Source organism: Legionella navarrensis (genome assembly GCF_052527415.1).
Genome location: NZ_JBNVZR010000011.1, coordinates 1 through 57,671, shown reverse-complemented (window position 1 = coordinate 57,671; position 57,671 = coordinate 1). Strand labels below are relative to the sequence as shown.

The window sequence follows — 57,671 nt, the reverse complement described above, 5'->3', positions numbered from 1 at the left end:
GGGCATTCAGTTTGTTTTCCTTCAAACAGGTAAATTACGCCTATATTGGTTTGCAGGCGAATTTTGCTCTGGTTATTGCCATGGCACAGGCCGGTGGCCCGCCTTTGACCATGGTTCCGGCCATGGAGCGCCTGGGTGGGGTGGTGATCGGTATTGTATCCAGTTTTCTAGTGGCTAATGTATTCTGGCGTACCAACATGGTCACCTTGCTGCGCCGGCAAATGAACGCCCTGCGCAAACGATTATTGTCCAATTTACGCTACACCCTGGCGACGGATAAGCAGGCCTGGCCATTTTATGATCTGATCACGGCGTTTTGGGTATGTCGTGGTTTACTGGAAGCCATGACAGCCCGGAAAAAACAGATTCAGGGGCTGAAAGACGAGCACGAAACGATGGTGGTTTTGCACGTGACGATGAATAACATCCTGGAAAGTGTGGATCAGCCGCGAGCAAGGAAAACAGGGGAGTCTCTGGGAATTGCTGTGTCCAGCCTGGAAAACCGGGTGACGGCCTTGCTGGATGGACATTCAGGTTTGGGGCTGCGTCAGGATTTACATGAAGCCTTATCGGTTCTGATGTTAACGGAAGACCTTAGGCCCCAGGATCGGGAAAACTGTGCGGCGTATCTGTACGCGCTGGATCAGTTGGTGCAGCATCTCCTCTTAGGAAGCGAGGATTCTGGTTTTATGCCATACAAAAATGCCCATTAAATACCTTAAATTGCGCCTGCAATGGATGTTATTGTATTTATATGGTACAATTCGATTCTTTTGTAATCCTTGGTTTTGTAGGACATGTTCGAAATATTTAATCAGGCAGTTCAGTCAACACCTGACAATCTGGCCTTCATACTCAGCAATGGCGAAGAGTTAAGCTACACAGAAGCCGCAAAAATCGTTAAAACATGGGCTGCTTTTTTATACGCCAACGATGTCAGACAAGGCGATTTGGTGGCCTTGCTGTCCGATCAGGAAGATGTGTATGTATTTGTTCATCTTGCGCTGGATTATCTGAACGCAAGCATCGTTCCCTTTGACAGTAATGCCCCATCCGGCCAGTTAAAAGCCATACAGGGCTTTCAACATTTTCTGTTAGACGATTCTTGCCAGATTCCACCCGAAGACCTTCCGCAAACCCACAATATTGTGATGAAAAGAACGGGCGTTTATCCGCCTGAACATAGCTCTGTGTTGGTGCCGGAGGTAACACGAAGCCCTGACATTCCTAATTACCTTGTTGCTTCGTCCGGGGTTACGAACATAAATAAAAAGTGGATCCCTATTGGCAGTGCCGGCTTGCATTATTGGGCTGATGCGCTCAGGCGTCAGTTGCCATTAAACTTCGAAGACAGAATATTGTGCACGCGCAGCCCGGCTTACGATGCGAGAATCTATGATTACATTCAGGCTTTCGCCTGTGGCGCGACTCTGGTACTGATGTCCTCAATCAACCGTCGTAGCCTAAGCGCAATAGCAGAACAGTGCGAACGACAAAAAATTACCTGCATGACTATGATTTCCTCACAATTATCCGTCAGCTATCAAAAAATAATCCTGAAACGTATGGCTGATGCCGGCCTGAAACATTTGATGGTCACCGGCGACACCTGCACACCAATGCTTAAAAATCTTTGTGAAACATTCGATATTAACTTATGGAATGGTTATGGCCCAACCGAGGCCACCTTTGGTATGAGCCTGTTATGCGTCAATGGTTTGTCATTGATTGAAAAAGACGGAAAAATGATTGTACCAATAGGAAAACCCTGGGGTGCCGAGGTCAAATACCATCTCATTGAGAGCTGTCTCTATATTGAATCTCCTTACCTCTCGCCCGGCTATAGAAACGATCCGGTGCGTGCGGCAAGAAATTTTCCCCTGATCATGACCCAGGATGGTCGTCAGGTTCGCGCCTTTAATACGGAAAACAAATTTTCCGAGCAGGGTGATTACCTGGTTTTAGAAGGACGAATTGATGATAACGCCCATGTTAAAATTGTGGGTGAAAAAATTAAGGCCGAAGAGGTCAAAGATGCGTTGGAATCATACAACAGGGGCTTTGATCAGGATGTAATTCAGGTGTATGTGGTCGTCAAACAAAAAAATGATAAGGACAGATTGGTCGCTTATGTCGCTGTCAACCAGGCGGATTTCGACAAACAGGCATTTAAAAAATACATCAAGGACAACTTGATTCCAGCGGCCGTGCCAAACTTTATCCAGCTCGACAGTCTACCCCGTCTGGTAGCCAGTCAAAAAATCGATCAGCAGCAACTCAGGCAACGAGTTGATGAAGCCCATGAATATTTTTTTCATATTGCACAGACCTCCATAGCCGCCACGTCCACAGATTCCGGATACGCAGTGGATAAAATATGGTGCAACATTCTTGGTCTTGATCACGCCGATCCAGAGCAGGAGTTTATGTTTTGCGGTGGGGATTCGTTTCAACTGAGCAACCTGTATCTGGAAATAAAACTGGGCATTAATCCCGATTATCGCTTTGAAGACCTGGTTCGCCTGTCGCCAAAAACACTGGAAAATGTGCGCAAATCCATTACCTCCACCGTCGCTATTGATTATAGTGCGGCCGAGATTGCCCCAATTTCCAAAGTGGAAACCCATCGGGATAATTTTTTCTTTTTACCGCCGTTGTTGGGTGAAGGTTATTTTACCTACAAAAAATTTGCCGGCATTTTTACACGGACTTACAACTGCAATGTGTATGGATTGTCTGATCCCGGCAGGCTTTCCCCCGAGTATCTGCCCAACTCGCTGGAAGATGCGGCCGATCGTTACATCAACGCCATCAAAACGGTACAGCCGAAAGGCCCGTACCAGTTGCTGGGTTATTCTTTCGGGGCAACACTGGCCTACTATGTTGCACAGCGTCTGACGGAAGCGGGTGATACCGTTAATATTGTGCACCTGGTTGATGGTTATCCACCCACCGTTTATCAAAAACTGCCTCCGGCAGAGCATGCGGTTTTATTGCGGGCACTAATTGCAGTTATTCACAAAGGGCTGAACTCGAAAACCTTCAACGAAAACATCACGGAAACCTGCGAACTTGAAGAGTTGATAAACCTTGATCATTGCGAACAAATTGATGTGTGTTTTGACAGGTTGGAAGCTCAGTTGACAAACCCCGGCTCAGTTGGATTGGTTGCCATTGCCCGCCGGCATTTAACGCTGGCCATGCAAACAACCTTTCGCTTTGATTTCTCCAGCCAGCGGAGCTACATATTATCGGTACCCCCAAAGCTGCCGGTGAATGCGTTCTTCTATTTATCAAAGGCCGATCAACCTTATTTACAGGCCATCGAGCGCATACCCACGCTGGCAAAACATTCTATCGCAAAACAATATTTTTACTGGAATGACTGGTTTGATCAGGTTGTGCTCGGCACTGACAACCGGGTTGAACTGGAACATCTGGAATTATTGACGGCAGAACCTGCGGAGGATAAACCATCTGCCGATATGTTTTTCCTGAGCCAGCGTGTCAGGCCGTATGCTTACTGGCGACCGGAGGCTGAGATCAGACCATTTTATACAAAAGACGCCGGATCATCCTTGCTTTACGAATGGCTCAAATTGCCCAATACGTCCATTATACATTATGATATTTTCGCTCTTTCTGCACAGTCGCTGCAGACTCTCCAATCAACCTTGTTGAGGATGTTTCCCGAAGCACGGACGGATATATCTTCATTATATGAAATGCACACGGATATGCTGGAAAGAGAGAAATTGTGCACAGCGCGATATAAACTGCATGTCGGAATACCCGCAGAGCGGGCGAGTGAACTGGAGGACGTTCTGGATCAATTTCATATTGAACGGCGTGTTATCCATGGTGCATCACGTGAGTTGGAAGGAAAAATATCGGACAGCGTATCATATGTTTTAAAAACACCACCATTTTTCTATATAAACCTGAATTTACCACGCCAGGATGGCTCTAATATCGTCACACTGGCATTCAAATGCCGCGGTGATCTGCGCTTGCTTTTACTTAAAATATTCTTGAAAACAGGTCTGGAACTCGATGTGCCACTGTCTGAGCCTGCGAAGGCATCGTATTTTCTAACGCTTAGACGCCCTCAAAAACCAGCAGGATTTGTTCCCCAATGGTTTACGGTCCTGGACAAGGCACCTAATAACAATCCTGCACTGCTGGAAGACAATATCGATTATTACATGCCCCTGCTGCATAATTTAATTCATTTTATTGCGCCTTTTATACAAGGATTACCTGACAATCGCTTCGATGGATTAAGACCTTTTCCGCCTTTGAAATTACCCTTTAAAATAAACCTGAGCATGCCGAACAAGTCGCCTCGCTTTTTCCGGGTAGTGCGCGCGGCTGTTGTGAACGAATACTCACCGCTGACGGCTGCTTATCCGAACAGTGAGGATCGTCTTGATAGCCTGCAAGGCAATCGCCTGGCATTCAGCAATGAACTGAGCCGCCTCTCTGACGCACAATGGAGAGATCTGAATCAATTGGCGCAGTCGATTCATCAAGGTATCTCCGTCAGCATGACCGGTGCTCAGGATTTGATAAACCAGATGGAAAGGCTGGTGGCCTACGCGGGTCACTTGCAACACATCAAAACATCAAATCAGGATCCAGGCATGTTGCGCCAGACGCAATTGTTCTGGCTGGAGGCGGCATACAGGCTGGCACAGCAGCTCATACCTGATCTGGAGCGTCTGGTTGCAGCAGATGACGCGCTGGCCATGGCGTCCTTTACGTCTATTGCACCGGGTATTGCGCTGCTCTTGAACGATCTAAGCAAGGCAAGACGCTATAAACCCCTGTCAACGGCGGCTGAGATTCTTCCTCTGCAAAGAACTGCGTTCGCGCTCGCTGTTTATTTGAGCGAAGGTTATCCATACGTTCAATCGGATTGCTTTAAACATAATGCCGATATCTTTGAGGCTATGATGTTCCGTATTCTGCGTCAATGTGGCAAACAGGACTGCGCGCGATTCGAACAGGCAGAGCAGATATTGCTGGTGTTTCTTAGCGAGGAAATTCGCCGTAACAATCAACAGGGAATCGGCCAGATACTTAGCGAATTATCCAATATCAATCGGGAAAAATTTGAATATCATGGGCATCAGCACGCACTTGCAAATGCATTGCTCCAGGCAAAAAGCGCCATCTCGCTGCTGGAAAACACAGCGTGCCCCGCCTATGCGGATGCCATGATTTCCCTGATTAAAGCGCTGGATAGTTCGGGTGAGACTGATATGGCCCAGAGCTATGGACAAGTACTGAGCGATAAATATCAGCGCAATCCAGGTGCTGGCCTCTCTGAAGAGCAGCTGGAACAGATTCGCCCGCTTTTGTATTCGTCATCATGCACTATTTTATAAAGAATATTAAATCAGGGTGAGGTGGTTTTTAATTGTCAATATGTTAAAATCAGGATCATTTTACGCCTATTTTTCTTAGCAGGTAATATGAAAAACAGCCCATTAACAGGCATACTTGAAAAGCGCATTATTCAGCTTCCAGGCGAGGTCATGCTGTCATTGCTGTCAGACAACACACCTGATTTTATCACCATAAAAAACCAATCTTATGCTTATGAATACGTTAACCAGAATCATGCCAGCCTGTTTGGTTATAAAAAAAATACTGAGATGTTTAACAGAAAAGACAGTGATTTTTGCCGCGATAAGAGCAAAGTAAAAATTTACACGGATCTGGACGATCAGGTCTTTGACACCGGTTTGCCTAATGTGGTCTGCGAAGAGGTGTATCCCGAGCGAAATAAAATCACCAGACTGGTATCTGGTACGCTTTACCCAATTATGAATGAATCAGCCAAAACCATTGCGGTGCTTGGTGTTTTCAGGCTTGCGCATGGGCTCTGGCAATTAAATATTGATTTACTGGTTAGTTTGAGCGCTCAGGAACTGGATTCTCTGCTGGTTAAACGCTCGTATAGTATAAGAGCACACAATCAGGATGTTTCTCTGTCAAAGCGCGAAATTCAGTGCCTGGCCGGCTTATTGAAAGGCCAGCATGCCGGTGAAATTGCAGGCGACTTAAACCTGCAGCAATCGACTATTGAATCTTATCTTGATCACCTGAAGAACAAACTGGGGGTGTTTTCCAAAAGCGCGTTAATCAATACTGTTTTTGAGCAAAAAATCATCCAGCAATTACTGTTGTAACAGCAATTCCCGCTCCGATCGGTCGTCCCCGCGCAGGTGGGGACTTCCAATTAGCCTTACGTTTTTCTTGATTTTTCGCACTGCCTACGTACCGCGGCTTGTCCGCGGTATCCATAGGTGACTGACTTCTCACGCTGAACCACTGGATACCGCGGACAAGCCGCGGTACGTAGGCGTCTTAGAGTGTCAAGAAAAACGTAAGGCTGATTGGAAGGGCGGGGATCTATCCAGAAAACCAGTACTGGTGTGGCTTATAGATGGGTCCACGCCTGCGCGGGGACGACCGATCGAAGCCATATTTTTGACATGGTTATTTTATATGATTTGGTGAGCTCCCGTTTCCTTAACTTCGCAGCATTAGCTTAACTACCCAACTTAGTACGGTAGTCCATGTTGGATTGTTTTATTACAATTGAGTCTTGTTTTGATTCATGCGAATTTCTATTTAACATATTGATTCATCTTGTTCGAATCAAAATAAATCTGAATACACACATGAACCCTGTAAATGAGGTAGAAAAAATGTTTAAGCAAACTACTGGAGCAGCAACACAGACTGGATTGAAATCTGTTGGTGACGATCAGCTGGAAATTGAATTTGCAGCAGCATTGATATTAGCGAAAGGATTAATTGAACATATTGATCCAGAGATAACAGGCGAGGGTCTTGACAAAATATATAAAGATCTAAGAGACACATTCGCTGCGGGTGTTCAAAAGCTGATAGCAAATAAAAAAACCGGTAAAACAGATACTGAAACAGCACTTCTCGCTCTGAATGCCATCATTTCAGGTCATGCTGGAGACTGTCTTTCATTTCTAAACATATCAATGTCTCAGAAGATTATCATGGGTTCAGCACGCTCATGCGCCAGTCCTTGTTCCAGCAGTCAGGAAACACTGTGGGCAACCAGCCTGGATAAAATTAAAAATCATGTTGAAGACCCTGATTTTGATGAAAATTTAAAACAACTGTATACGGCTCTGATTGGGCAGATTGAGCAGCTGAAATTATCAGGCAACCTTTCTGATTCTTACGGGGCTTTGCTGCTTGAGCATTTCACTCTGGATATTGTTTATGAAATCACTCTAAAACAAGTAAAAACGCTGCTTGAACATCCCGATTTGGAACAATTTCGGCAAACAAACGCCGCCAATATCAGTACAATAGAGCAGAAAAAACTATTGGGAGAACAGTCCTGCTCTGTTTCAACAAGACTGCTTGAATCCTGTTCCCGAACCATGCAAATGGCTTTAAGCGGCAGGCAGGTAACCAACAACGCTCTGGAATCTCTTTATACCAGCTGCCCTCCACTTAGACCCAATGCCGCACGGGAGGCACCGATACCTGCGCCTGTTTCTATAGAAGCATCTGTTGAAAATACGCCTCTTCTTCAGCAGGAAACTGTCAGAACGTTACCAGACGCATTTTCTTCGCTAAAAGCCATCATTAGATCCAGTCAGTGGAATGACAAAGGCCATGGCTTTCTCTATTTTTTTAGCAAAACACCCCATCATGTCGAACAATTAAGACGCGCTCAGACCTTTGAGCAATTACAAAACATAAGCAGAGCCGCCCTGGAAGCCAGGCCTCTACTGGGACGTCATCAGGATGTCACCAGGCTGTATCAGTGCCTGTCGAATGCTTCGTCAGCAGATGGCGCATTAGCATCATTCAATTCGCAATCAATTCGAATAAGCTTATAGCAGGATAGGCGCACAGATCATCAATCTGTGCGCCTCTTAAATCTACATACTGGAAGAGGAAGAGGCGATGGATCGCGATGCTTCGTCATATGGGCCGGGCCGATATTCCGGTATATTGGAACTCGGGACTGGCGTAGAATAAAATGAGTACAATGGCAGTACTTTTGCACTGAATTGCGTGCGCATCTTTTCCTGAATACTCTCTGGTAAATTTCCTTCATACTGGCTCATATCGTAAGGCAAATCATGGCAGCGTGCCGATACCGACATGACTTCATGAAAACTGTGATAACCTGCCACGCCAAAAAAGGCGAAATAAGCCAGACTATATTCATGCTTTTCCTGCGCTGAGAATGTAAATTCAAACAGGTTTTCGTATAATTCAAGTGCCATTAACAGGTTTAACAGATGCGAAGAGGGGCCTGCAATGACAGGGGCCTGATTGTCTTTAAATTCTTTCAGTGCCGGATGCTCAATATCAATGGCATATCGCTGCAGCGAATTTTTATGAGAGGTCGCCTTTATACAGCTTATTAACTGCTGCGTTTCGCTGAGTTTATATATTGCTTCATGTACGTCCGGAGAGTCAGACATCCCAAGCCATGTGATGGGTACAATGTCACTTTCTTTCATTGCAATCTGTCGGTATTCGCTTTTTCCGCTCTCAAATTCGCGAGTGAACTTCTCAAATATCCTGCGAATTTGTGTGTATCTTTCTTCATGCAGAACGCGGGCAAAAGAATAACCCATCGTCGCATGAAGATGCATCACCGTGACCAGATTGGTATTCATTTGTAGCTCGGTTTTAACATCGAGCAGTACATCTTTCAAGCTCAGGCCGTCTGGGTCTTTGACAAGAGCACCCATGGTTCCTTTGTCAAATGTTCGATAGACAGCCGCTTTTAGCCTGGCAAGCGGCTCACCTGCAAATCGTTGTTCCAGTGCCTCAAAATCTGCCGGATCAAATCCTTCTTCATGATCGTGCTTTGGAATCAGGCGGATGATGGCATCCGAAATTCTTTTAACGGACTCAAACCACTCCGGTTTCATGGCCAGTTGTATCGCCAGTTTCGCTTCATGGAAGGCTTTCTTTTGCCATTCGTTCATTGTTACATCTCCTTTGGGTTAAAATCTGGGCGATATTACGGAACTTACCGTGGGCATAATACCCGGTAGGGTGGGGTATTGACACCGGTACGGAATTAAGCATCTTCAATCAGGGATACCGACATGCGCATCCCCCCAACCGGGTCTGGTAGTTGGATGAATAAAAAATGAATACCATCCTGCATCAATGTTCACATCTGTTGTATGGAGTAATTATGTTAAAATCTTCCAAATCCAGTCGTTCGTATTTACACCTGATGGAAGAGGTTTTGCCGCGAGTTTCTATTGCCAGAGTTGAGCTGAAAAATTGCTTTTCCTCGACTTATCCATGCCAGCATTTCGTTGATTTTTATCAGCATGGCGAGGAGAAGCCTGTCGTTAACAAGGCGTTAAACAAGTTGTTTTTTGCATCGACCATTGCCGAAAATTACGCCAAATTTCTCAACATCTGGGACTTCATGCATGTATATAAACACATTGATGATAGAACCAGAGAAAAATATTTAAGCAGCAAGCTGGAACCTCTTCTCAGCAGTGAAAATGTGGATTACGTCCATATTAATCGAGAGAAAAACACTTGGTCTCGCACTGGAAAATGCACAGGTTTTTTTGGTATGACACTCTATTTCAAAGACAGATCCTTCCGCTGGATGGAGCTACCTGACAAAGACGATATAGTCCGATATTTCGGTCTGTACCTTGATCTAAAATCTTTCAATTATCCCGAGCTTGCCCCCTATATAACACAAGAACTAAGAGCCATGCACACAGCGCGCGAATATGCTATGAAAGCATTTCGTGACAACCAAAAAGCCAAAAGATTTGGTCTGGAAACGCTGCCTGATAACAGCAGCTTTTCTGTGGAAGCAGACCAACATTCACAAACACCACTGATGTTGGCCATTATAAACAATCAGAAAACTCTTGTTGAACAATTATTGACAGACGGAGCCGATATACATGCCCAAAGCCTGCTCGGCAGCACAGCCGTTATGTTTGCAGCACAGCAAGGTAATATTGAAATGCTTAAATTTCTGGTAATAAAAGGTGCATCGCTGGAAGATAAAAACCTGGCCGGCTGGAGTGTTTTTAATTACGCAGTGCAAGCAAATGCTCTGCTTATGGTGCGATGGCTGCTTGATGAAAAAGGATATAAGCCTTCTTCTATCAGAGAAATCAATACAGCACTGTTCCTGGCATGCAGTAAAGAGCGAGAACAAGTGAATATTAATCTTGTTACCTTTCTGTTCCAGCGATTCGGGTCCATGGCTGGTAATCCCCGGGAGATTGCTGACTGTGCTGAAAACCCCTGGTTTAAAATAAAATATAGTCGTGTAATGTTCAGTCTCGTATTGTGGAGGGCTCTACTCCCAGTCCAAATAGCCGGCAATGCAATACATAAACTGCAAATTGCCTACGAACCACAGGAGTGGTTAAAAATTTGCTTTGAAGCGTTGGCTGAACATGCCTGCCGATCAACGCTTGAACAATTAGATTGCCGGGTTACTGACAGAGTGGATGTACATAATCTTGCAACCTTTCTTGGCTCCAGTCAGCATCTCGAACACCTGCGTTTTCCAAATAAAGGCCTGACTCCCGAAGCAGCTGAAGAACTGATTGATTCGCTAAAAAACAATTCCTTATGCAAACTGAAGTCACTAAGTATTCATGGATCGGAAATTCAAATAAAAGGCGCAATTTCATTGGCTGATTTTTTGATAACAAATACGACCCTTGAAACTCTTGATCTTCAGGGTAATAATCTGGATTCAGCGTCGTTATCAACGATATTTGGTTCCATTGTAAGAAAGCCATGGCAATTAAAATCATTGATTATTTCAGGTAGTAAAGTTGACATAAAATCCACTTTTATATTGGCTAAATTTTTATCGCATCAAGACTGCCGGCTTGAAACTTTGTCGCTAAATGGTATTTCTGGGTTAAAAGAAAATTTACAGATAATTTTTGAAGCACTTCACAATAACCAATCACTGAAAATACTGGATTTCCCGAATTGTGTATTTGACTCTCAATCGATTATTAATTTAATAAGGCGCAATAAAACGTTAACATACATCTCATTAGGAAAAATATCAAATACTCATGATGCGACGTTGATCATTAATAACCTGTTATTCAGCAGTGTACTTCAATACCTGGAGTTCACCGTTACAACATCAGATGAGCTTGTGAGGAAAGATTTCATCAATAGAGCCAGAAGATTACCTGGTGGTGCAGTTGAGTGCAAGGGTGGTTCGTCCGTAAGTGTTATTTTTGGAGTAGAAACAAGATCACTCTGTTTTACAATTAATCAGGAAAAACTACAACTTATAAAGTCGGCGAAATTGCTTTCGGATCAAGTCGCTCCATCAAGCAGTATCAGTTTCTTTCAGCCGCCTGCTGAGTCTCCACGTTTGACACTCGAGCCGGCCAGCCATAACCATGGTCCATTTTAGTCAGTACCCTGCCAACATTTTGGCAGGGTATGGCTTTTTGGAGTTTGAGCTTCTACATGGCGTTCTTTGTAATCCGTTTTATAACAGTGCATTACCAGACTGGGTCAGGTAGCTGGAAGAATACAAAATCACTACCATTCTAACCTGTGATTACTTATTGGAGTGTTTCATGTTAAAAAGCCAGTTTTCTTTTTTTTCAAATGCAGGATGCTCATCCAGTCAGGTTTACCATTATGATTCCACTACCTCAATTCTTGAGTCCTGTCTGGTACGGCGGCCTGAGTTAAGCGAATGGCATGCGTATTCCTTAAGATATAAAAACCTCAAAAATGGTGTTTCAACTGATAAACAAGCCATGCTTGATGAATTAGCTGAACATATCAAGCAGGGTAATATAGACATCATTCAAATGGATGATCGCCTGAAATACATCGATATCCTCTCGCTGTACGCCAATCATATGAACGTACAGGATGGAGTTTATGAGCCCCGTCTTCCTGACGAGCTTCAAATTGAAAAACAATTACTGTGGCTAAATGCGGCTTATGAATTGGCAAAATCCGTCGTGCCAGATCTTGATGCCATAATCGCAGGAGGCCAGACCGACCGCATGCTGTTGCTTCCTCTGGAAACGTTATCCAGCCTCAGCCTGATGTTGAATTATCTGGCAAATACACAATGGGAATGCACAGATGACGCACCTTCTCTCCTGTTATCCAGACAGATTATGGCTGTTTCCATTGCCATGCATCTCGAAAAACAGGCTGTCAGAGATCGTCATTATTCACCAAAAAGGGCTTTAAAATACGAGCTTGAATTGGTAAGTATTTTGTTTGAATTATGGAAAAATGACCCTGATTATTCTGTTAACGCCAGTACTATGCTGGAAGAACGCATGAGCGCATATATTAATAACAGAGAGCGGGTCACGATTTATAGTTCTGCTCTTCTCACGATAGCGTCTGTAAAACATCGACGGCAATATAATATAACTAATAGTATTGACGATCTTGAAGCAGCGATTTTTAAAGCTAAAATGGCCATTGATAATTTATATAATGAGTTCGAGAGCAAAGATATTTATTTCGATGCCCAAACCGCTATCATAAAAGCCAAATTGGATAAGGTGAACTATTTGCTCAAAGACCACTCCCCGATGCAGGCTGCAATCCTTGCAAAAGAGATCCTGTCTGAACATAATGCCTACGCCAGCGAAAAACAACAGGACTTTGCTAAATCAGTGGCTGATCCGACTGTATTTTTTGATAAACAGATTGCCAGCATGTACGAAGAGCAGAGCAATGATAAGCCCGAAGCCGCAAGGATGATTGCTCAACAACTTTTGAGCATGTATGAAGAAAATCATTTTTGTGGCATTAAGCAGGAACATCTGGATCAGGCAAACGCCTTCCTGGCGGATGAGCCCGTAACTGGCTTGTCTATATAAATTTTGTAACCACCCGGGTTGTTGATCAATTTATTCCGTCATTGAACATAATGAGCTGACGTCATCCTGAACGTAGTTAAAGATCTCCTGAGCATGGCTCAGTATTCAACCATTTGAGATCCTTCGCTACGCTCTGGATAACGTACCTGGCGGAAATTAATAAGCGTCTCAAGCGCCAGATGGAGAACTGTTGGGGTCGGAGCGTATGGTCTTGCCCTGCCTGAAAAATTGAAATCATATATCAGAAGACATTGCCGCGCCCCTTTCTTTGGGTAAATCCAGCTCGCTATTGTTCGAGTCCAGCGCTTTCGACAAGGTAAGGGGATTGGGTGAGCCTGAGAATGTGCCGAAGGGGAAACACTTATCCAGCTCCTCAAAAGCTCCGCTCTTTTCCAGATAATCAACTAAATCGACAGATTGTATATTTTCCATTAAATGGTCGAGGCTATTGGTGCCTGGAATTGGAATGGCCCCCTTATGCTCAATCCAGGCCAGAGACAACTGGGCTGGTGTAACGCCGTATTGGGCAGCAAGACTGTGAAAATCCAGCATCAAACGAGCGTTGTGTTTGATATGTTCAATAGAAAACATATCCACATTTTCTCGAGCAATATCGCCTGTCATTCCCAGGCAATCAAAGAATTTTTGTTGAAACTGCTCATCCGGGAGAGAGAAATCATCCAGGCTGATGCGCAAGAGACGGGGATCGGTCAGGCCTCTTATTACGGATGAGTAAGCCATGATAACAATGTCTTCCTGATCACAAATCTCCTTAACGCCGTTAATTTCTGCCCGCCTTGTGACAATAGAATACGCGGACTCAATGGCCGCAATGGTGGTGCCACGCGCCCTTGTCAGTGCGAGGGCGCGTTCAAGTTGCTCTGCGGTGGGTTCCGACAAACCGATATGGCGAATCAAGCCGGCTTCCTGCAGGTTCATTAATTCATCCAGCGCTATTTCCCATGCTGAAACGTAACCTGTTCCAGGGATATAAACCCGATGGCTGGCCAGATCATCCAGTCGATGCAGGCCGACAAAATCCACGGGCGTTTTTTTCAATAGTTCTGAGCATTTTTTTACAGACTCCCGAATCTGATCACGGCTTTGGATGAACTGCTCATCCGCACTGTGGCCAGAAAAATTAATACCAACTTTGGTCGCAAAGAAAGGCTTTTTTTCAGTATCTGAAAAGGCATCAGCCAGCATTGTCTGGTTCTCATCGCCGTAGGTTTCTGCGCTGACAAAAAAATTCACCCCATTCTGGTATGCGGTTTTTAGAATATCAGGATCGCGGGTTTGCAGACAGCCAAAGCCAAGCAGAGATAGTTTTTCATGCTTAAATTGTCGATATTTCATTATTTGCGCTCAAATAATAAAAATTTAAAACCCCTGACCCACGCAGCTGGCGCAGAAGCTGTCAATGAACAGGGCAACGTGTTGCAGGTGTTTCATGGGGACCTGATTCTTAGCGCCTGGCAGAATCGTGACTTTGTAGGTCAGACTGCGTTTCTGGGCGTTGTAAGATGGCTCAGACAATTGCACCACTGTATTCACCACCTTGTTTTTCAATAAATGCAGTTCGATGGCGCTCATGGCGGCATTGGGGGGCATTTTGTTAAAGCTGCTGGCTTTTTTACCTTCTTCCCACTGATGGATAAATTTTGCAGTGGGATAAAGGCCGGTGATGCGGTTAGGACGGTCGGAAAAATACTGTACGTATTCATCCACGCCTTTCAATTTTAAAATATATTGCCCTGGCTGGCCTTCGACCGGGGTAAGGCTGCCGGTTTTGGAAATTTGTACAAACAGCAGATTAACCGGTGCTTTTCTCGCTGGTGCGGATTTGTTTTCCACTGCCCAGGCGGATGTGAGAGTAGTGGTTAATAGAAGAAGTGAGAGCAGAATTTTTTTCATTATGGTAGGTTCCTCTGGTTAAGGGGTAGTGGTTCACTGTTAATTGATCGCTTTACTGCCACCGGAGACGATAAAAAGGGGCTGTGCTGAATAATCAGCGCTGCTGTGCCGTATTTATCCGTTTTTAATGGACTTGTTTCGTCTGCCGCGACATCCAGGTCGTCTTCCGGGCTGCTGTCCGAGGCACTATCATAACTTAAATCGTCAACATTATAAATTGCTTCCGGTATTTCATCGACCTGGCGAGGGGTTTGAAAATATTCAATTAAACGGCTCAGTGTATCCGTAATGGACTGCCACAGCGCCGGTCCCTTCAAGCCCAGTAACTGCAGCATGATGACGAGCGTCGGCAGCGCGAGAACCGCTGACCAGAGAGCGGTTTGTTCATCAATGACGGACTGCCCCAGAACACTGACTGCATTGGGTGAAACATAAAAGGTTCCAGTAAAGCTCATGAGCAGAGAGGTCAGCCCGGTCACGTTCAGCAATCGACCAAAGTACAGCGCATCAAGTCGGGTTTCCCGCTCCGGGCGACCCATGATAATGCCGCCGGCAGCACCTGCGGCAAAGGTCAGCGCTGTCCGGGTATAAAAAGGCATATCGGCTTCGGTGTCGCAGCCGGCTGCAACCATGGCGCTCATGGTCAGGTTATGGATGTTGCTGGCCGCGTCCAGTATGGCAGAAACGGTTTGGGTTACCTGGTGGGTGCTGAAGCGGTTAAGTCTTGATTTTTCACGCCCGGGGTTTTCTTTGTTGGTGATGAGAAAATCGTTTTGAACGGACTGCAGCAGTCCCATGGCCATGCAGGCGAGAACCACCGGCCAGGCGGCCCAGTTTGAAATCTGCACATCCGCGCTTCGTGGTTCGCCTTTGATGGCCTGGATCACCAGTGTGATGAATTCCATGGTCATAGGGATGACAAAATTGGTGACGCTCAGGCCGCTCATGGCTGACATGGCCACACGGTGAGGTACGCGCAGGGAATCCAAACCGGCTTCTTTCAGCGAGCCCATCAGCACCATGGGAGCAGCCACCGCGGGCATTTCATAACGTGCCATGCCGCGGGCGGCGGCGGGTAGGGATTTGGGATAGGCTCGCATGATGGTGACAACCATCCCATAGAGCGCGTTGGCTGCCACAAAGGCACTGCCGGATGGCATGACCAGTCTGCGCTGCAGGTAGTCGGCAATGTCTCTGACAACCTGCGCGCGGGATGGCGCTTCGTCTGGTATTTCAAGGTATTCTTCTGACAGGGTGATGCTTGAAGACAGGTGTGATAGTTCGATATCGTCTTCGTCGCTGCTGTTCGATGTGTCTGGCATATCGCTTTCCATTAGCGTTTTTTAAGTTAAAAAAAACGCACAAAGTTGAAAATTTATCAAAATTATACCATGCAAAGATTAAGCGTTTATTAAGTCTGCAAAGATGGGATGCCCTCTGTACTGGACAAAAACTCCGGGTCGTCATTACCGCGCAGGCGGGAATCTATCCAGGAGCTGGCGAGGGCACAGCATTTACCTTGTTTTGCGGGATGTTCTGTGACCGGGTGTGGCCGCAACGTCGTCTGCGTCTTGCGGGTGATGAAACATGGACAGATTGCCAGGACCCTTTAGAGGCTTTTTCCGGATAGCCTGGTCCAGCATGTCGCCCATGGCAACCTGAGTGGCGGTGCCGCCCAGCAGGCCTCGGATGGTGCGTACCAGCCATAAGCGGCTGCGCAGCTGGCGTATGTATTGCAGCTCTGGTCTTGGTGCCTGCCTCATGTCTCCGTTGATGGCCTGTTTCAGTGCAACAAGGGTTCGTCTGTCCAGGCGGGGGTGAGCCTGAATGAAGGTCTGCAGGCAGCTAATGGCCAGTTGTTTTTTCATTTTCAGCGTGAATTGTGTGTCTTCGCCAACGCTGCGTAACACATCGATCAAATCGTCGGCGCATTGGGCTGTTGCTGCTCTTGTGAGATGCTGCGTTGGAAACTGAAAGTTCTTGATCTGTGCCTTGGTTTTGAGATCCAGCCGTTTATAGCTCGGGGTTTTTTGCACATTTTTGTACAGCATGTGATGAATCATGAACGACGGATTGGCGCGAATGGATTGGCGCTCGGACCACTCCCCACCGTGTTTCAGCTGATCAACTGCCAGGTCCAGAGGTTTTTTCCCACGGGCATTGGCCTTATTGGCAAACTCGCGAAATGATTTCATGATAACCGGGCTGTATTCACCGAGACGAATGGCAACGTGCAGCGGGGTATCGCCCTGTTCAACGGGCAGGTTGAGGTAGCACCGCATGCGTTGATCGATCTGGTCTAGAACATAATCCTGGTCTTCCTTGAGTGTCATGGACAGAATTTCCATGGCTGTGTTCTCGTGATCGGTGTCGCTCATTTGCTGAATAAATGCTCGAAATTCCGGCATGGATAACAGCACCGCGCGCAGGCGCGCCTGCCTTTCTATCACAGCCTGAGTAATCATGGCCAGATTGGCCCGTTCGCCAGGTACCTCAGGATCGTAAGCAGCCGAAACTGCCTGGCTTATAAGTTCCGTCGGCATAAGGATGTGCTTGTATAAATTCAGCCATTTAGCCCGTTGAAAATCCTGCCGCTGGTTGATGTCAGAAAAAGCCCGCACTTCCGACGAGCTATAGGTTTTTCGATCACTTGGCTTAATCAGGTAGCGTCTTTCAGTAAGCCAGTACCAAAACCCGGAATCACGCAAGACGGGGAAATCCAGCAGGTCGCGCGCGGTGATTTTGAAGGCATTTGGCCCATGGCGCCAGTTGAAAAAACGGGCGCCAATAAAGGACATGATGCTGTCTGCCATTTTCATGTCCGCATCGATGGTCTGAAAAATCACCCGCGGTTTGCCGTCGCGCTCTACAATGTAAAATCCCAGGTTCCCTTTGTGCAGATCATCTTCTTCCAGGGTATAGGCTGTGGTCAGAATACTGGCCAGAGATTCCATGTCCAGATTGATGATGCCTTTCTGTTCAGCCTCGGCCAGCATGGGAAACAGGTCTGCGTCAAACTGATCGAAAAAATAGATTGGTATGTCTTCGGCTGCACGCACCCTTTTTTTGGCAAAATAGAGGCTGTTGCCCCGTCGCTTCAGGCTGAGAAAGCGTGGGTTATCCTGTTCGCGTTGATGTGAGGAATAAAACAGATGAGCGGATGCCACGCCCACTATCTGGTTTTCATCGTTTGTTACCAGTGCCTGCGGCGCCGTTAATCCTGGTTGGAGAAACAATTCGGTCAGCGCATTAAAGGCGACTTCCAGACGAGAGAACCTGCTGTCGCCGTATTTATTGAGCTTGTAGATGATACGCCTGTTTTGAGGAACAAAAACAGCCTTGGGATACACCGTATGCCCAGCTTGCGTTGCGCCTCTTGTCTGGATGTCCTGTATATGGATGCGTGCCGGCATGAAAGTATGCAATTTAAAGTCAGTGTGATCGTAATTATAACACCATGCTGCGGCTAATGATATAATCATAATTAGTATAAAATAAACACCATGCATTTATTTTGTACTATAATTTAAGTTAACTACTTGACTGGCACAGGATGGGCATCATGAACAAACTTCCAATAATTGCAGGAACTCTGGTTTTGGCGGCGTCTTTGAGTAGTTGTACCGTGGTTGAAACAACCTACGCCACTCCGGCTTATACCGGAACGTATGTATCCTCCGTAAACTACTATGGCACCAATGCGTATTGGGGGCCTGATTATACCAGCAGCTGGTACGGTGCCGGCGTATATTACGGACCCAGTATTTACAGCTATGACTGGTAAATTTCAATTCTCTACGTTTCCGCGACCTGTTCGCGGAAACGTGAGTCTGTAAGGTAAGTGAAGTCCGTATTTTGCTATTAAGTACTGGTCAGTGCATCATTTGTACTCCCCGCGCAGGCGGGGCTCCTGGTCAAATAAGACTTGGAGCCAGCTTTTGGATAGTTTCCCGCCTGCGCGGGAATGATCGACCGGAGTTTTGTCCCGTACAGAGATTTTGCTATTGCTGATACGGGCTTGATTTTATATTTGATTACATCATCCCAAGGGTGTCGCTGTCGTCCGCTTGAATGCTCAGATCCGGCCCACCTTGCAGGCGTTCGATGTCCGATAATTTCAGTTGCACACTGACGTTGTTTTTTGAATCCGCAAAGCGAATGGCGTTTTCCTTGCTGATTTTTCCTTCATTAAACAGCTTGATCAGGGCCTGATCAAAGGTCTGCATACCCAAATCGGTACTTTTTGCCATGGCCTCTTTGATTTCCTCTATCTTGCCTTTATCAATCAAGTCAGCAATGTAGGGGCTGTTAATCAGCACCTCAACCGCTGGAACGCGTTTCTTGTTGAGCCCAGGAATCAGGCGCAGTGAAATAATCGCGCGCAGGTTCAGGGACAAATCAGCCAGGATCTGGCGTTTCGCATCTTCCGGAAAAAAGTTGATGATCCGTTCCATGGTCTGGTTGGCGTTATTGGCGTGCAGGGTTGACAGGCACAAATGGCCCGTCTGTGCGTAGGCAATCGCGTGCTTCATGGTCTCGCGTTCACGTATTTCACCAATCAAGATAACGTCCGGGGCTTCACGCATGGCGTTTTTCAGCGCGTTTTCATAATTCAGAGTGTCAATCCCGATTTCCCGCTGATCAACAATCGATTTATTATGCGTGTACAGATACTCGATAGGATCTTCAATGGTCAGAATATGACCGTTGTAATTGTTATTTCTGTGATTGATCATGGACGCCAGGGCGGTCGATTTTCCCGAACTGGTGGCGCCCACCACGAGGATGAGCCCTCTTTGTTCCATCACCAGGCTGTGCAGCAGGGGAGGCAGACCCAGCGTTTCAAGGTCGGGAACATGTTGTTTGATGTAACGTACAACCATGCCTATCTGACCGCGCTGACGAAATAAATTGACCCGAAAGCGTCCGATCCCCTCCATCGAAAGAGCCATATTCAATTCCATATTGGCATCGAACTCCTTTCGCTGCGCATCATTCAATATGGATTGCGTAATTTCAGCCATCTGCATAGGCTTCAGGGGTGCCTGTCCTATTGGTATCATTTCGCCTTCCAGCTTGATGTGAGGCGGGGTACCAACGCTGAAAAACAGATCAGAGGCATTGCGTTCCATCATGAGTTTGAAAAAAGGCGTGATATCCAAAATACTCACCTTGTTTATTGTTTTGTTACTTTTAAGTGTAGTTAAAAAAATGAAAATAACACGCGTTAATGATTGTTTGATATACAGATAATTTATAATAAATACATAAAATCCCCATCCTTTCAGGACATGGTACAGTCTGTTACCACGCAGCCCGGATGCCTGATTAGACGACAGGCAAAGCCATCTGCTAGAATTATCTGACCGTATTTGTACTGATTATGGATAACAATGACTATCGACGAACAGGAAGAAAAACCGATTGGCCCGCGACTGGCCGCCGCTGTATTTTTTTCCATTTATGCGCTGTGCTTTCTGATTTTTGCCAAATATACCCTGTTGTCCATTACCGACAGTCTGAAGCTGCCCCTGTTTCCTTCGGTGTTCCTTGTTCTGTTCACAGGCGCTTATCTTGGTGGGCTGTTTGGTACGGTGCTGGCCAAAAGCAGGCTCTGGTATCATTCTCTCATTATTGGCTGCGTCATGGCGGTACTGGCTATTCTTCTGATTAGTCTGGCGGTGATGATCCACGCCTGGTTCTTTGACAGCGCGTTTTTTGCCCGCCTGCACAACTGGCGGGATTATTTTGTAATCTATGGCATGCTGGTTCTATCGATAAGCCTGATTGTTGGTCTGTGGCTTGTGCCTCTGACCGGCCTTGCTGCCATTTATTTTAATAAACAGTTTCTGCCCGGCCTGCTTGCCGTGGATCAGCAGCGTATTGAAGAAAACAAGCGTCAGCGTGATCAATCGGATGACTAGACATCAACAGCTGTTTGCCCTGCTGAAACAAGGGGCTACGATCATCACACCCAATAATCGTCTGTCCAGTCACATTCTCACCCGTTTTGCCCGCGCCGAGAACGGGATGGTGCTCGAGAAGCCGCGTTGCCTGCCCTGGCAAACGTATCTTCAGGATGTATATCGGCAGCATGTCTGCCAGCGGCCCAGTGACTCGCTGCCCGTTTTGATTAATGCTCAGCAGCAGCGCTTTCTCTGGACTCGTGTGATAGCCAGCCATCTGGGTGAGCCTCTGAATCAGGGGCTTGTCGATGAAATACAGGAAGCCTGGCGGCGCTGTCTGCAATGGCAGCTGGACTGGAACCAGGCCGCTTTTTCACTGACACCGCAGACAAGGCAGTTTCAGGACTGGGCGCGACAGGTACAGACTGAGTTGCAGCGTCGCGAGCTGATCGTCTCCGAACAGCTGGTTGATTTGCTAAAGCGTCAACAGACCGGGATAAAGCCCGGAACGGTAGTCTGGTATTGCTTTGATGATTACACCCCACAGCAAAAACAGTGGCAGCGTTACCTGGAGGAGCAGGGCTGCACTGTGCTCTGTCTCGATCTGGATGAAACGGACGAATCAGCCGCTGTGTACGAAGCCAGCGATGAAGATGACGAGCGCCTGCAATTGCTCTCCTGGCTGCAGACGCAGCTGGCTGAGGGGCATGAGCGCATTGCGGTGGTGGTGCCTGATCTGCAGAATCAGGAGCAGCGCCTGCAGCGTCTGCTGCAACGGCATCTGCCGGCCTCGCTCTTTGATATTTCACTTGGTCAGCCCTTAACGCAGTTTCCTCTGGTTGCTCACGCCTTGTCCTGGCTGGAACTGGGATCATCATCCATCAGCAGCCAACAGGCGCGACTGATCCTGTCTTCGCCTTATCTGGGGGATGCCAGCCGCGAAATGATGGGGCGGGCGCAGATGATGCATGACAGTGCCGTCATGCAGGAGCATCGTATTGATTACGCTATGTTTTTGAGTGAACTGCAACGCTACGCCCCAGGCCTTGCAAGTCTCATCGCCGCCATGACTGACTATCCAAAGCAGGGCAGCGTGTATGACTGGATTCAGGCGTTTACCACACGCCTGCATGCACTGGGCTTTCCGGGCGACCATTCGCTGAATTCCGCGACCTGGCAATGTTATCACCGCTTTCTCGCTCTGTTTGATGAAATGAAACAGCTGGCCATGCTGTCATCCAGCCTGACCCTTTCTCAGGCCTTGTCGACCCTGACCATGCTGGCCAGAAACACCGTGTTCCAGCCACAAAAAACCGAATCCCGCATTCAGATTCTGGGCCTTCTGGAAGCCTCAGGCTGTTATTTTGACCGCCTGTGGGTGATGAGTACCACAGACGACTGTCTACCGCAAAAAACACGGCTGTCGGCCTTTATTCCGGCCCGTCTGCAACGTGAACTGGCCATGCCCCATGCCTGTCCGGATCGAGAGCTGCTACTAGCCACGCGCATCGTGTCCCGTTTGAAAAACAGCAGCCGGCAAAGCGTCTTCAGTTACCCGCGTTTAAGTAAAGACAAGCCAAATCTGCCCAGTCCGCTGCTGCGTGAGCTCGCGGGGTATCAGGCACGGGCCTCGCAGATTCCACCTGCGGAACTGGCTTTGGAAAGCTTTACTGAAGATTATCTCATTCCGTTTTTACCTTCAGAGCCACTGACAGGCAGCAGCTCCCTGCTGGCCGATCAGGCCAAGTGCCCATTCCGTGCTTTTGCCGGATACCGATTGCAGGCAAAAAGGGGGCTGTCTTTGTCGGATGGGCCAAATCAGATGGAACGAGGGCAGATCATCCACAGAATAATGGAACTGGTGTGGCGAAAGCTTGAGCGTCAGGAGCATCTGTTTACGTATTCGGAGGCCGAGCTGGATCAGATAATTGAACAGGCGATTGAGCAGGGGCTGCGGCCATGGCAGGCTCTGCGAACGCATTCCTTTCCTCCCTTGATCCAGGCCGTTGAGCGTCAGCGCCTGCGTGCTCTGGTTCTGGCCTGTCTGGACTGGGAAAAAAAACGTCCGGCTTTTACGGTGGAAAGCCTGGAGCAGTCCTATGCGCTTGAGCTGGCCGGCATTACCTTTAATCTGCGCGTGGACAGGATGGACAGGGTGGCCAACGATAAAAAATGGGTGATTGATTATAAAAGCTCCCTGCCTGTGGGTTCACCCTGGCAGGATGAGCGACCAAAAGAACCGCAGATATTGTTATATGCTCTTTTGGATGAGCGTATCAGTACCATGCTCTTCGGCGAGCTGAAGGCAGGGCACATGACCTGCAAGGGCTTTAGCGAGGAAGCACAGGACTTACCCGGCATTAAGAGCCCCCAGGCCGGTGAGAGCTGGCAGGAATACCGCGAGCAATGGCGCAGCGCATTGCATGAGCTGGCGGAAGAGTATCAACGTGGACATTGCCCTCCGCAGCCAGTCAGTCTTTCGGTCTGCCAGCAATGCGATTTTCAGAGCCTGTGCCGTTTTGGCATGAGCGACATGGAAGACGATGCTTCTTCCGATGTAATTTGAGGTAAATACAATCTTATGAATCACGTCATCATGGGTTACGGGTATTGCGGCTTTCATCTGGCGGCCTACCTGCGCCAGCAACATCAAACGGTGATCACGCTGTCGCGTCATCTGGACGAATCGCTGCGTCTGCCCGACGTTACTCATCTGGTACAGGATGCACTGAAACCACTGCCTGAGGACTATCCAGGCTGTGTGCTGTATTACCTGATTCCTCCTCCTCAGGAGGGTCGGGAAGACACGCTGCTGCGCCAGTTTCTGGCGAATACGAACATCAAACCCTCACGCATGGTCTATTTTGGATCCAGCGCTGTGTATGGCTCTCAGCATGGACAATGGGTAGACGAGCAAACCCCCTGTCATCCCGAAACGGATCGCCAGTTCCGTCGCCTGGATGCTGAGTCTCAATGGCAGGCCTATGGCCAGCGGCATGGTATTGAGACGATGGTTTTACGGGTAGCCGGAATTTATGGCCCTAATCGTCTGCCGATAGAGGGCGCAAGGCAGCAAATGCCGCTGATTAACCCTGATGAGGCGCCGTTTACCAATCATATCTACGTTCACGACCTGGTGAAGGTGGCGGCCCGCCTCTCAGCTGCGGGCGTTTATAATGTAGCCGATGGACAGCCCATGCCGATGGGGAGCCTGCAGCAGCAGGTCGCCCTGACTCTGGGATTTCCAGCAGCAGCGACGCAGAGCTTTGCTCAGGCTCTGCGTGAAGCCAGTCCCATGAAGCGCGAGTTTATGCAAAGCTCTAAACGATTGATGATTAAGGCCCTTCAACAGGCATTAACTGATTTTCAACCTACCCCGCTGGCATCAGCCATCAAGGATAGCTTATGAACGACGCATTGATAGAACAAGAGACCATGAACTGGATACGCAGTTTTGTGATGGAGTACAACATTTGCCCTTTCGCCAGCCGGGTGGTGGAGCAGGGCAGTCTGCAGATTGTTGTGATGCACGAGACCGAGTCAGCCGCGGCACAGGATGCTCTTATGCGCGCCTTTCAGCAACTGGATGAGCAGGCCGAAATTGAAACCATGCTGCTGGTGATGCCATCCTTTCTCAGTGATTTTTTCGATTACCTCGATTTTGTGGCGGATGCTGAAGACCGGATGCAGGAGCTGGGTTACGAAGGCGTGTATCAGCTGGCCACCTTTCATCCACAATACTGCTTTGCCGGCGTGGATTCTGAGGATGTTACCAATTACACCAACCGCAGTCCATATCCCATGCTGCATCTCTTGCGTGAAGACAGTCTGGACAAGGCGATTGATTATTACGGCGATACGGACAGTATTCCAGAGCACAACATGGAGACCCTGCGTAAGCTGGGTCTCAGGAAAGTGCAGGCACTGCTGAAGAGTCTGAAATAAGCGCGACGTTATGGCCTAAACTGAATAATCGAACATCAGGGTTATTAGCTGTCACGAAACAAACTCCCTTCTCCCTTTCAGGGAGAAGGGTTGGGGATGAGGGTTATTTAATCAGATAAACCCTTACTTGAGGCAGAGCCTGTAACGTTTACTCTGCGGTTTCAGATCTGTAGCTCCGAGCATTTGATGGGCTTACCCTCATCCCCAGCCCTTCTCCCTTAACCAGGGAGAAGGGAGCGGTACGGTGTGAAAATTGAACATCAGGGTGACGAGCTGGCACGAAACAGACTTCCTTCTTAACCAGGAAGAAGGGAGCAGTCTGGTGAGAAAACTGAACACCAGATTGTGCCCGGGGATAAATCGAGGTTTTTCCCATAGCCTGAGCCTGCTTTATCGGCTTTCAACCACACCGCAGGCAATGCGCGCACCGCCGCCTCCCAGTGGGGGCTGGTTGCTGTAATTATCCCCGCCCGCGTGTATCATCACCGCCAGGCCTTTCACGTCAGCGGTGGTCAGGTGAGGTGCCAGCAGCGTGCCACTGGTATGGCCGTCGGCGGCCACAATCAGCACGGGCAAATCTCCTTTGTGCCCTGCACCCAAAGGCCCAAGATGGCTGTCTGTTTTGGCTGGGTCATAATGCGAACCCGCATCCATGCCCGCGTTCCCGCAATTACCCTGCTGGTGAATATGAAAACCGTGCGGGCCAGGCGGAAGCCCCGTCAGAGCCGGTGTAATCACCAGGCCTTTGTCGCTGTCCTGAAACGTAATCTGGCCCAGATTTTTGTGAGCGCTGTCCGTTGAAAAAATCACGCTGTTCAGGGTGTCTGCCTGCGCGCTTGAGCAGGCCAGTAAAACCAGTAGCGACAAATGGTATCGATTCATGATAATCCCTTATTTTTTGCTGGAAAAATCCCAGGTTTCGAGCTGCTCGCCCAGGCAGATTCCCATAAAGATAATAAAAATATAACCCGACCCTGAATAGAATAGTAGGGAATCAGACAGGTTGCCAATGGTGAATGGTAATAACATCCCCAGCGCTGGAATACGCATGGTTTGCAAACGCAGGGAGGTTGTAAACAGACTGATAAGAAAAAAGGCCATGGCCGCGATACCCAGCAGGCCAAACTCAGACGCCATCAGCCAGTATTGGCTGTGTGGCTCCCACAGGTCATGACCCCAGGATGGAACCGGATTTTCCATATGAAAATAATACTGAAAACTGGCTGTGCCATTACCGGCAAAAGGGTGTCTCACAAACAGGTCTCGGGCAAAATCATGAAACTGCAGGCGCAGACCGACGGATGAATCCTTTTCGTTGTGATGATAGGCATGAACCTGTTCGATGATGGAACTCAGCCCCGTACGCATTTGCGGAATCTGAAAATAACTCAAGCCAAAGACAAGCGACACGAGAGCCGCGCCTGCCAGAGCCTGCCGCCAGGAGCAGAGCTGGGTGAGCAGCAGCAGAGCCAGTAACAGATAAATGATATACCCGGTGCGCCCATGATTTACGAACAGCGTGTGATAGGTATAAACCAGGGTAAGCAGTATATACAGGGCGCGCAGTCCGCCTCTTGTCTGCCTGTATGCCAGCCAGGCCGACAGGTAGGCGGCAAAGGCAACCATGAATCCTGTCATGATATGGTTTCGAAACACACGATCAGGGTCGATATTAAATGCATCGAGAAAGCCGAGATCTTTCAGAATGGATATCGAGCAGGTGAGCAGCATGGCCAGTAAAAACGCCTGCAGAGCGTAATGCCGGGTCCGTTCTTTATGAAAGCCTATCACCATGACGGAAAGGAACATGACCTTACAATATTTTTCCACCACAAAAAACTGGTTATGTGGCGTGGCGGGACTCCACAGACAGGCAACGATCGACAGAATAAACATGAGCAAGGCAGCCCAGGCCCAGTCTCGCTTGACTACCCAGCACAGGTATCGGCAATAGCTGGGGGTGAGCACAATCGCCAGTGACGCCAGGAGAAGAAACAGCCCTTTTCCAGTGGAACTGATAGGAACGACGCCTATGGTCAGCACCAGGAGTGTTGGAATCAGAATGCGGGCTGAAAAATTGCTGACAGAGATCGGTGTTTTATCCATTACGACCATTCGTATCTGGCAGGTTATCAATCCTCGCATCTGGGTAAATCTGTTTAATACCACGATAAAAGGTTCCCTGTGCGTTAAACACAGCCAGCAAAAAGCCGGCTTTGCCATCCAGGAATCCTCGCTGCAGGATAAAACAGCGGAAAAACATCCAGCCTGTGTTGAGCAAAACGCTGGCAAAGCCAGGTGCTGGATTTTTTTTCATGCGGATTTTGGCACTGTAGGAAGAATAACGATTCATTTTGTACAAGGCATGGCTGACGTCACGAAAGGAGTGATGCATGATCGGACTGGACAACTGTATGATGCGGCTGTTGGGCGGCAGAATAATTTTTTCATGAACAATATCATTGCTATAGCGCGCGCCTTCGCGTCGGAACAGGCGAATATGTCGTGAGGGGCTGGATGAGTAGCGCAGGGGTTCGTCGTAAAAATTCATGCAGATCGGGATGCGGCAGGCATCGCACTCGTCAGCCAGCATGGTTGATTCAATCATGCTTTTCAACTCATCGTCTACTGATTCATCCGCGTCCAGATTCAGTACCCAGTCGCCCGAAGCGCAGCTGAGCGCGCGCTGTTTCTGTACGCCATAACCCTGCCAGTCTTCGTTGGTAAATACTTTGTCAGTGAATTCCCGCGCGATGGCAACGGTGTTATCGCGACTGCCCGCATCAAGCACGATGATTTCCTGAGCCCAGCTGACAGAGGCAAGGCATCGTCTGATGTTGGTTTCCTCGTTTTTGGTAATAATAATAACGGTGAGCATGTGCCGGCCAGAGTTGTGAATAAAATCGAGGTATTGTATACGGAGAGTGGCATAAATGTAAGAGGGGGGCTGTATCACCTTAAGCTGCGGGGGTAAACCAGGGCGGGAGAAAACTTAAGTCAGCGATTTCCGCAGTTATACCCGTGAACGCAGTCATTGCGAATCAAACGAAGCAATCCACGTCCGGGGCACGGAACCGTGGATTGCCTGTGTTTAACCTAAAACACACCTTCACGGTAGTCATGGCTGTCGAAATGCAGCTTGCCGTCTTTTTCCTTGATGACCACATGCCCACCATTGGCCAGCTTGCCAAACAACAGCTCATCAGCCAGTGGTTTCTTGATGTGTTCCTGAATAAGTCTTGCCATGGGGCGGGCATCCATTGCGCGATCGTATCCATGTTCGATGAGCCAGTCACGGGCAGCCTGTTCTACTTTGAACGTAACGCCTTTGGTAGCAAGCTGTTCTTCCAGCTCCATAATGAATTTATCTACCACCAGACCAATAGTCTCGTTATCCAGTGACGCAAAGTTGATGATAGCATCCAGCCGGTTGCGGAACTCGGGGCTGAACTGGCGTTTGATCACTTCCAGTCCATCAGTGCTGTTGTCCTGAAGCGAGAAACCAATCGAATTACGGGTGATTTCGTTAGCTCCGGCGTTGCTGGTCATGACCAGAATCACATGGCGGAAGTCAGCCTGACGGCCATTGGTATCTGTCAGCGTGCCATGGTCCATGATTTGCAGCAGCAGGTTGAACACGTCAGGGTGCGCTTTCTCAATTTCGTCCAGTAACAGAACCGAATGAGGGCTCTTGGTCACGGCTTCGGTCAACAGACCGCCCTGATCGTAGCCTACATAGCCTGGAGGCGCGCCAATCAAACGGGAAACCGTGTGTTTTTCCATGTATTCTGACATGTCAAAGCGCAAGAGCTCGATACCCAGAACATTGGCCAATTGACGTGTAACCTCTGTTTTACCCACGCCCGTCGGGCCGGCAAAGAGGAAGCAGCCCACCGGTTTCTGTGATTCACGCAGACCGGAGCGAGCCAGTTTGATGGCCGATGACAGGGCCGTAATGGCGGTGTCCTGTCCATACACCAGCAGTTTCAGATCGCGCTCCAGGTTACGCAGGGTATCCTTGTCACGGGCTGAGACTTTCTTGAGTGGAATACGGGCAATCTTAGCCACCACGTTCTCAATTTCGCTGACGCTGATGATTTTACGTCGCTTGTTGGCCGTCAACAGATTCTGATACGCTCCGGCTTCGTCCACCACGTCGATGGCCTTATCAGGCAGGAAGCGATCGTTAATATACTTGGCTGACAGCTCCGCTGCTGCACGAAGAGCCGCGATGGAGAATTTAACCCCATGATGCTCTTCCAGTTTGCTGCGCAGGCCTTTAAGGATTTCAAAGGTTTCGTCAATCGAAGGCTCGGAAATATCAATTTTTTGAAAACGGCGAGCCAGAGCCCGGTCTTTTTCAAAGATGCCACGGTATTCCTGATAGGTTGTGGAGCCGATGCATTTCAACTCACCATTGGCCAGCAGAGGTTTTATCAGGTTTGAGGCGTCCATTACGCCACCAGACGCTGCTCCCGCCCCGATAATGGTATGAATTTCGTCAATAAACAGCACCGCGCCTTCCTGCTGTCCCAGTTGCTTCAGCACGGCTTTCAGGCGTTTTTCAAAGTCACCACGGTATTTTGTGCCAGCGAGCAGGGCGCCTAAGTCCAGTGAGTACACCACGCAGCTGCGGATGGCGTCCGGGACCTCGCCATCTACGATGCGCTTGGCCAGACCTTCAGCAATGGCGGTTTTGCCCACGCCGGCTTCACCGACGAGCAGCGGGTTGTTTTTACGGCGACGGCAGAGGACCTGAACCGTACGTTGAATTTCTTCGTGTCGGCCAATCAGGGGATCTATCTTCCCAAGTTTTGCCCGTTTGTTTAGATTTGTGCAGTAACTTTCCAGCGGCGACTCATTGCCTTCACCTGACATGGTGTCTTCGTCCATGGGCGAATTCATGTTGTCGTTGTTGTCGTTGTTATGGTACTTGGATACGCCATGCGAAATATAGTTGATCACATCAAGACGAGTGATATTCTCGCGGCGTAAAAAGTAAACGGCCTGACTTTCCTGTTCGCTGAAAATCGCTGCCAGCACGTTTGCACCGGTTACCTCGGTTTTTCCAGCAGACTGCACGTGAAATACAGCACGCTGCAAGACACGTTGAAAGCCCAGCGTGGGTTGCGTTTCGCGGTCCAGTACACCATCAGGAATGCGTGGTGTGGTTTCATCAATGAACTCAATCAGATCCCTGCGCAAGGAGTCCACGTTGGCATCACATGCCTGAAGAACATTTCCTGCTGCCGGATTATCGAGCAAAGACAGCAGCAAGTGCTCAACAGTCATAAATTCATGACGTTTCTCTTTGGCTTCCTTAAAGGCAAGATTTAAGGTGAATTCAAGTTCTTTGTTTAACATTATCGCTGCTCCTCTTCACCCACCTGCAATTACTCCGGTTCGGTTGTACATAACAACGCATGCTCATGACATCTGGAATAGTCATTGACCTGAGCAATCTTCGTTTCTGCCACGTCCTTTGTGTATACACCGCAGATTCCTCGACCAACAACATGAACCTGCAACATAACCTGTGTAGCCAACTCTTCACTCAAAGCAAAAAAACGTTTCAGCACATCCACCACAAAGTCCATGGGTGTATAGTCATCATTCAACATAACAACTTTGTATTTTTTCGGTACGTCGACAGCAGGCTGTGTCTTTGCCACCGCTGTTTTATCCGTTACGTACTCTTCTAAAAACCGGCCACTCATTTTCATATGTCCTTTACTAATTTTATAGACTTACAACAAAGATTTGGCCAGTAAAAAATGATTTTATTCATGAAAAAATCCATCGCTGTCGTAATGGAAACCATCATGCCTGGATAAGTTTCATATGGAGAGTGTTGTCACCCTCCATTAACGGCCTTTTTACATGTGCTGGATCATGGCATCGGCGAACCCAGAACTGCTGACGCAGGTAGCGCCTTCCATCATGCGTTCAAAATCATAGGTCACGGTTTTTGCTTCAATGGCAGCCGACATGGACTTGATAATCAGATCAGCAGCCTCTGTCCAGCCCATGTGCCTCAGCATCATTTCAGCTGATAAAATCAGCGAGCCTGGGTTGACTTTGTTTTGACCGGCGTATTTGGGTGCTGTGCCATGTGTCGCTTCAAACACGGCTATCCTGTCGCTCAGATTGGCGCCAGGCGCGATACCAATACCGCCAACCTGTGCGGCCAGCGCGTCAGAAATGTAGTCGCCGTTCAGGTTCAGGGTGGCGATGACGCTGTAATCTTCCGGGCGGAGCAGAATCTGCTGCAGGAAGGCATCAGCAATCATGTCCTTGATGATAATCATTTTGCCGGTTTTTGGATTTTTCAGCTGCATCCACGGGCCGCCATCGTAAAGTTCGGCACCGAAATGCTCCCGGGCGGTCTGATAGCCCCAGTCTTTGAAAGCGCCTTCGGTAAATTTCATGATGTTACCCTTGTGCACCAGGGTGACCGAGTCGCGGTTATTGTCAATCGCGTATTGGATGGCCGCTTTAATAAGACGCGTGGTGCCTTCTTTGGAAACCGGCTTGATGCCAATACCACAGTGTTCAGGGAAGCGGATTTTGGTTACATCCATATCGTGACGCAGGAAATCAATGATTTTTTTCGCTTCTGGAGAATCGGCCTGCCATTCAATACCGGCGTAAATGTCTTCGGAGTTTTCGCGGAAGATGACCATGTTCGTTTTCCAGGGCTCTTTCAGCGGGCTGGGCGTGCCAGTGAAGTAGCGGATTGGTCTCTGGCAGGTGTACAGATCCAGTTCCTGACGAATCGCAACGTTCAGTGAGCGGATGCCTCCGCCTACCGGCGTAGTCAGTGGGCCTTTGATGGAAACCACGAAGTCTCTCATCGCCTGCAGCGTCTCCTTGGGCAGCCATTGGCCCTGACCATACACCTGCGTGGCTTTTTCGCCCGCGTATATTTCCATCCAGGCAATTTTTCTGCTGTCGCCATAGGCTTTGGCTACGGCGGCATCCACAACTTTAATCATGGGCGGAGTTACGTCAACACCAATACCGTCGCCTTCGATAAAAGGTATAATCGGAAAATCCGGTACGTTAAGTGATAAGTCAGATGCAACTGTAATGGCCTGTCCGTGCGAGGGCTTTTTAATTTTTTCGAAAGTCATCGTAATCCCCGATTTTGATAAAGAAGAATATCATAGCATGGCGAAAGTCGGATTCCCAAGCAGCTTGTAAGAGAAGAGGATTTTCATGATACTTGTCGTCTTTTTTAATTATATGCAGGATTTATTCATGCCGGCTATTTTGCTTTTTAACAAACCGTTTGGCGTTGTCAGTCAGTTTACTGGTGAGCAGCACGAATCGACTCTGGCCGACTATATCAAAAAGCCTGGTTTTTACGCGGCGGGGCGCCTCGATAAAAACAGCGAAGGGCTCCTGCTGCTGACAGACGACGGACGCCTGCAGCAGCGCCTGAGCCATCCGGACTTTGGCAAGGAGAAATACTATTGGGTTCAGGTAGAGGGCGTACCGAAAGAAGACGATCTGCTGCCGTTACGGGCGGGCTTACGGCTGGGTGCCATCCAGTACCTGCCGGCCCGGGTGCGACTGATTGACGAACCGGATTTATGGCCACGAACGCCGCCCGTGCGTTTTCGCAAATCAATTCCTACGTCCTGGCTGGAAATTGTCCTGAACGAGGGTAAAAACCATCAGGTACGAAAAATGACGGCTGCCATTGGATTTCCTACCCTGCGCCTCGTCAGGCATCGTATTGCTGACTGGTCCCTTGATGGTTTGATGCCTGGTGATAGTCGTTTGCTGACATGCTGAGAGTACGAGAATGAAAACAATAGATCTGCGCAGTGACACAGTAACCAGACCCAGTAGCGGCATGTATCATGCCATGATCAATGCCAGGCTTGGGGATGATGTGGCGGGGGAGGATCCCAGTGTGAATCATCTGGAGGCCATGACAGCGGAACTTGCTGGCATGGAAGCCGCAGTTTTTGCTCCCAGTGGTACTCAGTCGAATCTAATGGGCATCATGGCGCATTGTGAGCGCGGAGACGAATACATTGTCGGTCAAATGGCTCATACCTATCGCTGGGAGGGCGGTGGGGCGGCTGTGTTAGGCAGTATCCAGCCTCAGCCTCTCGATTTTGAGGAGGATGGAACCCTGGCCCTGGATAAGGTAGCCCAGGTCATCAAGCCCATCGATGATCATTTTGCCCGCAGCCGACTGCTTTGTCTGGAAAACACCACCCAGGGGCGTGTACTTCCCCTGTCATATCTGCGGGATATGCAGAAATTCTGTCGTGAGAAGGGGCTTGCCTGTCATCTGGATGGTGCTCGTGTTTTTAACGCGGCTGTGAAGCTTAAGGTAGATTTACGCAGCATCAGTCAGTATGTGGACTCCATATCCATTTGTCTTTCCAAAGGCCTGGGTGCGCCGGTGGGGTCATTGTTATGTGGCAGTAAGGAGCTGATACAGAAAGCAAGACGCTGGCGCAAGGTTCTGGGCGGCGGCATGCGTCAGGCAGGTCTGCTGGCAGCTGCTGGAGCCTATGCGCTTGAACATCAAGTGGCACGTTTGCAGGATGATCACGATAACGCCGCCATACTTGCTTCCGGACTGGCCGGGATTGATGCATTCGAAGTCGATCAACGGGCTTTGCAGACGAATATATTGTTTATCAGCCAGCCAGACAATTACGCCGGGTTATACCAGCATTTGTTACAGCGTGGCATCGCGTTCCCCAAACAGGCCAACAGCCAGAACAGGCTGCGTCTGGTGACGCATCTCGACGTCAATCGACAGGACATACAGCGGGTTGTTGACGAGGTCAAGGCGTATTATGCTCTCAACAGGAGCGCATCATGATCCGTATGTGTTTATTGTTTTTGATTCTGTCAGGAGCTGCTGTTGCGGCGGATTGGCCGCAGACTCTGTCTGTTGAGGTAAACACGCTCGGTACACCGGTAAGCGAAGAGCGACTGCCTTTGCCTTACGATGTACTCCTGACCCGGCCCCTGATGACGCAGGCACTGGAAGCGTATTATCAGCGCAAGGCTCTGATAGAGGTTTTGTATTCCAGACTGAACCCGGCCGATAATACCTGGTCCCGGGTCATTCTTATGTATATGGATCGTAACAAAGCAAGAAATCAGCCGGAGCTGGCGCGCAAAAAAAACGAGCATATGATCGTGGAACTGGCTTTTATCAGAATATATTTTAATGAGCTGCCGCAGGCCTTGATTAACGAAGTCAAGAACAGCAACACTCCTTTTGGTGCCTTGCTCGTTAAGTACCATATCGACGTGATGAGTCAGGACAGGCAGTATTTTTTCCTCCCCTGCAGTCAGGAGCTGTCTGAACGTATGCCCTGTGCTGTTTCAGATAAACTGTTTGGGCGCCGCAATACTCTGGTAAAAAAAGACAGCAGAAAAACCGTAGCCAACGTACTTGAGATTTTATCTGCTGCAAGGCCCGCGAACTGAGTCTGCGCAGGCCGCGATCCATTCTGACTTTTCCGCTCCCTCACGGTCACGGTTCCGGGGGCGGGAGTCCGTTTATGAATCAGCCCGTTGTTCTGGGATTGTCACAGCCCGTGCGCGGTTGTGACGGTTTCCTCTTTTTCCCGCATGCGCCGTGTGGGTGGTCGTCGATCCAGCGGCATAAACCGGGTTTTGGTGTGAAAGTGGACTGGCGCTGGTTTGTCGGCCACTTCATCATCATCGGGCACGAAAGACAGGCCCGCTGCGCGCAGCATTTCCTGTTCCATCGTTTTGGCCCGCACCCAGGACAGAACCTGACCCACACCCATCGCCCAGGATTTGGGAACCGGGTGATCCCGGAAATATTGATCCAGCTCGCCGCGTCGCCAGTGTTCATAGTAATCGCGGTGTTTTTCTTCTGTATTTACCAGACAAAAATGCAGCATGATGTCTTCGCGGGTTGGGCGCGTCCAGTAGTTTTGCCCGGAACTTGGATTTACCTTATCAATGTATCGATGCAACACCTTGAGAAAACTGTCACTGGCCGGCATGGCCAGTAAGTCGTAAATCGACTGTCGATTCGTACTCATATTTTCCTCCTCGATTAGATTCATCCTTTCAGTGTAGACCGCAAATCAGATAAATTCCTGGTAATTAACGCCCCCTTTTGTGCTATAATTTAACATATAGATAGCTGATGGAGCGATTAATGACTATAGAATCACTCAGTACCGAGGATGAAGCTGAGCCGGAAAAAACGCAGGGCATTGAAGGTGCGCTGCGTGAGCTGTCTAAAAAAGGAGCCAGTGATACGATTGACATGTATCAGCACATGCGCGGTATTTCCGCCTTGAACGCCTGCCTGCGGGCGATTGAGGAAGAGCTGGCCGCACAGCGGATTGATGATACAAAAAAAGTCAAACTGGAAGCAATCGCTTTCGAAATGACGCTGAATGGCTTCGGGAAAAAAAATACAGTCTGCTGTGATGATGAATACTGGAACAGGGTTGTGTCTGGGCTGGGTGATGCATTTGAGCCTCATTTCAGGCTGTTGGGTCGCCTGGCGGGTCTGCTCAGCGGAACGGCTACGGACACTGCCGATGATCGTTTTGATCCACAAGTCTGGATACCTTTCTGATACCACACCAGGCTCCAGTCAGGCTGCATTTTTCTCTGAACGCTCACCCGGGCTGGCGGGTATAGCTGCCGGGGATGAGGAAGGGGCAGAGATAGTAAGAGACTGGCTAAGCAGGTCCGTCGCCGCGAATTTCAGTTTGTTTTATCATATTGTCCGTCATCTGAAAAAACCATGTTTAGCCATTCAGATGCTTGATAAACGCATTCTTGACTCGCAGGGTAACCTTTTGATTCCTGATGAGTTTTTTGAAATGAGAGAGAGCAGGTCGTCTCAGAAGCGTGATTTGGAGCAGATTACCGGCGAAGCGGATGAATCGGATCGAAACAAAAGGCATTGCAATCAGGCTGGGAAGTCGTTATAAACACGGAAACAGTACTACCACAACCAGAATGGTATTCAATCAATGAACGACATCGATATTCTGAATGTTTTTATCGAGTATTATCAGCATCTTATAGAGTCAATGCTTTCTCTGTGCATGCACTGTTCCTCCGGTGCCGTGGGACAAGCGTTCATTAAGTGTATTTACGCAACCGTTTTCATGGGGTACTTCGTTATACCTTACATCGTTTTAGCTGGAGGCATCACCCTGGCATGCTGCCTGGCCAGTCAGCATGCAACTGAACCTGAAGCTGAACCTGAACCGAACGATAATCTGATCGTAAATAATATGTGCCAGTTCGTGCCACAATCCTATAGCGCAAATGAGGAGTCGCTGCTCGTTAAAGCCGAACGCTTCGAAGCGCCTGGCTGGGCTCTGGACGCCTGCCTTAGCCTGATGATTCGGCCCAAACTGACCTTAACCAGAGGCGTAGAGGGAGCATCTGATGCGTTTGATGTTCAGGGCCATAGCTACGATGAAAAAAATATGCGGCTCATGCTTGCCCGGTTCGCCGGCCGTTGTCTGCTGACCACACGAAAATTAGTGGGTGAAATCGATAATACACCGCTGAGAAAAGCCATTCTTGACTGGATTAAAATGCAACTCCTCCGGCAGAAGGCTCAGAGCATCGAGTTTTTCAGTCAGGTGGATGTAAGGTTAAACAGGTTTTTTAGCTGGGCGACCAGTGAAATCAGCAGCGAACGAATGCAAAATCCCTGTATGGCGCTGCGTAACGGGCAATGGGTGTCAATTGATGAACGTGAAGCACAGGAGCATGAGCTTCCTTATGTTTTAAACAGCAACCTGAAAGAGGCAATAGAGTATTTTTTCCCATCCCGGCAGTTGGAAGAATCGTTGACCCTTTCTTTTTCCGGTGTCAGATGAGGTTTGGATTAGTGCCCTGGCAAAGGCTGGAGCGTCAAAAATCCTGATATGCCGTAGGTTGGGCCTTGGCCCAACATGGAATGGGCACTCAGGCTAATTGTTGGGCCAAGGCCCAACCTACGGCAACGTCCACCCTGTCCCAGGATTTAATCATAACGGCTGATTAGTCCTGATCCTGACAGCTTTTGAAATGAGCGGCTATTTTATCTTTCATTGCCTGCATTTTACTTTGCATAGTCGCTTTTTGTTCTGGAGTGAGGATGGCCATAATCTGGTTTTTCGCCATCAGTTTCGCCTTCATGGCATCAGCGATCAGTTTGGCTTTTTGATCAACCAGACCATTCAAGGCATTGGCATCCATTTTGTCTGAATTAACCTGAGCATCGATTTGTTTATCCAGCGCATCCATTTGAGTACCCATGGTCATCATGCCTGATTTAAGCTGATCCATAATGGGTTTCAGTTTGGCTTTTTGAGCATCATCAAGGTTAAGACCCGCCATGATTTTCTGCATGCCCTCACCACAGCCCCAATGATTAGCTAATATGTTTTGACTGAAGAGCAGCGAGCTGACCAAAGCAATTGTCCATAGTATTTTTTTGTACATGATATATTCCCTTTGTTTGTTGTTTGAGCCAGATGAGTATAGTACATATTTCAGAAAGTGCCTGAACCATCCAAATCTGATCATCGGCATCAGTTTTTAACCTGGCGGCTGTAATCTGCCTCGTTTGTAAACTCCTCGTCCTGACTGCTTCTCCTTTCCTGCCTCGTTTCGTTAAGAAGATCGCGAATCATACCCGTTGATACCCGGCCATCCATTTCCTCCCGCAGTGCGCGCAGTCTGGGTATGGCCTCGTCATATTGTTTTGTTCTCAGCGTTTCAAAAATATCAGGCAGGGCAGATTTCATTTTTTCCAGATTTTTTGAACCGGCACGATAACGGGAAAAAAACTGCGCCTCAATCCGCGACTGATAGGTGTGGCGGCTCCCCAGTGTTAACTCCAGCAATCTGTTATGTCTGCTGCTCGACTCCACCCCGCCTCCCACAGATTGATTTAAAACCGCCCTTGGCAAATACTGCACCAGCGTCTGGATGGCGTGAGAGTCCAGTATCCCTCTGTCACAGCGAAACACAAACGATCGGCCGTAGTATTTTTGCAGCGGCAGATCGCTGACCGCATCCGAAGACAGTCGATAGTTAATAAACTGCGTCAGTAATTCCGGGCGATGCTCAAACACGAGACTGTGCCTGGTGTTGATGGGAGCCGTGTTAAAGGTTCGAACATGAATCAGCGGACGTTTTTGCAGGTCTGCGTCTGTGTTATAGGCTTTAGCTGCCACGTACTGGGCCAGATGGCCGCCCAGAGAATGACCCGTCAGAACGATTTCCCGATCGGGATGTTCCCTGCGCACGGCCTCATAAAACTCGAAGGCGGCATTACGAAAATCCGTTTCAACCACGCCCAGCGTTCCCAGTCTGGCATCGGAAACCAGGTCACTGCGGGTGTTGGTGCCGCGAAATGAAATGATGATGGGACTTGTTCTGTCCTGAGGTTCGAGGCACAGGGCCGCCAGAGGTGTCTGGCCCTGGCCGCCGGCACTTTCAGGCGCAATCGAGCGAGTAATTGCATAACCGTGTTTTGCGAGCCCCGTCAGGGTGCGGTGATGCCGGGGACTGCCGGTAAGGTCAACAAGGTTATTCTCTCGCAGCATATAAGCGGTCTGACAGGCCATCGTGAGCAGACCGATGGTACAGCGTGAACAGCGTTCGGGTTCATTTGAACTCATGGTGTATCCCCCCTCCGTTGCCTATGCCTGCTGAGTATAGATAATAAAATGTATAATTGCATAACATAATGCTCTACTTATGTGCACAAGGGGGTGTTTTTTGCAAAATATCGCCATTCAATCTATGATTTATGACTTCGCTGACAATAAGGATATTAAAATGATTCCAGTTAAAGGCTACGCCGCATTTGATCCAAAAACGCCTTTGGCGCCGTTTGCTTTTGAACGACGAGAGGTTGGAAATGATGATGTGTTGATAGACATTCATTACTGCGGTATCTGCCATAGTGATATTCATCAGGCCCGCGATGAATGGGGCGGTTCCATGTTTCCGATGGTTCCCGGTCATGAAATTGTCGGGATCGTCAGCAAGGTTGGTAAAAACGTCACAAAATTCAAAGCAGGCGATCATGTGGGGGTGGGGTGTCTGGTAGATTCCTGCCGCACCTGCGACAGTTGCCAGGAGCATCTGGAACAATATTGTGAAAACGGGGGGAGTTACACCTATAACGGCATGTCACTCGACGGTAAAACCATGAATCAGGGCGGATATTCTACGGCCATCGTGGTGAATGAGGATTTTGTCCTGCGCCTTCCTGATAACCTGCCACTGGACGCTGCGGCTCCCCTATTGTGTGCCGGTATTACCCTGTATTCGCCATTACGACACTGGAAAGCCGGACCAGGTAAAAAAGTCGCCATCCTTGGTCTTGGTGGCCTTGGGCATATCGGCGTTAAAATCGCGCACGCCATGGGAGCGGATGTGACGGTTCTCAGTCACTCTGATAAAAAGAAAGAAGACAGCAGGCGTCTGGGTGCCGATCATTTTTACGCGACCTCGGATCCAGAGACGTTTAAAAAACTGGCCAGTCAGTTTGATTTGATCATCTGCACGGTGTCGGCCGGCATTGACTGGAACGCTTACCTGACTCTGTTAAAACGCGATGGCACCATGGTGGTGCTTGGTGTGCCGGATCAGAACGTTCCAGTTGGTGCCTTTTCCCTGATTGGTGGACGACGCAGTCTTGCCGGTTCTTTGATTGGTGGTTTGAAAGAAACGCAGGAGATGCTTGATTTCTGTGGCAGACACAATATCACATCCGACATTGAGTTAATTTCCATGCCAGACGTGAATAAGGCTTATGAGCGCGTGTTAAAAAGCGATGTTCGTTATCGCTTTGTCATTGATATGGCCTCGTTGAAATAAGCTTATGGTACAAGCCAGCCCCTTCTTCCGGATTCTGGAAGAGGGGGGGCTGGTCTCAGGTCATGGTGACCAGCTCTTCTGCGCTGGTGGGGTGAATAGCGATGGTGTTATCAAAATCCTGTTTGCTGGCTCCCATGCGCACGGCCACGCCAAATCCCTGCAGCATTTCGTCTGCGCCATAACCAATAACATGCAGGCCAACAATCTTTTCCTGTGGACCCTGGGTAACGAGTTTCATCGCCGTTGGCGTTTTTTCCTGACTCAGGGCGTCAAACATGGGATTAAAACGGGTTTTATAGATTCTGATATTATCCTCACCGAACTGAGCAATTGCTTCCTGTTCGCTCAGACCTACGCTGCCGATGGGAGGATGGCTGAAAACCACCGAGCAGACAGATGAGTAGTCGAGGCGGGCTTTTTCCTGCTTACCAAACAGGCGATCACTGAGTTTTCGTCCAGCCGCGATGGCAACGGGGGTTAAGGCTGGTGCGCTGGTGACATCGCCAATGGCATAAATGCCGGGTACCGAGGTATTCTGCCAGGCATCGACCTTGACTAATCCCTTCCTGTCACGAGCCACGTTTATCGCGTCAAGATTCAGGTCGGCGGTGCGTGGTGTTCTGCCGATGGCCAGAATCACGGTATCCAGATCGCGAATAAGGCTGCCATTCTGGCATCGAATGCTTTTTCGACCATCGTTTTGCAGAAGAATCTGACAGGCCTGGTGATCCAGATGTACCTGTATTCCCTGCTGCTGCATGATTTCCAGCAGGGTGTCGCCCAGCATCGCATCAAAGCGGTTTAATGGCCGCTGTCCACGCAGAAGTATATGCGTTTCCGCCCCAAGGCTGTGCAATACGCCGGCCAGCTCTACGCCTATGTAGCCACTGCCAATTACCGCCACCTTGTCTGGCCGCTGTGAAAGCTGAAAGAAACCATCTGAATTGATGCAATGTTCAGCTCCGGGCATATCGGTGGCCTTGTCTGGCTCCCCTCCCGTGGCGATGATGATGTGCTTCGCCTGGTACTGTTTTCCTGCCACCTCAATGGTGTGGGCATCAACAAATACCCCTTTTCCTGCCAGGTGGGTAATGTTGTTGTCGCTGAAGCGCCGGGCGTAGAGGCTGCGCAGGTTGTCGACGTATGCGTTTCTCTTTTGCACCAGCGTTTTCCAGTCGAGATGAATGCTGACCGGGTCAAAACCATAGTCGGATGATTTACGCAGCATATCGGCGATAAACGATGCGTTATACATCACCTTTTTAGGGACGCAACCCTGGTTAACGCAGGTGCCGCCTAAATGACTCACTTCAGCTACCGCCACCCTGGCGCCATAACGCGCAGCCCGAACCGCACTGGCAATTCCGCCGCTGCCACCGCCCAAAACAATCAAATCAAAATCCATGAGTCAGTCATCCGTATGAGTATAGAAAACAATCCCTTTGTCCCTGATATGTTCAAGAAGCGCCGGGTTATCAATTTTGCTTTTCAAAATCAAGTCAAATTTCCAGGGTAACAACAAATCATCAATTTCATTTTCAATTCGCAGAAGCTGCGTTAAATCAAGTGATTGAGATTCAATACACAGGTCAATATCTGAGCCGGTTCGAAAATTACCCATTGCTCGAGAACCAAACAACAAAACCCGCTCGATTTGAGGATATGTTGCGAACAGCGCCTGCAGTTTGTCTATTACAGCCTTATTCAGTCCATAGTTCATAGGTTATCATCAAAAAAAGCTTGCATGTGTCCAGCAAAATCGGTGAAAAGCGGAAAATACAGATTAATTATTTTTTCAACGATTTCGTCAGCTATCAGTTGATTATAAGTGTGTGATGTCTGATTACGGCTTTTTATCATTTCCATCCATCCTTCACCATCGGTAATCAGACCTTTGGCAAACGACTCTCTGGCCGCATCACGGGAGCCGGTTATATCAGGATTGCCCTGGTAAGAAAAGTAGTCTTTCATTACATTCCACGCCAGCTCATGCGTAAATTCAAATACCTGTATCAGCCCTTGCTTTTCAAGGGCTGATAACTCACGTTGTCTGGATAACAGAACAGCCGATTCCAGTTGGCTGAGGGCATTTTTATAATTATTAAAACGCTGCATCCATCGAATATCAGTCGACATGAACAATCCTCGAAATCAATAAAATTGTGGATAGATTATGTCATAAGCGGGGACAGGCAGCATCAACTATGTTGTTCCGTGCTCATTATCCAGGCCATGACATGCCAAAGCGGTTTAAAATATAGCGGCTCATGCCATGAGCCAGCTCACGTTCGCTGAAAAAGAATTTTCCTTCAAAATCATGATCCTGTTTTAACAGTAAGGCATCTTCTTCACTTTGTACGCGGACAGCGATTTCAATTTTGGGGTTGAGCTGATGTGCGATATGGATCATCTGTCTGACATTGAAGGTATCCGATGTTGCGATAACCAACATGCCGGCACGGGCTATATGGGCTTGAATCAGTACGTTGGGATCGGAAGCATCACCATAGACGGCAACGATTTTTCGTTTGCCCAGCTGCTCCACCAGACAGCGATCCTGATCAACCACCACATAGGGCAATTCCTGTTGCGCCAGTATGCGCTCAATGCGTCTGCCAACCCGGCCATATCCTACCAGAACCACTTGTCCGGAGAGAAACTTCGCGTCTGTCGACATGGGCAGGCTGCTGAGGGGATCGATGGATTGCGTGTAGGGATCCGTCCATGACGCCTTGCTTCTCAGCCATGTCTGTAAGGGTTCGATGATTTTAAAAACAAAAGGATTGATGGCAATGGACAGCAGCGCGCCGCCAATAATGAGTTCAAGGCCATCCGTTGGCAATAATTTCAAATGCACACCCAGTCCGGCCAGAATAAAGGAGAATTCGCCAATCTGAGCCAGGCTGGCTGACACGGTGAGAGCCGTATTTAATGGGTAGCGCAGGGCAATGACCAGCAGGGCGGCTGCCAGGGATTTTCCGACAACAATAACGGCTACCACAGCGAGAATTTCCAGGGGCTGCGAGATAAAAATACCGGGGTTAAACAGCATGCCGATTGACACAAAAAATAAGACAGCAAACGCATCGCGAAAGGGCAGGGATTCTTCGGCTGCCCGCCGGCTGAATTTGGATTCCCTCATGATCATGCCGGCAAAAAAAGCACCCAGCGCGAAGGACATGCCGAATAATCGAGAGGCGCCAAAGGCAATGCCAAGAGCAGCGGCAATGACTGACAGGGTAAATAATTCGCGGGAGCCGGTGCGGGTAATATGCCACAGCAGTCTGGGTACAACCCAGCGCCCGGCCAACAGCATGACGATGACAAAGGACGTCATTTTAAATAAAGTCAGGCCCAGTACCCACCACAGATTTTTGCTTTCTCCATCAACCGGGTGAGAGCCTGCCCAGCCTGCCAGCAAGGGCAGAAAAACAAGGACCAGGATCATAACGAGATCCTCTACAATCAGCCAGCCTACCGCGATTTGCCCGTTGAAACTACCGAGAATGCCCTGAGACTCGAGTGCGCGAATAAGTACAACGGTACTGGCTACAGACAAGGCAAGTCCAAATACCAGCGCGCTTGCCCAGCCCCATCCCCAGCAGATGGCCAGTGCTGCACCCATCAGCGTGGCCGCCACAATCTGCAGCAAAGCACCCGGCAGGGCAATTTTTCGGGTTTCCAGTAAATGCTCGAGCGAAAAATGCAGTCCAACCCCAAACATCAGCAGCATAATGCCGATTTCAGCCAGTTCGGCCGCAATACCGGCATTGGCTACAAAACCGGGCGTAAATGGGCCAATGATTACCCCGGCAACAAGGTAGCCAACCAGCGTTGGAAGACGGATTTTGACGGCGATAAAGCCCATTAACAGGGCTAAACCAAGGGCTGTAGCGATGGTTGAGATGAGCGGCAGACTATGATGCATGAATTCTATTCCCTGATTGGTATGTTTTCGTCCTGACGGGATGAAGGCTCTCCTGTTAATACCATGAATACATAATGTATTTTTTTAAGCTTATAGCCTGTGTCCTGTTATGTAAAGCGATTGGTGACGACAAACGATCGGTCAAATATCGGTCAAATAGATTTTATTTTGAATCGATTTTCTTTGCAGAAGCCTCCGCGCTCGTCTATTCTCAATCATGTGAGTGATGATTCTGTCGTCACTCTGTTTTTTTTAAGTTTCCTCGGTGTTATCTTAAAAAAATTCGGCTTTACCACTCAGACAATAGGATTCGATCATGAAAATATTAAAAAGCATGATGTTTTCAGCCATGACCGCCTGCTCCGCTTTTGCTTATGCAGACAGCACCCCACCCACCTATAATATTTCAACACTGCTTGATATGTCGACAAACAGTGCGTTTGCTCAGGCAAACTGCCCTGTTTCAAATGGAAATTATACCTGTAATGTTGCAGGCTCTACCCGAGACATACTGGGAAATATCTATGTCACCATGTCTTTACCCAAGGGCAAGATATTCAAAATTACCCCAGCGGGCAAGGCCTCTCTTTATGCGACCATTGATATTGGTAATGACGACCCGGCTGCGATTGACAATAACAACATAGCGTTTCGTGTCACCATGGATGCCCTGGCAAACCTTTACGTCTCTTTTCGATCCGTTGACAGCACGCAGAATCCAACCGACATGAATGGGGTATGGGTCGTACCTGCCGGTGGTGGTCATTGTGCGCTCGACTCCAGCAACACCTGTAAAAAACTGTTCCCAGCGATTGGTCAGACAACGAGTCCGGTTTTGCGATTCGTTGATGGTGTCACCCTTGACGGTTATGGCAACCTGTATCTTGCCGATGCGCAAATGGGGAATGTCTGGAAAATCAACCTGTTCAACAAAAAAGGTGCTTTGTGGGCTGGAACCGATGCCGGAAGCTCCCCGAACTTTCTTGCTGGCAATCCGATCGACATTTTGCTCGGTTCACCATTAAGCGGCAGGGGATTTGGTGTGGTTGGGCTTGACTATGACAAATTAAAAAATGTGTTATATGCGACCAACTTTGATACGGGCAGCGTTATTGCCGTTCCGGTCAGATTAAACGGTTCTGCGGGCACACAAAGTGTGGTACTGAATCTTTCTGCTCAGGACAGACAGCTCGAAGCCATCCAGATTGTTGACGACCTCTTCAATGTTAACGGAAGGAAACTGGTTGTCGCCAATACTTTGTCTGGGTTTGTCGGATTTTCCAGATTTATCGGTTGTCAGCAGAATATCCCTGGCTTTTGCCCAGCGGCGTTTATTCAGCCTGCCAGCGGCCAACAGCTCTTATCTGCTAATCTTGACGCACCTGGCGCATTAAGCTTTCAACCCTTGATCAACGATCCAGTGCTTCAGGCACCTGCCTCAATCATCAATGGGGTTCTCCGTTCACAGACCTTATACATCAATGCCCTTGGACAACTTGATGGATCTGGTTCAAAAATCCTGAAAGCCACCCCTGTAAAATAACACCTCCCCATTCCCCCGCCCAGGCGGGGGATCTAACTGTTCAATTCCTGCCGGGGACGTGCTCCGGTTTTTGCCGTTTTTGTCTGCCTGGGTTTCTGTCTGAGCAGGGCTTTCTTGAGTGAAAGAGGGGGTGTCAGTGGTGGGTAAATGGGTTGGTTGTTCAGACCCCGCGACCTTCGCCGCGGGGATTCGGATGTCGCTGTCAGTGCTGGAACTGCTCGTCTTCTGTGCTGCCTTTGAGGGCTGTTGTGGTGCTTTGTCCCTGCATAATGATATTTTGCACGGCATCGAAGTATCCGGTGCCGACAAAGGCCTGGTGCCTGGTAGCGCGGAAGCCTGATTTTTCCTGCCCCATCTCACGTTGCTGCATTTGCGAGTAGGCGTACATGCCGGATTCGTTGTAATGTTTGGCAATTTCAAACATGCCCAGATTCAGGCTGTGCCAGCCAGCCAGTGTTACAAACTGGTATTTGTATCCCATGGCGAACAGCTGTTCCCGGAATGTTCTGAGATCGTTTTCGTCCAGATTGGCCTGCCAGTTAAACGAGGGAGAACAGTTGTAGCATAGCAGTTTACCCGGAAATCTGGCATGAATGGCTTCGGCAAATTCACGTGCTTCTGCCAGGTTGGGCTTGGCTGTTTCGCACCAGATGATATCGGAATAAGGTGCATAGGCCAGACCGCGGCTGATAGCCTGTTTTATTCCCTGATTAACGTAGTAGAAGCCTTCGCTGGAACGTTGTCCTGTCAAAAAGGGCTTGTCATTGTCATCAAAGTCGCTGGTAATTAAATTGGCGCCATTGGCATCTGTTCTGCCAATAATGAGGGTTGGAACGCCGCAGACATCTGCAGCCAGACGGGCTGCTATCAGTTTGTTGACGGCTTCGCTGGTAGGAGTCAAAACCTTCCCGCCCATATGACCGCATTTTTTGGCTGATGATAACTGATCTTCAAAATGAACCGCGGCAGCACCTGCGCGAATCATGTGTTTCATCAATTCAAAGGCGTTGAGATTGCCGCCAAAGCCGGCTTCTGCATCGGCAATGATCGGGGCGTACCAATCAATGCTTCTGTCGTTATCAAGACCATGAATTTCATCTGTTCGCTGCAGCGCCTTATTAATGCTTTCCACCAGCCTGGGGACGGAATCAACGGGATAAAGACTTTGGTCGGGGTACATTTGCCCTGATGAGTTGTTATCGCCGGCAACCTGCCAGCCGGAGCAGTAAATCGCTTTCAGTCCGGCCTGAACGGCCTGAATGGCCTGGTTGCCCGTCAGACAGCCCAGAGCCGTGACGGGTTTATTTTGCTGCAGAAGATTCCAGAATTTATGGGCGCCATGCATGGCCAGAGAATATTCCATCTTCAGGGAAGGCCTTAATCGGACCACGTCTTCTGCGCTGTAAGGACGCACAACACCCTTCCATCGGGGATTGTTTTCCCAGTCTTTGGTTAATTCGCTGATTTGATCGGTCGCATTCATGACGGCACCTTTTGATTGATTAAATTATCATAGGCCTGGGTTGTGAGAAAATCACAAAACACAGGATCAAAAACCATTTTCCGCAATAAAGTATCAGCTTTTGACAGCGCCTCTGTTGGACGTTCTTCCTTTAGATGCTGCGCGTGAAGAAGCTGGTATTCCTCCTCAAAAAAACGTTGTAACAGGGCGGGGTTTAATACGTTCCCGTCAGACAGGCGGGCTGAAAACTTCAGCCACTGCCACAACTGGGCGCGACAGATTTCTGCCGTTGCCGCATCCTCCATCAGATTGCGAATGGGGACGCAGCCATTTCCCGTCAGCCAGGATTCCAGATAGAGCAGGGCTACTGTGATGTTGGTCCTGACGCCCTGTTCGCTGACATCACCCGCCGGTACCGCCAGCAAATCCCGGCTGCTGAGCGCCGAAACATCTGGCATTTTCGACAGCTGATTGGCTTCGGGCATGTATTTATCGAAAGCTTCCAGAGCAATCGGGATGAGGCCTGGGTGAGCTACCCAGGTGCCATCATGTCCTGCCTGCGCTTCACGCTGTTTGTCTGCGTACACGCGCGCCATGGCCTCCTGATTGGCTTTTTCATCCTGTTTGACCGGGATTTGTGCGGCCATGCCACCCATGGCGTGGATTCCGCGTTTGTGGCAGGTATTGATTAACAGGGTAACGTAGGCGCTGAGGAAATGGCAGGTCATGGTGACCTGTTGTCTATCCGGCAGCACGCAGGCTGCGTGATTGCGGAATTTTTTAATGAAGGAAAAAATATAATCCCAGCGGCCGCAGTTTAATCCTACAATGTGATCGCGCAATTCATAGATGATCTCGTCCATTTCAAAGGCTGCGGTGATGGTTTCAATCAACACCGTCACTTTGATGCTGCCTTGTGGCAGATTTAACAGTTCCTGGGCTTTGATAAACACATCATTCCAGAGTCGGGCTTCCTGATGCGATTCCAGTTTAGGCAGATAAAAATAGGGTCCCGTTCCCTGTGCGAGCAGTGCATTTGCGTTGTGAAACAGGTAAAGCATGGCGTCAAACAGAGAGGCGGACATCGGTTCGCCATCAATCAGAACATGCGCTTCATCCAGGTGCCAGCCGCGGGGGCGAACAATTAAAACGGCATGATTTTTATTAAGGTGGTACTCTTTGTGCGATTGGGGATCGGTATAGGTGATGGTTTTATTTACGGCATCACAGAGGTTGACCTGGCCTTCGAGGCAGTTGCTCCAGGTTGGTGAGTTGGAGTCCTCAAAGTCAGCCATGAATACCCTGGCACCGCTGTTTAGCGCGTTGATGATCATCTTTCTGTCAACAGGTCCGGTAATTTCGACGCGTCTGTCCATTAAGTCCGGGGGGGTATTGTTCACGGTCCAGTTGCCGTTGCGAATCCCGGCTGTTTCTTCAGAAAAATCGGGAAAAATTCCCTGGTCAAACTGTGCCTGTCTTTTCTGTCGCTCCAGCAGAAGTTCCTTTCGCCTGGCGCGGGCAAAGCGTTCCATGGTTGTCAGAAAAAGCATGGCCTCCGGCGACAGAATGTAGCGGTTCGAAGGGGACAGCGAGCCTGTTATCTGATAGTGCTTTGCATTCATCCGTATTCGTCCATTAAATATTGTTTGTCATGCAATTTTAATAATAACATATATCTGATATTTCGCTATTTTCGAGGCTGGGAATGCCTTTTAAACATCCCTCCTGTCCATGTTTGACTCATCTTTGCTGGGTAGGTATACTTTTGCACAATTTTTGTGTCTGTGAACCTCGTCATGCCTGAAAAAATATTAAGTCAATTTCCCAGTTTGCACAGTGTTTGTATAGAGCCTGTGATGAAAGACGCGAGCATGGATGCGGGTACGAAGCTGCTTTATCTCGAACGGGCCCTTACCCTGGATTGCGATTCTTTTCTCAAATCGCTGGATTTACTGTATCGCCCGGAAGGCGGCCCCTCATTGGTCAGTATTGGCGCATTAAAGCAACTTAATGACTGGTCTTTAAGTCAGGATGATCGTGAGGCGTTCAGGCAGGTCATTCAACCAACCGTAGACAGGCTGAAACAGGGAAATCTGTTTGAACTGGGGGAGTTGATGAACGCAAGAAGAGACGTAGAAAGTCGTCTTGAGCCCTGTTCGCTGTGGTGTTTTGATCTGGAGCTTCCACTGTCGCAAATGTTCCACTGGATAAGCTATTACACGGAAATTTTTGATGAACATCCCGAGTACCTGTCAATTGTTAACTGGCATGGCCGGCGGGCATGCGAGCTGATTCAGTGTTCAGGCATGACTCAGAGGGAGATGGAAATTCTCGCGACCGATGAGTTAAAGCTTAACCTGGCCATGCAGTATTTACCGGCACTGCGTGCCATTCTGCGTACAACGCTCTTCACGGGTGAAAGCCTTTTCCAGGTCGATTGTGAGCGCCTCAGTCTCTTGCTGGACAACCCTGACGAGACCTCAATACTGATGAACAGCTGTTACATGTCAAGCGGGATGCTTTCCAGACTGGAGCCCTCTATTCTGACCGGATTATTGGATAACGCCTCTTTCCTGGCTCCGCTGTCGCAGGAAAATCGTGGCTGGCTGCCGGCCTTGCTCGTTTCGCAAAGCCCCAGTATTCCTCTGGTTATAAGACATGCTGATAAGTATCTGCGCTTGATCAAGGGCGTGCCGATATTGGTGAATTCGTTGCTGGCGACGGATAAGACACGCCTGGAATGTATCCTGAACGATGTAGATAATACGCTGTATCTGCTGATCCACACGTCTGTCACACTTGAGCAGTTGCAGGAACTACCGCTTCCCGTGTTTCATGCTGTGTTTGAAAGACTGGATAATTTAATTAATCATCTGATATGTGGCTGCGATATTCCTGCCGAGACATTACTGAATACAAATGTCGCTGTTTTATCGCTGTTGCTGCAACAGGCCCGACGGGTCCTGGCCCTGGTCACAGAAGATGAATCCATCAGCGCGGATGCCCTACTGGAACTGCCATGTGAGCAGCTCAGTACGTTATTGATGCATCCAGAATCCGATGAAGCGCGGGAAATTCACGATACCTTATCAAACAGCGGTGCTCTTCGGTTTAATTAGGATGGCGCTCCGGCAGGATATTGGCGGCTGGCGCATCCACAGGGCTGTCCCATCTTAATTTGAACTGAAGTTAATCAGTTGGCACGCTCTGCTCCCTTCTCCCTTGAGGGAGAAGGGCTGGGGATGAGGGTGGTGGGTGTGGCACGCCCATGAATAAACACATGGATGCGGCTTGCGAAATATCCGCAACTCATATGGTAAGTGCATTTGCCACTGGCGCCCGGTTGATTTTGGCACAACAAAAAGTCGATGAAAAATCTAGTGAGATAACGGCGATCCCGACATTATTAGACCTCCTGGATTTGATGGTGGTCAGCCTATGGATGCTATTGAGTATGACTTGCTACGAACCAAATATTTGGAAAGCTGTGGGTATCGAGTTTTGCTACTATGGAACCATGAGGTTTTTAAAAATATACAGGGTGTGATGGACGGCATTCTTGATTTACTCGAGACAGTGCCACACCCACCTCCCTCATCCCCAGCCCTTCTCCCTCAAGGGAGAAGGGAGCAGATCGTCTCAACTGATTAACTTCGGTTTAATTAAGATGGGACAGCCCTGGGCGCATCCAGCCTTTACACGTCAGGCAGGGCTTGTTAACGTATCATGACATTTTATTAGATATCCTGTGGCTGTACCCTGCAGGCCGCAATGGAGGAAGATTTTGTTTAAAAGAACAGGGATTGATTCTTTCTTATTTTTTTTAAAAATAACCCTGTGGTTCATGGCATCACCGCTCTTTCTTCAGCCTGCCATGGCGGCTCATCGCATCATCAATTTGACCGTAGAGTACAAAACAGTAAATTTTGCTGGAAAAATCAGGCAGGCTATCGCGGTCAATGGCAGCATTCCTGCGCCAGCTCTGCATTTTAAAAAAGGCGACAGGGTTACCATTAATGTTCACAACCGGTTGGACAAAGAAACGGCTATCCATTGGCATGGCTTGATTCTGCCCTGGCAAATGGATGGTGTTCAGGGCGTAACCCAGCGCGGTATTCCTCCAGGCGGTGTTTTTCAGTATCAGTTTAACTTAGAGCAGGCGGGTACCTATTGGTATCATGCTCACGCAGGGTTACAGGAACAACAGGGGTTATACGGCGCTTTCATTATCGATCCAGATACGGCTCCTGATTATAAATATAACGGGGATTATGTGATTGTTCTGTCCGACTGGAGTAATACGGCACCAGAAAAAATAGTAGCCAATCTTAAAAGAGAAGGGGACTATTACTCCCCTGATTTTCCGCTGCAGCCCTCCCTGGCCAGATTTATTCATGACTATCGTAAAGCGGATCGCAGCGAGCGGAAAAAAATCGTTGATGATTATAAAATGATGCAGCAGATGCGAATGAGTCTATATGATATCAGCGACGTAGCCTATGACGCTTTTTTATTAAATGGAAAACCCAACGCCTCTCCCTGGACGGCTCTGGTAAAACCGGGCGATGTGGTCAGGCTGCGTTTTATCGGGGCAGGCGGCAGCACCATTTTTAATGTAAAAATTCCTGGAACATCGATGCAGATGGTGCATGTTCAGGGTAATGATGTCACACCTTATACCATAAACGAATTTAAGATAGCGCCCGGCGAAACCTATGATGTGCTGGTCAAAATCAAACAGAACCGTCCTCATATCATTTATGCTGAATCCATTGATACTCTTGGTGCCGCTTATGGTGCCTTAATCACCAAAACGGATCAGCCTGTGAATTACAAAGGGGTTACACCGTTTCCAGAGCCACTGCCGGTCATGCGGGAGATGATGACGTTAATGATGGATCACTCGGCTCACCATAATATGAATATGGGGAGCATGGACATGAGTTCGATGGATATGAGTTCTATGGATATGGGATCCATGAGCATGCCAGTTGAACCCAGCATCAAGGGCGACAGCTTTTCGCCTTATTCGCCATCTCCAGCCAAAACCGTTGGAACAAAATATCAGGATTTAAAGGCCGCTGTTAAAACCAATGATCCTGACAAGCCGGTAAGCCAGGTCATTAAAATGGAACTATTCGGTTATATGGACCGCTATATCTGGTTTATCAATGGAGTACCAGAACACAGAGCGAAGCCTATCCTTTTGGAGCCAGGCAAACGATATCGTTTTATTTTCACCAATCCATCCATGATGCGTCATCCCATGCACATTCATGGGCACTGGTTCATTCTGCGTAACGGACATGGACGCTATGATCCCCTGCTGCATACAATTGACGTGCCGCCGGGGGCGACCATAACCGCCGATCTTGATACCGATGCCAGTGGACAATGGCTGTTTCACTGCCACCTTCTTTACCACATGATGAGCGGCATGACCCGGGTTTTTCAGTACAGTACCCTGATTGAGCTCGTCAAGGGCGAAGAAAAACCGGAGCATGTCATCAAACAGAGCGCCTTTGTTAATCGCCCGATTGTCCGCGTTGATAAAGAGCCCGTTGATGCGTCTCTGGTTCATCATCCCATGCCGCACGCCATGAGCCTTTACAAAGCCAGCTATCTCGAGCTGGGCGAGGATCCGTTCCACAACGTGCAGAAACTGACTTTTAACGGCTTGTATGGTCAGGATTACAATCGGCTTGAACTGTATGTAAACGATGCCGAAATGGAGAAAGGTGAGGTACAGAATGCCGATATGGATATATTTTACTGGCGCCTGGTCAGTCAATTCTGGGCAATAAAAGGCGGAGTGAACTATTTCTATCGTCCGGCTCAAAAGCCTTACTGGCAACCCGGTATTGGTGTAGAGGGATTGATGCCTTATTTCATCGATACTAATCTGCGGGCTTACTATTACAGCAACAGTTTTAAACTGGATGCTGAATTTTCCCGTGATACCCAGCTCACTGACAATCTTTTTATCAGAACCGGTATTCGGGGTATTCTGGCAACGAAAACGGTGGTATCCGCAGAAATTGGAAGTGGCCTGAACCAAATGAGGTATATTGTCAGACCATATTACCGTTTAATGCCTGGCTTATCCCTTTTTGCTGAGTATGAACACGAGCAGGATTACGGCGCGTTTAAAAACATGCAGGCTCGAACTGATCAAACGGGCGTTGCAGATACGATAAGCCTTGGGCTTGCTGCACTGTTTTAGCTGCCAGCATTAAAAACAGGCTCAGGCACTCGATCCTGCTGAATATCGGCCAGCGAGTTGCATTCGAGAAGGCTGATGTCGCTCAGGGCTTCAACCTGGTGCGTCACTCTGGCATCAACTTCTACAATGCAGGGAGCGGATAGCTGATGCGTTACGATTTGATCTTCATCAATCCGGCGCCAGGAAAACCGCATGCTGCCTGACAACAGCAAAAACAGTTTGGGACTGGTACTTGCAAACTGCCCCTGATGCCAGGTATTTCCTGAGATGCTGCCCTGGCGGCGTGTGATGAAAATGAATCTGTCGCGCCTGCTTTGCAAGTCTAATTCAAAAGTGCTGCCGCGTTCGTCCTCGCCCAGCTTACTGAATTCTCTGATTCTGACCGGTTTATCCATGTTGATGACTCCTTTAAGGGTTGCAAATCTGTTTTTCTAATGCAGGCTACATTGATATAATATCCATCACAATGATCCTGATATGCCGTAGGTTGGGCCGAGGCCAAACCTACATCACTGGCGGAAAGGCGTCCAGATCCGTGGCTTTGAAATAGCCCTTTTTCATGCAGGCCAGGGTCAGCAGCATCTGCTTTCTGATAAGCGGTGTCCGACAGAACAGACCATGCATCTGATCGCGTAAAACCCCCATGACACGACTGGATGACTGGAACCAGGGGGTGACGAAACGACTGGCATTCTGATAAAAATTCAATTGTGATTTTCTTGTTTTGGAATAGACGGCCAGAGCCTGTAGCACCGGATACTGCTTAAGACACTGCGATAGAACCTGGGCATCAATCAAGGCCAGATTTGCTCCTTGCCCCAGTTGCGGGCTCATGCCGTGCGCTGCATCCCCAATCACAACCACACGCTGGTCATGCCAGGGGTACATGCTGATGTCGGCGTAGCGGGCGAAGGCAAACTGCTCATGCGAGTGAAACTGTTCAAAAAACGAAGCGAGCCTCGGCCACAGGCTGATGACTTGCTCCTGCCACTGAGGAAAGGGGGTGTCCAGCCAATCCTGGTGGCGTGCCTGATGCAGGCTCCAGAAAAAACTGAGCAGCAGTCGCTTATCCTGATACCCCATGGGCAGTATGCCTGCCATGATATCAGTGTGCCGGTACATCTGTTCAAGTATGCTGCCAGACTGTTGCTGATGATCATGGCCAATCGCCCACAGAGCACCCCAGTCGTAGGGTTTGACGCGTATTTTTCCCGGCAGGCTGTGACGCAGACGGGAGCGGGAGCCATCGGCAATAACCACGCAATCATAGGGGCCAAAAACGCTTCCTTCGCTGTTTTTCAGAAAAACCTGGTCAGGGCCGTTGTCTATTTCGCTGATGTCACAGGGATGAATAAGCTTAACCCCCCGCGCAAGCATGGCCTGGTAGAGCTCGTCATACAAAACGGCGCGGGCCATGCCAAGACCTGTATGCCAGGAAACCAAATCCGCGTAGCGCAGATCGAGAACCATTTTCCCTTTGTGATTATGCCCCTGCAAACCCGACACCACCGCGCCTTTGTTAATCAGAGACTGAGCCAGACCAAGGGCGTTCAATACATCCAGCCCGGCAGGCTGTAGCAGAAAGCCGGCACCAACCGGTTTCAAATCGGCAACTTTATCAAACACGCTGACGGCAACGCCCGGTTGTTTTAAAAACAAAGCCGCTGCGGGCCCGGCAATACCACAGCCAACAATCGCAATATTCAATGGGACAGTCCATGATAAACGGTCTGTTATTTGAGCATGTCAGGGCGTATAAGTCACGAGTTATCGAGGGGGAGATCAGGCGCAATATACTGTCATTGCGAGCGTCAGCGAAGCAATCCACGTTCACAGATATGAACCATGGATCGCTTCGCTGATGCCCGCAATGACGGCGATAAATTACCTATGTACTCTGGTTTTGTCAGCCATTAGCTGGCAGCGCGCTGAATAACCTGACCGCCTTTTGATACGTCTTTACCTACGCCTTTAACAGTGTTGCAGCCGGCAAGCGAACCAGCTAATACGGTAAGCAAAGCAAGTGTCATTATTCTTTTCATGATAGTCATCCTTTACTGTAAGGTTTTAAAATTTCAGGTTTAACGATATTAATCTTAAGACAAGCATGACCATTTCGCCAGTCATGGCTGTGCAGCCAGGTAAAACAGCTCTCACTTGTTATCTATCGATTATCAGCTATAGTCATTTTACAGAGAAAAACCTGAGAATCGCATGTTTCAGGGTGTCATTTTTGATTTCGACGGGGTGATTTTAGACAGTGAACCACTACACTATCAGGCCTTTGCTTCGGCGCTGGAAAAAACTGGATTAAGTTTAAGCTACGATGAATACATAAAAAAATATCTTGGCCTGTCGGATAAGGATCTGTTTCCCCGTTTTTTTGCCGATAGAGCCTATTGTTTTTCACTGGACGAAGTCGATTGGCTTAAACGCAAAAAAACCAGTCAATATCAGGATATCATCAGGCATTGTGCCGATTTGCCCATGATTGATTCTGCTGATGAATTCATCATTCATACGGCCGGTCGGGGATCAAAAACAGCGATTTGTTCTGGTTCTACCCGTAATGAAATAAAGACGGTTCTTGCAAACCTGGTACAAGGGCGCCTGCAAGACTGTTTTAATACGATTGTGAGCTCTGATGATGTACAACAAGGCAAACCCTCACCCGAAGGTTACCTGTTAACAGCCCGGCAGCTGAATCTGGCGCCAGAGGAATGTATGGTGATAGAGGATACCCCACACGGGATAGAGGCAGCAAAGGCTGCCGGTATGTACGTTGTGGCGCTTTCAGCCAGTTACACGACTGAAAGCGATCTTAAGCATGCTGACAGGATAATACATCATTTCAGTCAGCTGTTATCGGGATCATAGTCTCATGTTAACGCAGCTGAGCCGATTGGGATGCTTGTTCATGATAACTCTGAATCAGCTCATCCTTGTTCATATCAGCCCAGATTGAGCATTGTTCCCAGTACTCAAAAGGCGATACCCTGTCCCCGATCGTTTCGCTGACCTGATGGGCTTTTTCAGATAGCCAGGCTCTAAATTCACTGGGCAGATCCTCATACTTCGAAAAAGACAGGGGCTGTTCCGGTGGAGCAACGGGAGCGGGAGCTGGTGGGAAAAAACCGACAACATAGGAGCTGTTGCTAATGGGAGCTATTGGAGCTGCCTGCCTGGTATTTTTGTTTTGTTCGATGGCATCGCTTATTCCTTCATCATGTGGGGCACTTCCCTGTAATGTTTCCGGTACATCAAAGGCCAGAACTTTGATCTGTGGTTGGGATTCCTGAGGCAAAATGGGAGTGGACGATGACGCGTAAGAAACGGGGCTTTCCTGTGGAGCCGGGGTAGCTGGGACATAAGTAAATGGATCGCCCAGGGAGGCAATGTGTTTAATCAAAGCCGTATCATTCCCATTGGGCTGGAACTTCAGGAATGCCATGACTAATCGCAAAGGCCGAGTATGTTGAGCAATTATCTCACAGACAAAGGGATTAAATAAATCCGGGGTAGACCTTGTTTTATGGAAGAGATGCGACAGCGCCTGGTCAACATCGCCTCTTATGCCGCTGTCGCTGATGCCGTCAACAATGGATGCTCTGGCTGATTGAAGGCTGTACTCAGGCGCTACTGGCGAGGAAGAGCTGGCGACAGACACCTCTGATTGGGCGACTGGACTATAGTCGGGCAACTTCCTGACAAGTAGTATATGATTTGCTTTGCTCTTGGTAAAACATTCGTGCAGGTTACTGGTATCCTTTAATTCTCCACCAGGTAACATTAACCGTTGCTCATCGGCAGGAATCCCGGATTGACTGAATATTTTCTGTTTTATTTCTAGAACGGTGTCTGAAACTTCGTTTTCGATAATGTGAGTTTCACCAGTTAACGCTTTAATATAAAGAGTAGGCATCATATTTTCCTTCTGCGGTTTCTGCGAATAATCTGAATAGTGATTCAGGTTTGACTTATTATCACAGGAAAATATTAACTGAATATTAAATGTACATGTTTTAACTGATTTTTTACTTTGTACCGGACGAAAAGTGGAAATCAGCCCTTGTAGCCCGGATTAGCGCCAGCGTAATCCGGGAAACCGGGCACATACGTAGAGCCGAGCCAGGGTGACCATGGCGTCCCGGATTACGGCTGCGCCTAATCCGGGCTACGTGAGCTGATTTTTTACTTTGTACCGGACGAAAAGCGGAAATCAGCCCTTGTAGCCCGGATTAGCGCCAGCGTAATCCGGGAAACCAGCCACATACATAGAGCCGGGCCAGGATGACCGTGGCGTCCCGGATTACGGCTGCGCCTAATCCGGGCTACGTGAGCTGATTTTTTTACTTTGTACCGGACGAAAAGCGGATGTCAGCCCTTGTAGCCCGGATTAGCGCCAGCGTAATCCGGGAAACCAGCCACATACGTAGAGCCGGGCCAGGATGACCGTGGCGTCCCGGATTACGGCCGCGCCTAATCCGGGCTACGTGAGCTGATTTTTTACTTTGTGCCGGACGAAAAGCGGATGTCAGCCCTTGTAGCCCGGATTAGCGCCAGCGTAATCCGGGAAACCAGCCACATACATAGAGCCGGGCCAGGATGACCGTGACGTCCCGGATTACGGCTGCGCCTAATCCGGGCTACGTGAGCTGATTTTTTACTTTGTACCGGACGAAAAGTAGATGTCAGCCCTTGTAGCCCGGATTAGCGCCAGCGTAATCCGGGAAACCGGCCACATACGTAAAGCCGGGCCAGGATGACCGTGGCGTCCCGGATTACGGCTGCGCCTAATCCGGGCTACGTGAGCCTTTGTACCGGACGAAAAGCGGATGTCAGCCCTTGTAGCCCGGATTAGCGCCAGCGTAATCCGGGAAACCGGCCATATACGTAGAGCCGGGCCAGGATGACCGTGGCGTCCCGGATTACGGCTGCGCCTAATCCGGGCTACGTGAGCTGATTTTT

At 48.8% G+C, this 57,671-nt stretch carries 49 protein-coding genes and 1 pseudogene (1 of these 50 running past the window's edge); 24 read left to right on the top strand and 26 right to left on the bottom strand.

Going from position 1 to position 57,671, the window contains the following annotated elements:
- The 4 genes from ACQUTA_RS08050 to ACQUTA_RS08035 form a co-directional block, all read left to right on the top strand.
- Nucleotides 1-713, top strand: the 3' portion of a protein-coding gene (locus tag ACQUTA_RS08050; protein WP_444987720.1) for an FUSC family protein. It extends 1,360 nt beyond the left edge of the window; the window shows 713 of its 2,073 coding nt (coding positions 1,361-2,073); its start codon lies beyond the left edge, outside the window; its stop codon occupies nt 711-713.
- Between the two features lie 84 nt (nt 714-797).
- Nucleotides 798-5,390, top strand: a complete 4,593-nt coding sequence (locus ACQUTA_RS08045) for a non-ribosomal peptide synthetase (RefSeq protein ID WP_444987719.1) — start codon at nt 798-800, stop codon at nt 5,388-5,390.
- A gap of 87 nt (nt 5,391-5,477) precedes the next feature.
- A complete protein-coding gene (locus ACQUTA_RS08040) occupies nt 5,478-6,197 on the top strand; it encodes a LuxR C-terminal-related transcriptional regulator (protein WP_444987718.1) in 720 nt (239 codons plus the stop codon).
- Nucleotides 6,198-6,719: 522 nt separating this feature from the next.
- Nucleotides 6,720-7,904 carry a hypothetical protein gene (locus tag ACQUTA_RS08035; RefSeq protein ID WP_444987717.1) on the top strand — a complete coding sequence of 395 codons (1,185 nt, stop codon included), beginning with the start codon at nt 6,720-6,722 and terminating at the stop codon, nt 7,902-7,904.
- 42 nt (nt 7,905-7,946) lie between these two features.
- Here the strand turns inward: ACQUTA_RS08035 and ACQUTA_RS08030 are convergent, their stop codons facing one another.
- Nucleotides 7,947-9,011, bottom strand: coding sequence for a hypothetical protein (locus ACQUTA_RS08030; protein ID WP_444987716.1), 1,065 nt, complete (start codon nt 9,009-9,011; stop codon nt 7,947-7,949).
- 215 nt (nt 9,012-9,226) lie between these two features.
- Between ACQUTA_RS08030 and ACQUTA_RS08025 the strand changes: the two genes are divergently transcribed.
- Nucleotides 9,227-11,467 carry an ankyrin repeat domain-containing protein gene (locus ACQUTA_RS08025; protein ID WP_444987715.1) on the top strand — a complete coding sequence of 747 codons (2,241 nt, stop codon included), beginning with the start codon at nt 9,227-9,229 and terminating at the stop codon, nt 11,465-11,467.
- A gap of 355 nt (nt 11,468-11,822) precedes the next feature.
- On the top strand, nt 11,823-12,914 hold the full coding sequence (locus ACQUTA_RS08020; RefSeq protein WP_444987714.1) for a hypothetical protein: 1,092 nt from the start codon (nt 11,823-11,825) through the stop codon (nt 12,912-12,914).
- 234 nt (nt 12,915-13,148) lie between these two features.
- Here ACQUTA_RS08020 and ACQUTA_RS08015 read toward each other — a convergent pair whose 3' ends face one another.
- From ACQUTA_RS08015 to ankK, 4 genes are all read right to left on the bottom strand, one after another.
- A complete protein-coding gene (locus ACQUTA_RS08015) occupies nt 13,149-14,270 on the bottom strand; it encodes an aldo/keto reductase (protein WP_444987713.1) in 1,122 nt (373 codons plus the stop codon).
- Nucleotides 14,271-14,294: 24 nt separating this feature from the next.
- Nucleotides 14,295-14,828 (bottom strand): hypothetical protein, encoded by a 534-nt coding sequence (locus tag ACQUTA_RS08010; RefSeq protein ID WP_444987712.1) that lies wholly within the window; start codon nt 14,826-14,828, stop codon nt 14,295-14,297.
- The gene (locus tag ACQUTA_RS08005; RefSeq protein ID WP_444987711.1) at nt 14,828-16,150 is read right to left on the bottom strand and encodes a hypothetical protein; all 1,323 of its coding nucleotides are present in this window, start codon (nt 16,148-16,150) and stop codon (nt 14,828-14,830) included. The genes ACQUTA_RS08010 and ACQUTA_RS08005 overlap by 1 nt, the downstream gene beginning before the upstream one ends.
- Nucleotides 16,151-16,342: 192 nt before the next feature.
- Nucleotides 16,343-18,241, bottom strand: a complete 1,899-nt coding sequence (gene ankK / locus ACQUTA_RS08000; protein WP_444987710.1) for a Dot/Icm T4SS effector AnkK/LegA5 — start codon at nt 18,239-18,241, stop codon at nt 16,343-16,345.
- Between the two features lie 149 nt (nt 18,242-18,390).
- Here ankK and ACQUTA_RS07995 point away from each other — a divergent pair, with 149 nt between their 5' ends.
- Nucleotides 18,391-18,612, top strand: a complete 222-nt coding sequence (locus ACQUTA_RS07995; RefSeq protein ID WP_444987709.1) for a hypothetical protein — start codon at nt 18,391-18,393, stop codon at nt 18,610-18,612.
- A gap of 250 nt (nt 18,613-18,862) precedes the next feature.
- On the opposite strand, the gene ACQUTA_RS07990 is transcribed toward ACQUTA_RS07995, so the two are convergent.
- On the bottom strand, nt 18,863-19,990 hold the full coding sequence (locus tag ACQUTA_RS07990; protein ID WP_444987708.1) for a PilT/PilU family type 4a pilus ATPase: 1,128 nt from the start codon (nt 19,988-19,990) through the stop codon (nt 18,863-18,865).
- A 231-nt stretch (nt 19,991-20,221) separates the two neighbouring features.
- On the opposite strand from ACQUTA_RS07990, the gene ACQUTA_RS07985 reads away from it, so the two are divergent.
- From ACQUTA_RS07985 to ACQUTA_RS07970, 4 genes are read left to right on the top strand one after another with little or no spacing between them, the layout of a single operon-like run.
- Complete coding sequence (locus ACQUTA_RS07985) at nt 20,222-20,752, top strand: hypothetical protein (protein WP_444987707.1); 531 nt, start codon at nt 20,222-20,224, stop codon at nt 20,750-20,752.
- The gene (locus tag ACQUTA_RS07980) at nt 20,745-23,300 is read left to right on the top strand and encodes a PD-(D/E)XK nuclease family protein (RefSeq protein ID WP_444987706.1); all 2,556 of its coding nucleotides are present in this window, start codon (nt 20,745-20,747) and stop codon (nt 23,298-23,300) included. The genes ACQUTA_RS07985 and ACQUTA_RS07980 overlap by 8 nt, the downstream gene beginning before the upstream one ends.
- Before the next feature lie 15 nt (nt 23,301-23,315).
- On the top strand, nt 23,316-24,143 hold the full coding sequence (locus ACQUTA_RS07975) for an NAD-dependent epimerase/dehydratase family protein (protein ID WP_444987705.1): 828 nt from the start codon (nt 23,316-23,318) through the stop codon (nt 24,141-24,143).
- The gene (locus ACQUTA_RS07970) at nt 24,140-24,679 is read left to right on the top strand and encodes a DUF1415 domain-containing protein (protein ID WP_444987704.1); all 540 of its coding nucleotides are present in this window, start codon (nt 24,140-24,142) and stop codon (nt 24,677-24,679) included. Before ACQUTA_RS07975 ends, ACQUTA_RS07970 begins: the two co-directional genes overlap by 4 nt.
- Nucleotides 24,680-25,069: 390 nt before the next feature.
- On the opposite strand, the gene ACQUTA_RS07965 is transcribed toward ACQUTA_RS07970, so the two are convergent.
- The 6 genes from ACQUTA_RS07965 to icd all read right to left on the bottom strand — a co-directional run bounded on the left by ACQUTA_RS07965 (nt 25,070) and on the right by icd (nt 31,812).
- Complete coding sequence (locus tag ACQUTA_RS07965; protein ID WP_444987703.1) at nt 25,070-25,561, bottom strand: superoxide dismutase family protein; 492 nt, start codon at nt 25,559-25,561, stop codon at nt 25,070-25,072.
- A 9-nt stretch (nt 25,562-25,570) separates the two neighbouring features.
- Entirely contained in the window at nt 25,571-26,824 is a 1,254-nt protein-coding gene (locus ACQUTA_RS07960; RefSeq protein WP_444987702.1) for an O-antigen ligase family protein, read from the bottom strand.
- The gene (locus ACQUTA_RS07955; RefSeq protein ID WP_444987701.1) at nt 26,778-27,557 is read right to left on the bottom strand and encodes a glycosyltransferase family 2 protein; all 780 of its coding nucleotides are present in this window, start codon (nt 27,555-27,557) and stop codon (nt 26,778-26,780) included. Before ACQUTA_RS07955 ends, ACQUTA_RS07960 begins: the two co-directional genes overlap by 47 nt.
- A 218-nt stretch (nt 27,558-27,775) precedes the next feature.
- The gene (gene clpA / locus ACQUTA_RS07950; protein ID WP_444987700.1) at nt 27,776-30,043 is read right to left on the bottom strand and encodes an ATP-dependent Clp protease ATP-binding subunit ClpA; all 2,268 of its coding nucleotides are present in this window, start codon (nt 30,041-30,043) and stop codon (nt 27,776-27,778) included.
- A gap of 29 nt (nt 30,044-30,072) precedes the next feature.
- Nucleotides 30,073-30,396 carry an ATP-dependent Clp protease adapter ClpS gene (gene clpS, locus ACQUTA_RS07945; protein ID WP_444987699.1) on the bottom strand — a complete coding sequence of 108 codons (324 nt, stop codon included), beginning with the start codon at nt 30,394-30,396 and terminating at the stop codon, nt 30,073-30,075.
- Nucleotides 30,397-30,555: 159 nt separating this feature from the next.
- Nucleotides 30,556-31,812, bottom strand: a complete 1,257-nt coding sequence (icd, locus tag ACQUTA_RS07940; RefSeq protein WP_444987698.1) for an NADP-dependent isocitrate dehydrogenase — start codon at nt 31,810-31,812, stop codon at nt 30,556-30,558.
- 127 nt (nt 31,813-31,939) lie between these two features.
- On the opposite strand from icd, the gene ACQUTA_RS07935 reads away from it, so the two are divergent.
- Genes ACQUTA_RS07935 through ACQUTA_RS07925 form a run of 3 tightly spaced genes read left to right on the top strand, consistent with a single transcriptional unit; the run spans nt 31,940 to nt 34,147 of the window.
- Nucleotides 31,940-32,479: a pseudouridine synthase gene (locus ACQUTA_RS07935; protein WP_444987761.1), complete on the top strand. Its 540-nt coding sequence runs from the start codon at nt 31,940-31,942 to the stop codon at nt 32,477-32,479.
- Between the two features lie 10 nt (nt 32,480-32,489).
- A complete protein-coding gene (gene ltaE, locus ACQUTA_RS07930; RefSeq protein WP_444987697.1) occupies nt 32,490-33,530 on the top strand; it encodes a low-specificity L-threonine aldolase in 1,041 nt (346 codons plus the stop codon).
- Nucleotides 33,527-34,147 (top strand): hypothetical protein, encoded by a 621-nt coding sequence (locus ACQUTA_RS07925; RefSeq protein WP_444987696.1) that lies wholly within the window; start codon nt 33,527-33,529, stop codon nt 34,145-34,147. The genes ltaE and ACQUTA_RS07925 overlap by 4 nt, the downstream gene beginning before the upstream one ends.
- A gap of 101 nt (nt 34,148-34,248) precedes the next feature.
- Here ACQUTA_RS07925 and ACQUTA_RS07920 read toward each other — a convergent pair whose 3' ends face one another.
- A complete protein-coding gene (locus ACQUTA_RS07920) occupies nt 34,249-34,734 on the bottom strand; it encodes a hypothetical protein (protein ID WP_444987694.1) in 486 nt (161 codons plus the stop codon).
- Between the two features lie 119 nt (nt 34,735-34,853).
- Here ACQUTA_RS07920 and ACQUTA_RS07915 point away from each other — a divergent pair, with 119 nt between their 5' ends.
- From ACQUTA_RS07915 to ACQUTA_RS07905, 3 genes are read left to right on the top strand one after another with little or no spacing between them, the layout of a single operon-like run.
- Complete coding sequence (locus ACQUTA_RS07915) at nt 34,854-35,282, top strand: hypothetical protein (protein ID WP_444987693.1); 429 nt, start codon at nt 34,854-34,856, stop codon at nt 35,280-35,282.
- Nucleotides 35,245-35,643 carry a hypothetical protein gene (locus ACQUTA_RS07910; RefSeq protein ID WP_444987692.1) on the top strand — a complete coding sequence of 133 codons (399 nt, stop codon included), beginning with the start codon at nt 35,245-35,247 and terminating at the stop codon, nt 35,641-35,643. Before ACQUTA_RS07915 ends, ACQUTA_RS07910 begins: the two co-directional genes overlap by 38 nt.
- Before the next feature lie 42 nt (nt 35,644-35,685).
- Nucleotides 35,686-36,549, top strand: coding sequence for a hypothetical protein (locus ACQUTA_RS07905; RefSeq protein ID WP_444987691.1), 864 nt, complete (start codon nt 35,686-35,688; stop codon nt 36,547-36,549).
- 163 nt (nt 36,550-36,712) lie between these two features.
- On the opposite strand, the gene ACQUTA_RS07900 is transcribed toward ACQUTA_RS07905, so the two are convergent.
- Together ACQUTA_RS07900 and ACQUTA_RS07895 are read right to left on the bottom strand one after the other, a co-directional pair.
- The gene (locus ACQUTA_RS07900; protein ID WP_444987690.1) at nt 36,713-37,156 is read right to left on the bottom strand and encodes a Spy/CpxP family protein refolding chaperone; all 444 of its coding nucleotides are present in this window, start codon (nt 37,154-37,156) and stop codon (nt 36,713-36,715) included.
- Nucleotides 37,157-37,245: 89 nt separating this feature from the next.
- Nucleotides 37,246-38,340: a Tle-like phospholipase domain-containing protein gene (locus ACQUTA_RS07895; protein WP_444987689.1), complete on the bottom strand. Its 1,095-nt coding sequence runs from the start codon at nt 38,338-38,340 to the stop codon at nt 37,246-37,248.
- Between the two features lie 160 nt (nt 38,341-38,500).
- Here ACQUTA_RS07895 and ACQUTA_RS07890 point away from each other — a divergent pair, with 160 nt between their 5' ends.
- Nucleotides 38,501-39,547: an NAD(P)-dependent alcohol dehydrogenase gene (locus tag ACQUTA_RS07890; RefSeq protein ID WP_444987688.1), complete on the top strand. Its 1,047-nt coding sequence runs from the start codon at nt 38,501-38,503 to the stop codon at nt 39,545-39,547.
- A gap of 55 nt (nt 39,548-39,602) precedes the next feature.
- Here the strand turns inward: ACQUTA_RS07890 and gorA are convergent, their stop codons facing one another.
- From gorA to ACQUTA_RS07870, 4 genes are all read right to left on the bottom strand, one after another.
- Nucleotides 39,603-40,952 carry a glutathione-disulfide reductase gene (gene gorA, locus ACQUTA_RS07885; protein ID WP_444987687.1) on the bottom strand — a complete coding sequence of 450 codons (1,350 nt, stop codon included), beginning with the start codon at nt 40,950-40,952 and terminating at the stop codon, nt 39,603-39,605.
- A 3-nt stretch (nt 40,953-40,955) separates the two neighbouring features.
- Nucleotides 40,956-41,267, bottom strand: a complete 312-nt coding sequence (locus tag ACQUTA_RS07880) for a nucleotidyltransferase family protein (RefSeq protein WP_444987686.1) — start codon at nt 41,265-41,267, stop codon at nt 40,956-40,958.
- Entirely contained in the window at nt 41,264-41,683 is a 420-nt protein-coding gene (locus tag ACQUTA_RS07875) for a nucleotidyltransferase substrate binding protein (protein WP_444987685.1), read from the bottom strand. Before ACQUTA_RS07875 ends, ACQUTA_RS07880 begins: the two co-directional genes overlap by 4 nt.
- A gap of 85 nt (nt 41,684-41,768) precedes the next feature.
- On the bottom strand, nt 41,769-43,475 hold the full coding sequence (locus tag ACQUTA_RS07870) for a cation:proton antiporter (RefSeq protein ID WP_444987684.1): 1,707 nt from the start codon (nt 43,473-43,475) through the stop codon (nt 41,769-41,771).
- Between the two features lie 316 nt (nt 43,476-43,791).
- Here ACQUTA_RS07870 and ACQUTA_RS07865 point away from each other — a divergent pair, with 316 nt between their 5' ends.
- Nucleotides 43,792-45,018 carry an NHL repeat-containing protein gene (locus tag ACQUTA_RS07865; RefSeq protein WP_444987683.1) on the top strand — a complete coding sequence of 409 codons (1,227 nt, stop codon included), beginning with the start codon at nt 43,792-43,794 and terminating at the stop codon, nt 45,016-45,018.
- A gap of 202 nt (nt 45,019-45,220) precedes the next feature.
- Here ACQUTA_RS07865 and aceA read toward each other — a convergent pair whose 3' ends face one another.
- Nucleotides 45,221-46,501: an isocitrate lyase gene (gene aceA, locus ACQUTA_RS07860; RefSeq protein WP_444987682.1), complete on the bottom strand. Its 1,281-nt coding sequence runs from the start codon at nt 46,499-46,501 to the stop codon at nt 45,221-45,223.
- Nucleotides 46,498-48,102, bottom strand: a complete 1,605-nt coding sequence (gene aceB / locus ACQUTA_RS07855) for a malate synthase A (RefSeq protein WP_444987681.1) — start codon at nt 48,100-48,102, stop codon at nt 46,498-46,500. Before aceB ends, aceA begins: the two co-directional genes overlap by 4 nt.
- A 234-nt stretch (nt 48,103-48,336) precedes the next feature.
- Here aceB and ACQUTA_RS07850 point away from each other — a divergent pair, with 234 nt between their 5' ends.
- The 4 genes and pseudogenes from ACQUTA_RS07850 (at nt 48,337) to ACQUTA_RS07835 (ending at nt 52,703) form a co-directional block, all read left to right on the top strand.
- Nucleotides 48,337-49,599, top strand: a complete 1,263-nt coding sequence (locus ACQUTA_RS07850) for a hypothetical protein (RefSeq protein WP_444987680.1) — start codon at nt 48,337-48,339, stop codon at nt 49,597-49,599.
- A gap of 185 nt (nt 49,600-49,784) precedes the next feature.
- Nucleotides 49,785-49,904: pseudogene (locus ACQUTA_RS07845) on the top strand (ISAs1 family transposase); the annotation flags it as partial.
- A 35-nt stretch (nt 49,905-49,939) separates the two neighbouring features.
- Complete coding sequence (locus ACQUTA_RS07840) at nt 49,940-50,131, top strand: DUF559 domain-containing protein (protein WP_510175185.1); 192 nt, start codon at nt 49,940-49,942, stop codon at nt 50,129-50,131.
- A 193-nt stretch (nt 50,132-50,324) separates the two neighbouring features.
- Nucleotides 50,325-52,703 (top strand): multicopper oxidase domain-containing protein, encoded by a 2,379-nt coding sequence (locus ACQUTA_RS07835; RefSeq protein ID WP_444987760.1) that lies wholly within the window; start codon nt 50,325-50,327, stop codon nt 52,701-52,703.
- Here ACQUTA_RS07835 and ACQUTA_RS07830 read toward each other — a convergent pair.
- From ACQUTA_RS07830 to ACQUTA_RS07820, 3 genes are all read right to left on the bottom strand, one after another.
- Nucleotides 52,700-53,098 carry a polysaccharide biosynthesis C-terminal domain-containing protein gene (locus ACQUTA_RS07830; protein ID WP_444987678.1) on the bottom strand — a complete coding sequence of 133 codons (399 nt, stop codon included), beginning with the start codon at nt 53,096-53,098 and terminating at the stop codon, nt 52,700-52,702. The two genes, ACQUTA_RS07835 and ACQUTA_RS07830, sit on opposite strands and share 4 nt — an antisense overlap.
- Before the next feature lie 109 nt (nt 53,099-53,207).
- Nucleotides 53,208-54,410: an FAD-dependent oxidoreductase gene (locus ACQUTA_RS07825; protein ID WP_444987676.1), complete on the bottom strand. Its 1,203-nt coding sequence runs from the start codon at nt 54,408-54,410 to the stop codon at nt 53,208-53,210.
- Nucleotides 54,411-54,616: 206 nt separating this feature from the next.
- Nucleotides 54,617-54,745 (bottom strand): entericidin A/B family lipoprotein, encoded by a 129-nt coding sequence (locus tag ACQUTA_RS07820; RefSeq protein WP_444987675.1) that lies wholly within the window; start codon nt 54,743-54,745, stop codon nt 54,617-54,619.
- 172 nt (nt 54,746-54,917) lie between these two features.
- On the opposite strand from ACQUTA_RS07820, the gene ACQUTA_RS07815 reads away from it, so the two are divergent.
- Entirely contained in the window at nt 54,918-55,580 is a 663-nt protein-coding gene (locus ACQUTA_RS07815) for an HAD family hydrolase (RefSeq protein ID WP_444987674.1), read from the top strand.
- A gap of 7 nt (nt 55,581-55,587) precedes the next feature.
- On the opposite strand, the gene ACQUTA_RS07810 is transcribed toward ACQUTA_RS07815, so the two are convergent.
- A complete protein-coding gene (locus ACQUTA_RS07810; RefSeq protein WP_444987673.1) occupies nt 55,588-56,628 on the bottom strand; it encodes a ubiquitin-like domain-containing protein in 1,041 nt (346 codons plus the stop codon).
- Nucleotides 56,629-57,366: 738 nt separating this feature from the next.
- Nucleotides 57,367-57,671: hypothetical protein (locus ACQUTA_RS07805; protein WP_444987672.1), on the bottom strand; the 305-nt coding region annotated here is incomplete at its 5' end.

What these genes read in the sequence shown, in the direction of transcription:
- ACQUTA_RS08030 (WP_444987716.1), bottom strand. Translation starts at nt 9,011, where the DNA reads ATGAACGAATGGCAAAAGAAAGCCTTCCATGAAGCGAAACTGGCGATA.
- ACQUTA_RS07910 (WP_444987692.1), top strand. Translation starts at nt 35,245, where the DNA reads ATGATCGTTTTGATCCACAAGTCTGGATACCTTTCTGATACCACACCA.
- ACQUTA_RS07890 (WP_444987688.1), top strand. Translation starts at nt 38,501, where the DNA reads ATGATTCCAGTTAAAGGCTACGCCGCATTTGATCCAAAAACGCCTTTG.
- ACQUTA_RS07850 (WP_444987680.1), top strand. Translation starts at nt 48,337, where the DNA reads ATGAAAGACGCGAGCATGGATGCGGGTACGAAGCTGCTTTATCTCGAA.
- aceA (WP_444987682.1), bottom strand. Translation starts at nt 46,501, where the DNA reads ATGAATGCGACCGATCAAATCAGCGAATTAACCAAAGACTGGGAAAAC.
- ACQUTA_RS07880 (WP_444987686.1), bottom strand. Translation starts at nt 41,267, where the DNA reads ATGAACTATGGACTGAATAAGGCTGTAATAGACAAACTGCAGGCGCTG.
- ACQUTA_RS07995 (WP_444987709.1), top strand. Translation starts at nt 18,391, where the DNA reads ATGAACAAACTTCCAATAATTGCAGGAACTCTGGTTTTGGCGGCGTCT.
- clpS (WP_444987699.1), bottom strand. Translation starts at nt 30,396, where the DNA reads ATGAGTGGCCGGTTTTTAGAAGAGTACGTAACGGATAAAACAGCGGTG.
- ACQUTA_RS07925 (WP_444987696.1), top strand. Translation starts at nt 33,527, where the DNA reads ATGATCCGTATGTGTTTATTGTTTTTGATTCTGTCAGGAGCTGCTGTT.
- ACQUTA_RS07915 (WP_444987693.1), top strand. Translation starts at nt 34,854, where the DNA reads ATGACTATAGAATCACTCAGTACCGAGGATGAAGCTGAGCCGGAAAAA.
- ACQUTA_RS07865 (WP_444987683.1), top strand. Translation starts at nt 43,792, where the DNA reads ATGAAAATATTAAAAAGCATGATGTTTTCAGCCATGACCGCCTGCTCC.
- ACQUTA_RS07935 (WP_444987761.1), top strand. Translation starts at nt 31,940, where the DNA reads ATGCCGGCTATTTTGCTTTTTAACAAACCGTTTGGCGTTGTCAGTCAG.
- ACQUTA_RS07815 (WP_444987674.1), top strand. Translation starts at nt 54,918, where the DNA reads ATGTTTCAGGGTGTCATTTTTGATTTCGACGGGGTGATTTTAGACAGT.
- ACQUTA_RS07960 (WP_444987702.1), bottom strand. Translation starts at nt 26,824, where the DNA reads ATGCGAGGATTGATAACCTGCCAGATACGAATGGTCGTAATGGATAAA.
- ACQUTA_RS08035 (WP_444987717.1), top strand. Translation starts at nt 6,720, where the DNA reads ATGTTTAAGCAAACTACTGGAGCAGCAACACAGACTGGATTGAAATCT.
- ACQUTA_RS07920 (WP_444987694.1), bottom strand. Translation starts at nt 34,734, where the DNA reads ATGAGTACGAATCGACAGTCGATTTACGACTTACTGGCCATGCCGGCC.
- ACQUTA_RS07810 (WP_444987673.1), bottom strand. Translation starts at nt 56,628, where the DNA reads ATGATGCCTACTCTTTATATTAAAGCGTTAACTGGTGAAACTCACATT.
- ACQUTA_RS07965 (WP_444987703.1), bottom strand. Translation starts at nt 25,561, where the DNA reads ATGAATCGATACCATTTGTCGCTACTGGTTTTACTGGCCTGCTCAAGC.
- ACQUTA_RS08015 (WP_444987713.1), bottom strand. Translation starts at nt 14,270, where the DNA reads ATGAAATATCGACAATTTAAGCATGAAAAACTATCTCTGCTTGGCTTT.
- aceB (WP_444987681.1), bottom strand. Translation starts at nt 48,102, where the DNA reads ATGAATGCAAAGCACTATCAGATAACAGGCTCGCTGTCCCCTTCGAAC.
- ACQUTA_RS07820 (WP_444987675.1), bottom strand. Translation starts at nt 54,745, where the DNA reads ATGAAAAGAATAATGACACTTGCTTTGCTTACCGTATTAGCTGGTTCG.
- ACQUTA_RS07895 (WP_444987689.1), bottom strand. Translation starts at nt 38,340, where the DNA reads ATGAGTTCAAATGAACCCGAACGCTGTTCACGCTGTACCATCGGTCTG.
- ACQUTA_RS07835 (WP_444987760.1), top strand. Translation starts at nt 50,325, where the DNA reads ATGGCATCACCGCTCTTTCTTCAGCCTGCCATGGCGGCTCATCGCATC.
- ACQUTA_RS07875 (WP_444987685.1), bottom strand. Translation starts at nt 41,683, where the DNA reads ATGTCGACTGATATTCGATGGATGCAGCGTTTTAATAATTATAAAAAT.
- clpA (WP_444987700.1), bottom strand. Translation starts at nt 30,043, where the DNA reads ATGTTAAACAAAGAACTTGAATTCACCTTAAATCTTGCCTTTAAGGAA.
- icd (WP_444987698.1), bottom strand. Translation starts at nt 31,812, where the DNA reads ATGACTTTCGAAAAAATTAAAAAGCCCTCGCACGGACAGGCCATTACA.
- ACQUTA_RS08005 (WP_444987711.1), bottom strand. Translation starts at nt 16,150, where the DNA reads ATGCCAGACACATCGAACAGCAGCGACGAAGACGATATCGAACTATCA.
- ACQUTA_RS07975 (WP_444987705.1), top strand. Translation starts at nt 23,316, where the DNA reads ATGAATCACGTCATCATGGGTTACGGGTATTGCGGCTTTCATCTGGCG.
- ankK (WP_444987710.1), bottom strand. Translation starts at nt 18,241, where the DNA reads ATGCCGGCACGCATCCATATACAGGACATCCAGACAAGAGGCGCAACG.
- ACQUTA_RS07955 (WP_444987701.1), bottom strand. Translation starts at nt 27,557, where the DNA reads ATGCTCACCGTTATTATTATTACCAAAAACGAGGAAACCAACATCAGA.
- ACQUTA_RS08025 (WP_444987715.1), top strand. Translation starts at nt 9,227, where the DNA reads ATGTTAAAATCTTCCAAATCCAGTCGTTCGTATTTACACCTGATGGAA.
- ACQUTA_RS07905 (WP_444987691.1), top strand. Translation starts at nt 35,686, where the DNA reads ATGAACGACATCGATATTCTGAATGTTTTTATCGAGTATTATCAGCAT.
- gorA (WP_444987687.1), bottom strand. Translation starts at nt 40,952, where the DNA reads ATGGATTTTGATTTGATTGTTTTGGGCGGTGGCAGCGGCGGAATTGCC.
- ltaE (WP_444987697.1), top strand. Translation starts at nt 32,490, where the DNA reads ATGAAAACAATAGATCTGCGCAGTGACACAGTAACCAGACCCAGTAGC.
- ACQUTA_RS07970 (WP_444987704.1), top strand. Translation starts at nt 24,140, where the DNA reads ATGAACGACGCATTGATAGAACAAGAGACCATGAACTGGATACGCAGT.
- ACQUTA_RS08010 (WP_444987712.1), bottom strand. Translation starts at nt 14,828, where the DNA reads ATGAAAAAAATTCTGCTCTCACTTCTTCTATTAACCACTACTCTCACA.
- ACQUTA_RS07985 (WP_444987707.1), top strand. Translation starts at nt 20,222, where the DNA reads ATGACTATCGACGAACAGGAAGAAAAACCGATTGGCCCGCGACTGGCC.
- ACQUTA_RS08020 (WP_444987714.1), top strand. Translation starts at nt 11,823, where the DNA reads ATGCTTGATGAATTAGCTGAACATATCAAGCAGGGTAATATAGACATC.
- ACQUTA_RS07870 (WP_444987684.1), bottom strand. Translation starts at nt 43,475, where the DNA reads ATGCATCATAGTCTGCCGCTCATCTCAACCATCGCTACAGCCCTTGGT.
- ACQUTA_RS08045 (WP_444987719.1), top strand. Translation starts at nt 798, where the DNA reads ATGTTCGAAATATTTAATCAGGCAGTTCAGTCAACACCTGACAATCTG.
- ACQUTA_RS07830 (WP_444987678.1), bottom strand. Translation starts at nt 53,098, where the DNA reads ATGGATAAACCGGTCAGAATCAGAGAATTCAGTAAGCTGGGCGAGGAC.
- ACQUTA_RS08040 (WP_444987718.1), top strand. Translation starts at nt 5,478, where the DNA reads ATGAAAAACAGCCCATTAACAGGCATACTTGAAAAGCGCATTATTCAG.
- ACQUTA_RS07900 (WP_444987690.1), bottom strand. Translation starts at nt 37,156, where the DNA reads ATGTACAAAAAAATACTATGGACAATTGCTTTGGTCAGCTCGCTGCTC.
- ACQUTA_RS07980 (WP_444987706.1), top strand. Translation starts at nt 20,745, where the DNA reads ATGACTAGACATCAACAGCTGTTTGCCCTGCTGAAACAAGGGGCTACG.